This is a genomic window from Pseudomonas sp. P65(2024), assembly GCF_057480955.1.
In genome coordinates this window covers 284080-341750 of sequence record NZ_JBLIYX010000004.1, presented here as the reverse complement: position 1 = coordinate 341750, position 57671 = coordinate 284080, and the positions used below count along the sequence as shown (strand labels likewise).

At 64.1% G+C, this 57671-nt stretch carries 38 protein-coding genes and 1 pseudogene (2 of these 39 only partly in view); 26 read left to right on the top strand and 13 right to left on the bottom strand.

Going from position 1 to position 57671, the window contains the following annotated elements; genetic code table 11:
* Positions 1-16036: the 5' portion of an immunoglobulin-like domain-containing protein gene (locus AC25MA_RS08970; protein ID WP_486971965.1), read on the bottom strand. Its footprint begins 1814 nt before the window's first position; only the first 16036 of its 17850 coding nucleotides appear in the window; its start codon is at positions 16034-16036; its stop codon lies beyond the left edge, outside the window.
* A 64-nt stretch (positions 16037-16100) separates the two neighbouring features.
* On the opposite strand from AC25MA_RS08970, the gene AC25MA_RS08965 reads away from it, so the two are divergent.
* The 8 genes from AC25MA_RS08965 (at position 16101) to AC25MA_RS08930 (ending at position 25151) form a co-directional block, all read left to right on the top strand.
* On the top strand, positions 16101-16382 hold the full coding sequence (locus AC25MA_RS08965) for a hypothetical protein (protein WP_139121047.1): 282 nt from the start codon (positions 16101-16103) through the stop codon (positions 16380-16382).
* A 2-nt stretch (positions 16383-16384) separates the two neighbouring features.
* Positions 16385-17722: a TolC family outer membrane protein gene (locus AC25MA_RS08960; protein WP_028689257.1), complete on the top strand. Its 1338-nt coding sequence runs from the start codon at positions 16385-16387 to the stop codon at positions 17720-17722.
* Positions 17723-17765: 43 nt separating this feature from the next.
* Positions 17766-19922 (top strand): type I secretion system permease/ATPase, encoded by a 2157-nt coding sequence (locus tag AC25MA_RS08955; protein WP_028689256.1) that lies wholly within the window; start codon positions 17766-17768, stop codon positions 19920-19922.
* Positions 19912-21288, top strand: a complete 1377-nt coding sequence (locus AC25MA_RS08950) for an HlyD family type I secretion periplasmic adaptor subunit (RefSeq protein WP_028689255.1) — start codon at positions 19912-19914, stop codon at positions 21286-21288. Before AC25MA_RS08955 ends, AC25MA_RS08950 begins: the two co-directional genes overlap by 11 nt.
* 211 nt (positions 21289-21499) lie before the next feature.
* Positions 21500-22399 carry a TauD/TfdA dioxygenase family protein gene (locus AC25MA_RS08945; RefSeq protein ID WP_213882788.1) on the top strand — a complete coding sequence of 300 codons (900 nt, stop codon included), beginning with the start codon at positions 21500-21502 and terminating at the stop codon, positions 22397-22399.
* Positions 22400-22417: 18 nt separating this feature from the next.
* Positions 22418-23404, top strand: a complete 987-nt coding sequence (locus tag AC25MA_RS08940; protein ID WP_486971964.1) for an ABC transporter substrate-binding protein — start codon at positions 22418-22420, stop codon at positions 23402-23404.
* Positions 23405-23410: 6 nt separating this feature from the next.
* Positions 23411-24274: an ABC transporter ATP-binding protein gene (locus AC25MA_RS08935; protein WP_062362647.1), complete on the top strand. Its 864-nt coding sequence runs from the start codon at positions 23411-23413 to the stop codon at positions 24272-24274.
* 13 nt (positions 24275-24287) lie between these two features.
* On the top strand, positions 24288-25151 hold the full coding sequence (locus AC25MA_RS08930) for an ABC transporter permease (protein ID WP_062362650.1): 864 nt from the start codon (positions 24288-24290) through the stop codon (positions 25149-25151).
* A 12-nt stretch (positions 25152-25163) separates the two neighbouring features.
* On the opposite strand, the gene AC25MA_RS08925 is transcribed toward AC25MA_RS08930, so the two are convergent.
* Positions 25164-25721 carry a WYL domain-containing protein gene (locus AC25MA_RS08925; protein WP_028689250.1) on the bottom strand — a complete coding sequence of 186 codons (558 nt, stop codon included), beginning with the start codon at positions 25719-25721 and terminating at the stop codon, positions 25164-25166.
* Between the two features lie 206 nt (positions 25722-25927).
* Here AC25MA_RS08925 and AC25MA_RS08920 point away from each other — a divergent pair, with 206 nt between their 5' ends.
* The 6 genes from AC25MA_RS08920 to AC25MA_RS08895 all read left to right on the top strand — a co-directional run bounded on the left by AC25MA_RS08920 (position 25928) and on the right by AC25MA_RS08895 (position 31954).
* Positions 25928-26740 (top strand): tetratricopeptide repeat protein, encoded by an 813-nt coding sequence (locus AC25MA_RS08920; RefSeq protein WP_062362652.1) that lies wholly within the window; start codon positions 25928-25930, stop codon positions 26738-26740.
* Positions 26741-26936: 196 nt separating this feature from the next.
* Entirely contained in the window at positions 26937-27374 is a 438-nt protein-coding gene (locus AC25MA_RS08915) for a MarR family winged helix-turn-helix transcriptional regulator (protein ID WP_028689248.1), read from the top strand.
* Positions 27371-29458: an FUSC family protein gene (locus tag AC25MA_RS08910; RefSeq protein ID WP_207852045.1), complete on the top strand. Its 2088-nt coding sequence runs from the start codon at positions 27371-27373 to the stop codon at positions 29456-29458. The genes AC25MA_RS08915 and AC25MA_RS08910 overlap by 4 nt, the downstream gene beginning before the upstream one ends.
* The gene (locus AC25MA_RS08905) at positions 29455-29667 is read left to right on the top strand and encodes a DUF1656 domain-containing protein (protein WP_016392395.1); all 213 of its coding nucleotides are present in this window, start codon (positions 29455-29457) and stop codon (positions 29665-29667) included. Before AC25MA_RS08910 ends, AC25MA_RS08905 begins: the two co-directional genes overlap by 4 nt.
* A complete protein-coding gene (locus AC25MA_RS08900; RefSeq protein WP_028689246.1) occupies positions 29664-30539 on the top strand; it encodes an efflux RND transporter periplasmic adaptor subunit in 876 nt (291 codons plus the stop codon). Before AC25MA_RS08905 ends, AC25MA_RS08900 begins: the two co-directional genes overlap by 4 nt.
* Complete coding sequence (locus tag AC25MA_RS08895; RefSeq protein ID WP_028689245.1) at positions 30536-31954, top strand: efflux transporter outer membrane subunit; 1419 nt, start codon at positions 30536-30538, stop codon at positions 31952-31954. The genes AC25MA_RS08900 and AC25MA_RS08895 overlap by 4 nt, the downstream gene beginning before the upstream one ends.
* Positions 31955-32002: 48 nt before the next feature.
* Here the strand turns inward: AC25MA_RS08895 and AC25MA_RS08890 are convergent, their stop codons facing one another.
* The 4 genes from AC25MA_RS08890 to AC25MA_RS08875 are packed head-to-tail and all read right to left on the bottom strand — an operon-like array spanning position 32003 to position 35133.
* Positions 32003-32746 carry a hypothetical protein gene (locus tag AC25MA_RS08890; RefSeq protein WP_028689244.1) on the bottom strand — a complete coding sequence of 248 codons (744 nt, stop codon included), beginning with the start codon at positions 32744-32746 and terminating at the stop codon, positions 32003-32005.
* Positions 32747-32749: 3 nt separating this feature from the next.
* A complete protein-coding gene (lpoB, locus tag AC25MA_RS08885) occupies positions 32750-33337 on the bottom strand; it encodes a penicillin-binding protein activator LpoB (protein ID WP_028689243.1) in 588 nt (195 codons plus the stop codon).
* A gap of 21 nt (positions 33338-33358) precedes the next feature.
* Positions 33359-33727, bottom strand: coding sequence for a YcfL family putative periplasmic lipoprotein (locus tag AC25MA_RS08880; protein ID WP_028689242.1), 369 nt, complete (start codon positions 33725-33727; stop codon positions 33359-33361).
* Between the two features lie 14 nt (positions 33728-33741).
* Positions 33742-35133, bottom strand: coding sequence for a COG3014 family protein (locus AC25MA_RS08875; protein ID WP_062362660.1), 1392 nt, complete (start codon positions 35131-35133; stop codon positions 33742-33744).
* A 291-nt stretch (positions 35134-35424) separates the two neighbouring features.
* Here AC25MA_RS08875 and AC25MA_RS08870 point away from each other — a divergent pair, with 291 nt between their 5' ends.
* Positions 35425-37368, top strand: coding sequence for an FTR1 family protein (locus tag AC25MA_RS08870; protein WP_486971963.1), 1944 nt, complete (start codon positions 35425-35427; stop codon positions 37366-37368).
* 133 nt (positions 37369-37501) lie between these two features.
* Positions 37502-37954 (top strand): YaiI/YqxD family protein, encoded by a 453-nt coding sequence (locus AC25MA_RS08865; RefSeq protein ID WP_028689239.1) that lies wholly within the window; start codon positions 37502-37504, stop codon positions 37952-37954.
* Positions 37955-38188: 234 nt separating this feature from the next.
* Here the strand turns inward: AC25MA_RS08865 and elbB are convergent, their stop codons facing one another.
* Positions 38189-38854 (bottom strand): isoprenoid biosynthesis glyoxalase ElbB, encoded by a 666-nt coding sequence (gene elbB / locus AC25MA_RS08860; protein ID WP_062362666.1) that lies wholly within the window; start codon positions 38852-38854, stop codon positions 38189-38191.
* A gap of 113 nt (positions 38855-38967) precedes the next feature.
* Here elbB and AC25MA_RS08855 point away from each other — a divergent pair.
* Positions 38968-39594 (top strand): annotated as a pseudogene (locus AC25MA_RS08855) (sterol desaturase family protein); the annotation flags it as partial.
* Between the two features lie 501 nt (positions 39595-40095).
* Here AC25MA_RS08855 and AC25MA_RS08850 read toward each other — a convergent pair.
* Complete coding sequence (locus AC25MA_RS08850) at positions 40096-40740, bottom strand: DedA family protein (protein WP_186594834.1); 645 nt, start codon at positions 40738-40740, stop codon at positions 40096-40098.
* Between the two features lie 207 nt (positions 40741-40947).
* Here AC25MA_RS08850 and hemB point away from each other — a divergent pair, with 207 nt between their 5' ends.
* Together hemB and ppk1 are read left to right on the top strand one after the other, a co-directional pair.
* On the top strand, positions 40948-41958 hold the full coding sequence (gene hemB / locus AC25MA_RS08845) for a porphobilinogen synthase (RefSeq protein ID WP_028689236.1): 1011 nt from the start codon (positions 40948-40950) through the stop codon (positions 41956-41958).
* 19 nt (positions 41959-41977) lie between these two features.
* Positions 41978-44218: a polyphosphate kinase 1 gene (gene ppk1, locus AC25MA_RS08840; RefSeq protein ID WP_486971962.1), complete on the top strand. Its 2241-nt coding sequence runs from the start codon at positions 41978-41980 to the stop codon at positions 44216-44218.
* A gap of 122 nt (positions 44219-44340) precedes the next feature.
* Here ppk1 and ppx read toward each other — a convergent pair whose 3' ends face one another.
* Positions 44341-45843: an exopolyphosphatase gene (gene ppx / locus AC25MA_RS08835; RefSeq protein WP_028689234.1), complete on the bottom strand. Its 1503-nt coding sequence runs from the start codon at positions 45841-45843 to the stop codon at positions 44341-44343.
* Positions 45844-46086: 243 nt separating this feature from the next.
* On the opposite strand from ppx, the gene trxA reads away from it, so the two are divergent.
* From trxA to AC25MA_RS08810, 5 genes are all read left to right on the top strand, one after another.
* Entirely contained in the window at positions 46087-46416 is a 330-nt protein-coding gene (trxA, locus tag AC25MA_RS08830; protein ID WP_186594832.1) for a thioredoxin TrxA, read from the top strand.
* A gap of 309 nt (positions 46417-46725) precedes the next feature.
* On the top strand, positions 46726-47985 hold the full coding sequence (gene rho / locus AC25MA_RS08825; RefSeq protein WP_011536308.1) for a transcription termination factor Rho: 1260 nt from the start codon (positions 46726-46728) through the stop codon (positions 47983-47985).
* 204 nt (positions 47986-48189) lie between these two features.
* Positions 48190-49656, top strand: coding sequence for a 4-hydroxy-3-polyprenylbenzoate decarboxylase (gene ubiD, locus AC25MA_RS08820; protein WP_062575556.1), 1467 nt, complete (start codon positions 48190-48192; stop codon positions 49654-49656).
* Positions 49656-50624 carry a CDP-6-deoxy-delta-3,4-glucoseen reductase gene (locus AC25MA_RS08815; RefSeq protein WP_486971961.1) on the top strand — a complete coding sequence of 323 codons (969 nt, stop codon included), beginning with the start codon at positions 49656-49658 and terminating at the stop codon, positions 50622-50624. The genes ubiD and AC25MA_RS08815 overlap by 1 nt, the downstream gene beginning before the upstream one ends.
* A gap of 320 nt (positions 50625-50944) precedes the next feature.
* Positions 50945-51595, top strand: a complete 651-nt coding sequence (locus AC25MA_RS08810; RefSeq protein ID WP_028689230.1) for a gamma-glutamylcyclotransferase — start codon at positions 50945-50947, stop codon at positions 51593-51595.
* 16 nt (positions 51596-51611) lie between these two features.
* Here the strand turns inward: AC25MA_RS08810 and tcyN are convergent, their stop codons facing one another.
* The 3 genes from tcyN to tcyJ are packed head-to-tail and all read right to left on the bottom strand — an operon-like array spanning position 51612 to position 53846.
* Positions 51612-52373 carry an L-cystine ABC transporter ATP-binding protein TcyN gene (tcyN, locus tag AC25MA_RS08805; RefSeq protein ID WP_028689229.1) on the bottom strand — a complete coding sequence of 254 codons (762 nt, stop codon included), beginning with the start codon at positions 52371-52373 and terminating at the stop codon, positions 51612-51614.
* A 1-nt stretch (position 52374) separates the two neighbouring features.
* Complete coding sequence (gene tcyL, locus AC25MA_RS08800) at positions 52375-53043, bottom strand: cystine ABC transporter permease (protein ID WP_028689228.1); 669 nt, start codon at positions 53041-53043, stop codon at positions 52375-52377.
* A complete protein-coding gene (gene tcyJ, locus AC25MA_RS08795) occupies positions 53040-53846 on the bottom strand; it encodes a cystine ABC transporter substrate-binding protein (RefSeq protein WP_028689227.1) in 807 nt (268 codons plus the stop codon). The genes tcyL and tcyJ overlap by 4 nt, the downstream gene beginning before the upstream one ends.
* Before the next feature lie 283 nt (positions 53847-54129).
* Between tcyJ and epsC the strand changes: the two genes are divergently transcribed.
* Positions 54130-55068, top strand: coding sequence for a serine O-acetyltransferase EpsC (epsC, locus tag AC25MA_RS08790; protein WP_028689226.1), 939 nt, complete (start codon positions 54130-54132; stop codon positions 55066-55068).
* A gap of 255 nt (positions 55069-55323) precedes the next feature.
* The gene (gene betT / locus AC25MA_RS08785) at positions 55324-57285 is read left to right on the top strand and encodes a choline transporter BetT (RefSeq protein ID WP_162175250.1); all 1962 of its coding nucleotides are present in this window, start codon (positions 55324-55326) and stop codon (positions 57283-57285) included.
* An 84-nt stretch (positions 57286-57369) separates the two neighbouring features.
* Here betT and tauD read toward each other — a convergent pair whose 3' ends face one another.
* Positions 57370-57671: the final stretch of a taurine dioxygenase gene (gene tauD / locus AC25MA_RS08780; protein WP_028689224.1), read on the bottom strand. It continues 532 nt past the right edge of the window; the window shows 302 of its 834 coding nt (coding positions 533-834); the start codon falls outside the window, past its right edge; it ends in the stop codon at positions 57370-57372.

Sequence of the window (57671 nt, the reverse complement as noted above, 5' to 3'; positions counted from 1 at the left end):
TGGTCAGGCCACCCAGGTTCCAGCCGGTGACGTCCACCGCGTCCTTGCCGACGGTGATGGTGTGGCCGGCGTTGTCGGCCAGCACAGAGCCTGCCGGGATGCCGCTGAGCTTGATGCTCAGGGATTCGGAGCCGTCGGTGTCGGTCAGGTTGGTGCTGATGCCCACCAGCTTGACCGGGGCGCCGTTCTCACTGCCTTCGTTGAGCTTGTAGCCGTCGTAGTAGCCCTGGTTGTTGCTACCGTGCAGGTCGCCGACGGTCACGCCGGCGTTGGTCAGGTCCTTGACGCTCGGGTACATCGGGATGTTCGAGCTGTTGAGGTCGGTGACCGCGCCGTTGCCCACCTTGATGTTGACGTCCAGGCTGCCGGGGCCGGCCTGGTTGGCGTTGTAGATCTCCAGGGTGTAGTAGCCGCTGGTGGTCGGGGTGAAGCTGCCGGAGATGGCGCCGCTGCCTGAGCCCCAGGTGCCGCTGGCGACGTTCTTGCCACCCACGACGATCTGCAGGCTGTCGTCGGCGGTGCCGCTGAACGCATAGGTCTTGCCGGCTTCCAGGTAGATCAGGCCGGAGGTCTTCGAGCCCGTGCCAGGCGTCACGGTGGCGACCGTGTCGACGCCGGTGACGGTCTCGCTCTTGCTGGCATTGCCGGAGTTGGCGAAGACGTTCTTCAGCGCATCGCCGGTGATGCCGTTGCCGTTGTTACCCAGGCCGGTGAGGCTGTTCCAGGTTTCCTTGAGCAGGCCGATGGAGTTGACGTTGTTGTTGCCGATGTTCAGGTCAGGCTTGTCGGCCACTGGCGCGATATCGACCTTCATGGTCACTTCGCCGCCGGCGTTGGTGCCGTCGTTGGGCTTGTACTTGATCTGCGCGTAGTCGGCCTGCTTGTTGCCCACGCCGCTGCCACCATAGCCGTCGACGCCCGACTGGTTGGCCAGTGGCACGAACTTGAGCTTGCCGGCGGCGATGTCGGCCTGGCTGATGTTCTGGTTCAGCGACACATCGACCCACGAGGTGCCGTTGAAGAACTTCAGGCTGCCCAGGTCCGGCAGCTTGCTGATGGTCACCGACAGGCCGGTGTTGCCATCGGCGTCACTGACGTTGAAGTCGCCCCACTTGAACACGTAGTCGGTGTCTTCGCTGCCGGTCACGGCGCCACCGGTCGACACCGGCGCGTGGTCGTTGTCGATGATGGTGGTGGTGACGCTGGACTTGCCGGCGTCGACCTGCAGGTTCTCGAAGCCGCCGCCCGCGGCGCCGCTGATCTTGACCGTGAAGTTCTCCGAGCCCTCGACCAGCTTGTCGTCGATGGTCTTGATGTCGAAGGTGGTGCCGCTGCTGCCCGCCGGGATCTTCACGGTGACCACGCCGGTGAAGTCCTGGCCGTCGGTGGCGGTGCCGCTGTAGGTCAAGGTGATGGTCACCTCGGACTTCGACGGGTTGCTCAGGGTCAGGTTGTAGTGGGCGGTGTCACCTTCGGTCACCGAGGTGTCGCCGCTGATGCCGACGGTGGTCAGGTCGCCCTGGCCGCTCGGCTCGTCGGTGACGCTGGTGGTGACGGTGTTGCTGCCCAGGGTCAGCTTCTCGAAGTTGTCGCCGCCGGTGACCGATTCGATCTTGTTGACGATGTTCGGCTGGCCACCGACGTACGGGTCGTCCTTGGCAGTGATGGTGAAGGTGCCGCTGGCGCTGCCGGCCGGGATGGTGACCTTGGTGCCGTCGGTCAGGGTGAAGGTCAGGCCATTGTGGCCGTTGACCGACAGGCCCTGGGCGTTGGTCAGGGTCACGGTGTAGGTGACCTGGCCGCCTTCGGTGACGGTGGTCTTGTCGGCGGACAGGGTGGCGACCACTTCACTGATGGTGTCGCTGATCTGCACGGTGGCGTTGCCGCCCAGTTCCAGATTCTCGAAGGTCTTGCCGGTGACCGTGGCATCGGTGATGCCGACGGTCAGCGAGCTGCCATCCTTGAACACGTCGTCGCCCTGGGCGGCGGCCTTGTACTCGACCTGTGTCTGGCCGGCCGGGATGATCACCTTGGCACCGTTGCTCAGGGTCACGGTCAGGTCCTGCGTCAGCTTCTGGCTGACCTTGACGGTGAACGACGGCTGCTGGTCTTCGGTGACGTTGCCGTTGCCGACGATGGTGACCGAGACCTTATCGCCCTGGTTGCCGGTGCCCGGGGTGCCCGAACCTGGCTCGTCGGTGACGGTAGTCTTCACTTCGTTCTGACCCAGGGTCAGTTTTTCGAAGTTGTCCGCGCCGGTGACGCCGGTGATCTTGTTGCTGATGGTCGGCTGACCGCCGACGAATACATCGTCCGCGGCGGTGATGGTGAAGGTGCCGCTGGCGCTGCCGGCCGGGATGGTGACCTTGGTGCCGTCGCTGAGGGTAAAGGTCAGGCCATTGTGGCCGGTGACCGACAGGCCCTGGGCGTTGGTCAGGGTCACGGTGTAGGTGATCTGGCCGCCTTCGGAAACGGTGGTCTTGTCGGCGGACAAGGTGGCCACGACTTCACTGATGGTGTCGGTGATCTGCACGGTGGCATTGCCACCCAGCTCGAGGTTCTCGAAGGTCTTGCCGGTGACTGTGGCATCGGTGATGCCGACGGTCAGCGAGCTGCCGTCCTTGAACACGTCGTCGCCTTGGGCGGCGGCCTTGTACTCGACCTGGGTCTGGCCGGCCGGAATGACTACCTTGGCGCCATTGCTCAGGGTGACGGTCAGGTCCTGGTCGAGCTTCTGGCTGACCTTGACGGTGAACGACGGCTGCTGGGCTTCGTTGACATCGCCGTTGCCGACGATGGTAACGGAGACCTTGTCGCCCTGGTTGCCGGTGCCTGGAGTGCCCGAGCCCGGTTCGTCGGTCACCGTGGTGGTCAGGGTATTGCTGCCGAGGGTCAGCTTCTCGAAGTTGCCGCCACCGGTGACGGACTCGATCTTGTTGACGATGCTCGGCTGGCCGCCGACGAACACGTCGTCCTTGGCGGTGATGGTGACCGTACCAGTGGCGCTGCCGGCCGGGATGATGACCTTGGTGCCGTCGGTCAGGGTGAAGGTCAGGCCGTTATGGCCGTTGACCGGCAGACCTTGGGCGTTGGTCAGGGTGACGGTGTAGGTGAACTGGCCACCCTCGGCAACCGTGGTCTTGTCGGCGGACAGGGTCGCGACCACTTCGCTGATGGTGTCGCTGATCTGCACGGTGGCCGAACCGCCGAGCTCGAGGTTCTCGAAGGTCTTGCCGACCACGCTGGCATCGGTGATGCCGACGGTGAGCGGGCCGCCGTCCTTGAACACGTCGTCGCCCTGGACCGGCGCCTTGTACTCGACCTGGGTCTGGCCGGCAGGGATAACTACCTTGGCGCCATTGCTCAGGGTCACGGTGAGGTCCTGGTCGAGCTTCTGGCTGACCTTGACGGTGAACGACGGCTGCTGGGCTTCGTTGACATCGCCGTTGCCGACGATGGTGACCGAGACCTTGTCGCCCTGGTTGTCGGTGCCTGGAGTGCCCGAGCCCGGTTCGTCGGTGACCGAGGTCTTCACTTCGTTCTGACCCAGGGTCAGTTTCTCGAAGTTGTCGGCACCGGTGACGCCGGTGATCTTGTTGCTGATGGTGGCCTGGCCGCCGACGAACACGTCGTCCGGTGCGGTGATGGTGGCGGTGCCAGTGGCGCTGCCGGCCGGGATGGTGACCTTGGTGCCGTCGGACAGGGTGAAGGTCAGGCCGTTATGACCGGTGACCGACAGGCCCTGGGCGTTGGTCAGGGTCACGGTGTAGGTGATCTGGCCGCCTTCGGAAACGGTGGTCTTGTCGGCGGACAAGGTGGCCACGACTTCACTGATGGTGTCGGTGATCTGCACGGTGGCGTTGCCGCCCAGTTCCAGATTCTCGAAGGTCTTGCCGGTGACCGTGGCATCGGTGATGCCGACGGTCAGCGAGCTGCCGTCCTTGAACACATCATCACCTTGGGCGTTGGCCTTGTACTCGACCTGGGTCTGGCCGGCCGGGATGATCACCTTGGCGCCATTGCTCAGGGTGACGGTCAGGTCCTGGTCGAGCTTCTGGCTGACCTTGACGGTGAACGACGGCTGCTGGGCTTCGTTGACGTTGCCGTTGCCGACGATGGTGACCGAGACCTTGTCGCCCTGGTTGTCGGTGCCTGGGGTGCCCGAACCTGGTTCGTCGGTGACGGTAGTCTTCACTTCGTTCTGACCCAGGGTCAGTTTCTCGAAGTTGTCGGCACCGGTGACACCAGTGATCTTGTTGCTGATGGTCGGCTGACCGCCGACGAATACATCGTCCGCGGCGGTGATGGTGAAGGTGCCGCTGGCGCTGCCCGCCGGGATGGTGACCTTGGTGCCGTCGGTCAGGGTGAAGGTCAGGCCATTGTGGCCGGTGACCGACAGGCCCTGGGCGTTGGTCAGGGTCACGGTGTAGGTGATCTGGCCGCCTTCGGAAACGGTGGTCTTGTCGGCGGACAAGGTGGCCACGACTTCACTGATGGTGTCGGTGATTTGCACGGTGGCGTTGCCACCCAGCTCGAGGTTCTCGAAGGTATGGCCCGGAACCGTGGCATCGGTGATACCGACGGTCAGCGAGCTGCCGTCCTTGAACACGTCGTCGCCCTGTGCGGCGGCCTTGTACTCGGTCTGGGTCTGACCTGCCGGGATCACCACCTTGTCGCCGTTGGACAGGGTGACGGTCAGGTCGTAGCCAAGCTTCTGGCTGACCTTGACGGTGAACGACGGCTGCTGGTCTTCGGTGACGTTGCCGTTGCCGACGATGGTGACGGAGACCTTGTCGCCCTGGTTGTCGGTGCCTGGAGTTCCGGTGCCCGGCTCGTCGGTCACGGAGGTCTGCACTTCGTTCTGACCCAGGGTCAGTTTCTCGAAGTTGTCGGCACCGGTGACGCCGGTGATCTTGTTGCTGATGGTGGCTTGGCCGCCAACGAAGACGTCGTCAGGCGCCGTGATGATGGCGGTACCGCTGGCGCTGCCGGCCGGGATGGTGACCTTGGTGCCGTCGCTGAGGGTAAAGGTCAGGCCGTTGTGGCCGGTGACCGACAGGCCCTGGGCATTGGTCAGGGTCACGGTGTAGGTGATCTGGCCGCCTTCGGACACGGTGGTCTTGTCGGCGGACAGGGTGGCGACCACTTCACTGATGGTGTCGGTGATCTGCACGGTGGCGTTGCCACCCAGCTCGAGGTTCTCGAAGGTCTTGCCGGTGACTGTGGCATCGGTGATGCCGACGGTCAGCGAGCTGCCATCCTTGAACACGTCGTCGCCCTGGGCTGCGGCTTTGTACTCGACCTGGGTCTGACCGGCTGGAATGACGACTTTGTCGCCATTGCTCAGGGTGACGGTCAGGTCCTGGCCAAGTTTCTGGCTGACCTTGACGGTGAAGGCTGGCTGCTGGTCTTCGGTGACGTTGCCGTTGCCGACGATGGTAACGGAGACCTTGTCGCCCTGGTTGTCAGTGCCTGGGGTGCCGGTACCCGGCTCATCGGTCACGCTCGTGGTGACGGTGTTGTCACCGAGGGTCAGCTTCTCGAAGTTATCGCCACCGGCAACCGATTCGATCTTGTTGACGATGCTCGGCTGGCCACCGACGAACACGTCGTCCGGTGCAGTGATGGTGAAGGTGCCGCTGGCGCTGCCAGCGGGGATGGTGACCTTGGTGCCATCGGTCAGGGTGAAGGTCAGGCCGTTGTGGCCATTGACCGGCAGACCCTGAGCGTTGGTCAGGGTCACGGTGTAGGTGATCTGGCCGCCTTCGGTGACGGTGGTCTTGTCGGCGGTGAGGGTCGCGACGACTTCGCTGACGGTGTCGGAGATTTGGACCGAAGCGTTGCCGCCCAGCTCCAGATTCTCGAAGGCCTTACCATCGACGGCAGCGTCGGTGATGCCAACGGTCAAGGTATCGCCGTCTTTGAAGACGTCATCACCTTGGGCTTTCGCCTTGTACTCGGCCTCGGTCTGACCGGCAGGGATCACGACCTTGTCGCCGTTCGACAGAGTCACGGTCAGGTCGTGGTCCAGTTTCTGGCTGACCTTGACGGTGAAGGCCGGCTGTTGGTCTTCGGTCACATCGCCTTTGCCGACGATGGTGACGGTGACCTTGTCGCCCTGGTTGTCGGTGCCTGGAGTGCCAGTGCCCGGCTCGTCAGTGACGGAGGTCTTCACTTCGTCCTGACCCAGGGTCAGTTTTTCGAAGTTGTCGGCACCTGTCACGCTTTCCAGTTTGTTGGTAATGGTCGGTTGACCACCAACGAACACGTCGTCCGGTGCAGTGATGGTGAAGGTACCGCTCGCGCTACCGGCCGGAATGGTGACCTTGGTGCCATCAGTCAGGGTGAAGATCAGGCCATTGTGGCCGTTGACCGGCAGACCTTGGGCATTGGTCAGGGTCACGGTGTAGGTGATCTGGCCACCTTCGGTGACGGTAGTCTTGTCGGCGGTGAGGGTTGCAACCACTTCACTGATAGTGTCGGTGATCTGCACCGAGGCGTTGCCACCCAGCTCCAGGTTTTCGAAGGACTTGCCATCAACGGCGGCATCGGTGATGCCGACGGTCAGGGTGTCACCGTCTTTGAAGACGTCATCACCTTGGGCTTTCGCCTTGTACTCGGCTTCGGTCTGACCGGCTGGAATAACGACTTTGTCGCCGTTCGACAGGGTGACGGTCAGGTCATGGTCGAGCTTCTGGCTGACCTTGACGGTGAAGGCCGGCTGCTGGTCTTCAGTGACATCGCCTTTGCCGACGATAGTAACGGTGACCTTGTCGCCCTGGTTGTCGGTACCAGGAGTACCAGTGCCAGGTTCATCGGTCACGGTCGTGGTGACGGTGTTGTCGCCGAGGGTCAGCTTCTCGAAGTTGTCGCCACCGGCAACCGACTCGATCTTGTTGACGATCGAAGGCTGGCCGCCGACGAACACGTCGTCCGGTGCAGTGATGGTGAAGGTACCGCTGGCACTGCCAGCCGGGATGGTCACCTTGGTGCCATCGGTCAGGGTGAAGGTCAGGCCGTTATGGCCATTGACCGGCAGACCCTGGGCGTTGGTCAGGGTCACGGTGTAGGTGATCTGGCCGCCTTCGGTGACGGTGGTCTTGTCGGCGGTCAGGGTGGCGACCACTTCGCTGACAGTGTCGGTGATCTGTACCGAGGCGTTGCCGCCCAGCTCGAGGTTCTCGAAGGCTTTGCCATCGACAGCGGCATCGGTGATGCCGACGGTCAGGGTGTCGCCGTCCTTGAAGACGTCATCGCCTTGGGCCTTGGCCTTGTACTCGGCTTCGGTCTGGCCGGCTGGAATGACGACTTTGTCGCCGTTCGACAGGGTCACGGTCAGGTCATGGTCGAGCTTCTGGCTGACCTTGACGGTGAAGGCCGGCTGCTGGTCTTCGGTGACATCGCCTTTGCCGACGATAGTGACGGTGACCTTGTCGCCCTGATTGTCGGTACCTGGCGTGCCGGTGCCAGGCTCGTCGGTCACGGTCGTGGTGACGGTGTTGTCGCCGAGGGTCAGCTTCTCGAAGTTGTCGCCACCGGCAACCGACTCGATCTTGTTGACGATGCTCGGCTGGCCACCGACGAATACATCGTCCGGTGCAGTGATGGTGAAGGTGCCGCTGGCACTGCCAGCCGGGATGGTCACCTTGGTGCCATCGGTCAGGGTGAAGGTCAGGCCATTGTGACCATTGACCGGCAGACCCTGGGCGTTGGTCAGGGTCACGGTGTAGGTGATCTGGCCGCCTTCGGTGACGGTGGTCTTGTCGGCGGTGAGGGTCGCGACGACTTCGCTGACGGTGTCGGTGATTTGGACCGAAGCGTTGCCGCCCAGCTCCAGATTCTCGAAGGCCTTACCATCGACGGCAGCGTCGGTGATGCCGACGGTCAAGGTATCGCCGTCTTTGAAGACGTCATCGCCTTGGGCCTTGGCCTTGTACTCGGCTTCGGTCTGACCGGCTGGAATGACAACTTTGTCGCCGTTCGACAGGGTGACGGTCAGGTCGTGGTCGAGCTTCTGGCTGACCTTGACGGTGAAGGCCGGCTGCTGGTCTTCGGTGACATCGCCTTTGCCGACGATGGTGACGGTGACCTTGTCGCCCTGGTTGTCGGTGCCTGGAGTGCCAGTGCCCGGCTCGTCGGTCACGGTCGTGGTGACGGTGTTGTCACCCAGAGTCAATTTCTCGAAGTTGTCGCCACCGGCAACCGATTCGATCTTGTTGACGATCGAAGGCTGGCCGCCGACGAACACGTCGTCAGGGGCGGTGATGGTGAAGGTGCCGCTGGCACTGCCGGCCGGAATGGTGACCTTGGTGCCGTCAGTCAGGGTGAAGGTCAGGCCATTGTGGCCATTGACCGGCAGACCCTGGGCGTTGGTCAGGGTCACGGTGTAAGTGATCTGGCCGCCTTCGGTGACGGTGGTCTTGTCGGCGGTCAGGGTCGCGACGACCTCACTGACGGTGTCGGTGATCTGCACGGTGGCGTTGCCGCCCAGTTCCAGATTCTCGAAGGTCTTGCCATCAACGACTGCATCAGTGATGCCGACGGTCAGCGAGCTGCCATCCTTGAACACGTCATCGCCCTGGGCATCCGCCTTGTACTCGACCTGGGTCTGGCCAGCCGGAATCACCACTTTGGCGCCGTTGCTCAAGGTGACGGTCAGGTCGTGGTCCAGCTTCTGGTTGACCTTGACGGTAAAGGACGGCTGCAGGTCTTCGGTGACATCGCCGTTGCTGACGATGGTGACGGACACCTTGTTGCCGGTATCCGGATCATCAGTGACGGTGGTGGTGAGTGTTTCCTTGCCGAGCGTCAGTTTCTCGAAGTTGTCCGCGCCGCTGACACCTTCAAGCTTGTTCACGATCGAGGGCTGGCCGCCGACGAATACGTCGCTCGGGGCGGTGATGGTGAAGGTACCGCTGGCGCTGCCGGCTGGAACGGTGACCTTGGTGCCGTCGGTCAGGGTGAAGGTCAGGCCATTGTGGCCATTGACCGGCAGACCCTGGGCGTTGGTCAGGGTCACGGTGTAGGTGATCTGGCCGCCTTCGGTGACGGTGGTCTTGTCGGCGGTGAGGGTCGCAACCACTTCACTGATGGTGTCGGTGATCTGAACCGAGGCGTTGCCTCCAAGTTCCAGATTCTCGAAGGCCTTGCCGTCAACGGCAGCGTCGGTGATGCCGACGGTCAGGGTATCGCCATCCTTGAAGACGTCGTCGCCCTGAGCCTTGGCTTTGTATTCGGCTTCGGTCTGACCGGCCGGAATAACGACTTTGTCGCCGTTCGACAGGGTGACGGTCAGGTCGTGGTCGAGCTTCTGGCTGACCTTGACGGTGAAGGCCGGCTGCTGGTCTTCGGTGACGTCACCTTTGCCAACGATGGTGACGGCGACCTTGTCGCCCTGGTTGTCGGTGCCTGGAGTGCCGGTACCAGGCTCATCGGTCACGGTCGTGGTGACGCTGTTGTCACCCAGCGTGAGCTTCTCGAAGTTGTCCGCGCCGCTGACGCCTTCGATCTTGTTGACGATCGAAGGCTGGCCGCCGACGAACACGTCGTCCGGAGCGGTGATGGTGAAGGTGCCGCTGGCGCTTCCGGCTGGAATGGTGACCTTGGTGCCATCGGTCAGAGTGAAGGTCAGGCCGTTGTGGCCGGTGACCGACAGACCCTGGGCATTGGTCAAGGTTACGGTGTAGGTGATCTGGCCACCTTCAGACACAGTGGTCTTGTCGGCGGTGAGAGTCGCAACCACCTCGCTGACGGTATCGGTGATCTGGACGGAGGCATTGCCACCCAGTTCCAGATTTTCGAAGGCCTTACCGTCAACGGTGGCATCGGTGATGCCCACGGTCAGGGTGTCACCGTCTTTGAAGACGTCATCACCTTGGGCTTTCGCCTTGTACTCGGCTTCGGTCTGACCGGCTGGAATAACGACTTTGTCGCCGTTCGACAGGGTGACGGTCAGGTCGTGGTCGAGCTTCTGGCTGACCTTGACGGTGAAGGCCGGCTGCTGGTCTTCGGTCACATCGCCTTTGCCGACGATGGTGACGGTGACCTTGTCGCCCTGGTTGTCGGTGCCTGGAGTGCCAGTGCCCGGCTCGTCAGTGACCGATGTCTTCACTTCGTCCTGACCCAGGGTCAGTTTTTCGAAGTTGTCGGCACCTGTCACGCTTTCCAGTTTGTTGGTAATGGTCGGTTGACCACCAACGAACACGTCGTCCGGTGCAGTGATGGTGAAGGTACCGCTGGCGCTACCGGCCGGAATGGTGACCTTGGTGCCATCGGTCAGGGTGAAGGTCAGGCCGTTATGGCCGTTGACCGGCAGACCTTGGGCGTTGGTCAGGGTCACGGTATAGGTAATCTGGCCACCTTCGGTGACGGTGGTCTTGTCGGCGGTGAGGGTCGCAACCACCTCGCTGACGGTGTCGGTGATCTGCACCGAAGCGTTACCGCCCAGCTCCAGGTTCTCGAAGGCCTTGCCGTCGACGGCAGCATCGGTGATACCGACGGTCAGGGTGTCACCGTCTTTGAAGACGTCATCACCTTGGGCTTTCGCCTTGTACTCGGCTTCGGTCTGACCGGCTGGAATAACGACTTTGTCGCCGTTCGACAGGGTGACGGTCAGGTCGTGGTCGAGCTTCTGGCTGACCTTGACGGTGAAGGCCGGCTGCTGGTCTTCGGTGACATCGCCTTTGCCGATGATAGTAACGGTGACTTTGTCGCCCTGGTTGTCGGTACCTGGAGTGCCGGTGCCAGGCTCGTCGGTCACGGTCGTGGTGACGGTGTTGTCGCCGAGGGTCAGCTTCTCGAAGTTGTCGCCACCGGCAACCGACTCGATCTTGTTGACGATGCTCGGCTGGCCACCGACGAATACATCGTCCGGTGCAGTGATGGTGAAGGTACCGCTGGCACTGCCAGCCGGGATGGTGACCTTGGTGCCATCGGTCAGGGTGAAGGTCAGGCCATTGTGGCCATTGACCGGCAGACCCTGGGCGTTGGTCAGGGTCACGGTGTAGGTGATCTGGCCGCCTTCGGTGACGGTGGTCTTGTCGGCGGTGAGGGTCGCGACGACTTCGCTGACGGTGTCGGTGATTTGGACCGAAGCGTTGCCGCCCAGCTCCAGATTCTCGAAGGCCTTACCATCGACGGCAGCGTCGGTGATGCCGACGGTCAAGGTATCGCCGTCTTTGAAGACGTCATCACCTTGGGCCTTGGCCTTGTACTCGGCTTCGGTCTGACCGGCTGGAATGACAACTTTGTCGCCGTTCGACAGGGTGACGGTCAGGTCGTGGTCGAGCTTCTGGCTGACCTTGACGGTGAAGGCCGGCTGCTGGTCTTCGGTGACATCGCCTTTGCCAACGATGGTGACGGTGACCTTGTCGCCTTGGTTGTCGGTGCCTGGAGTGCCGGTGCCCGGTTCGTCAGTGACCGATGTCTTCACTTCGTCCTGACCCAAGGTCAGTTTTTCGAAGTTGTCGGCACCTGTCACGCTTTCCAGTTTGTTGGTAATGGTCGGTTGACCACCAACGAACACGTCGTCCGGTGCAGTGATGGTGAAGGTGCCGCTGGCGCTGCCAGCGGGGATGGTGACCTTGGTGCCATCGGTCAGGGTGAAGGTCAGGCCGTTGTGGCCATTGACCGGCAGACCCTGGGCGTTGCTCAGCGTCACGGTGTAGGTGATCTGGCCGCCTTCGGTGACGGTGGTCTTGTCGGCGGTGAGGGTCGCAACCACCTCGCTGACGGTGTCGGTGATCTGGACGGAGGCATTGCCACCCAGCTCCAGATTCTCGAAGGCCTTACCATCGACGGCGGCATCGGTGATGCCGACGGTCAAGGTATCGCCGTCTTTGAAGACGTCATCACCTTGGGCCTTGGCCTTGTACTCGGCTTCGGTCTGACCGGCTGGAATGACAACTTTGTCGCCGTTCGACAGGGTGACGGTCAGGTCGTGGTCGAGCTTCTGGCTGACCTTGACGGTGAAGGCCGGCTGCTGGTCTTCGGTGACATCGCCTTTGCCGACGATGGTGACGGTGACCTTGTCGCCCTGGTTGTCGGTGCCTGGAGTGCCGGTGCCCGGCTCGTCAGTGACCGATGTCTTCACTTCGTCCTGACCCAGGGTCAGTTTTTCGAAGTTGTCGGCACCTGTCACGCTTTCCAGTTTGTTGGTAATGGTCGGTTGACCACCAACGAACACGTCGTCCGGTGCAGTGATGGTGAAGGTGCCGCTGGCGCTGCCAGCGGGGATGGTGACCTTGGTGCCATCGGTCAGGGTGAAGGTCAGGCCGTTATGGCCATTGACCGGCAGACCCTGGGCATTGGTCAGGGTCACGGTGTAGGTGATCTGGCCGCCTTCGGTGACGGTGGTCTTGTCGGCGGTCAGGGTGGCGACCACTTCGCTGACAGTGTCGGTGATCTGTACCGAGGCGTTGCCACCCAGATCCAGGTTCTCGAAGGACTTGCCATCAACGGCGGCATCGGTGATACCGACGGTCAGGGTGTCACCGTCTTTGAAGACGTCATCACCTTGGGCTTTCGCCTTGTACTCGGCCTCGGTCTGACCGGCCGGAATAACGACTTTGTCGCCGTTGGACAGGGTCACGGTCAGGTCGTGGTCGAGTTTCTGGCTGACCTTGACGGTGAAGGCTGGTTGCTGGTCTTCGGTGACGTCACCTTTGCCAACGATGGTGACGGTGACCTTATCGCCCTGGTTGTCGGTACCTGGCGTGCCAGTGCCCGGCTCGTCGGTCACGGTCGTGGTGATCGTGTTGTCGCCGAGGGTCAGCTTCTCGAAGTTGTCGCCACCGGCAACCGATTCAATCTTGTTGACGATCGAAGGCTGGCCACCGACGAACACATCGTCCGGTGCAGTGATGGTGAAGGTACCGCTGGCGCTGCCAGCCGGGATGGTGACCTTGGTGCCATCGGTCAGGGTGAAGGTCAGGCCATTGTGGCCATTGACCGGCAGACCCTGGGCGTTGCTCAGGGTCACGGTGTAGGTGATCTGGCCGCCTTCGGTGACGGTGGTCTTGTCGGCGGTGAGGGTCGCGACGACTTCGCTGACGGTGTCGGAGATTTGGACCGAAGCGTTGCCGCCCAGCTCCAGATTCTCGAAGGCCTTACCATCGACGGCAGCGTCGGTGATGCCAACGGTCAAGGTATCGCCGTCTTTGAAGACGTCATCACCTTGGGCTTTCGCCTTGTACTCGGCCTCGGTCTGACCGGCAGGGATCACGACCTTGTCGCCGTTCGACAGAGTCACGGTCAGGTCGTGGTCCAGTTTCTGGCTGACCTTGACGGTGAAGGCCGGCTGCTGGTCTTCGGTCACATCGCCTTTGCCGACGATGGTGACGGTGACCTTGTCGCCCTGGTTGTCGGTACCAGGAGTACCAGTACCAGGTTCATCGGTCACGGTCGTGGTGACGGTGTTGTCGCCGAGGGTCAGCTTCTCGAAGTTGTCGCCACCGGCAACCGATTCGATCTTGTTGACGATGCTCGGCTGGCCACCGACGAACACGTCGTCCGGTGCAGTGATGGTGAAGGTACCGCTGGCGCTGCCGGCTGGAATGGTGACCTTGGTGCCGTCAGTCAGGGTGAAGGTCAGGCCGTTGTGGCCGGTGACCGACAGACCCTGGGCATTGGTCAGCGTCACGGTGTAAGTGATCTGGCCACCTTCGGACACAGTGGTCTTGTCGGCAGTGAGGGTCGCAACGACTTCGCTGACGGTGTCGGTGATCTGCACGGTGGCATCGCCACCCAGTTCCAGGTTCTCGAAGGTCTTGCCCGCCACGCTGGCATCAGTCACGCCAAGAGTCACCGAGCTGGCGTCCTTGAACACGTCGTCGCCCTGAGCCGGCAGGCTGTAGGTGGCCTGGGTCTGGCCGGCGCTGATGACCACGGTGGCGCCATTGGACAGGGTCACGGTCAGGTCATGGTCGAGCTTCTGGCTGACCGACACGGTGAAGGTCGGCTGCTCGGCCTCGGTCACGTTGCCATTGCTGGCGATGCTGACGGTCACCGTGTCGATGCTGTCGCTGATCACGGTCTGGGTCGGCGTGGTGTCGGGTTCCAGCTTCTCGAAATTGCCACCGGTAGCACCGGTGATGCTGGTGCTGACCGTGCTGCCATTGACGAACACATCGTTGGCCGGGGTCTGGAAGTCAACGCTGCCGGTGCTTTCGCCGGCCTTGACGGTGATGGTCTGGCCGTTGGACAGGGTGACGGTGACCGGAGTCTGCGCCGGATTGGTCAGGGTCACGGTATAGGTGATCACACCGCCTTCGGTGACGCTCGGGGTGGCGGTCAGGGTGGCGGTGGTGGTGTCGATCGAGTCGTTGATCTTCGTTTCAGCTGGCGTCGGGTTCGGCTCCAGTTTCTCGAAGTTGCCGCCCGTTGCCCCCGTGATCGTGGTGCTGACGGTGCTGCCGTTGTTGTAGACGTCATTGGCCGGGGTCTGGAAGTCGACACTGCCGGACGACTTGCCGGCCTCGATGGTGACGGTCTGGCCATTGGAGAGAGTGACGGTGACCGGGGTCTGGGCCGGGTTGGTCAGGGTCACGGTGTAGGTGATCACGCCGCCTTCGGTCACGCTCGGGGTCGCGGTCAGGGTGGCGGTGGTGGTGTCGATCGAGTCGTTGATCTTGGTTTCAGCAGGTGCCGGGTTCGGCTCCAGTTTCTCGAAGTTGCCACCCGTTGCCCCCGTGATCGTGGTGCTGACGGTGCTGCCATTGCTGTAGACATCGTTGGCCGGAGTCTGGAAATTAACGCTGCCGGTGCTTTCGCCGGCTTTGACGGTAATGGTCTGGCCATTGGACAGGGTGACGGTGACCGGGGTCTGGGCCGGGTTGTTCAAGGTCACGGTGTAGGTGATCACGCCGCCTTCGGTCACGCTCGGGGTCGCGGTGAGCGTGGCGGTGGTGGTGTCGATCGAGTCGTTGATCTTGGTTTCAGCTGGCGTCGGGTTCGGCTCCAGTTTCTCGAAGTTGCCACCCGTTGCCCCCGTGATCGTGGTACTGACGGTGCTGCCATTGTTGTACACGTCGTTGGCCGGAGTCTGGAAGTCGACGCTACCGGACGACTTGCCAGCCTCGATGGTGACGGTTTGGCCATTGGACAGGGTGACGGTGACCGGGGTCTGGGCCGGGTTGGTCAGGGTCACGGTATAGGTGATCACGCCGCCTTCGGTGACGCTCGGGGTGGCGGTGAGCGTGGCGGTGGTGGTGTCGATGGTGTCGGTGACCTGGGTCACCGCCGGGGTGGTGCTCGGCGTGACGATCAGGCCGTTACCGCCAGTCGTGCCGGTAATGGTCGCGGAAATCTGGCCGCCATCGATGTAGGGCGTGTCGTTGGCCGGGATGTTGACGTTGACGGTGCCGGTGGTCTGGCCGGCCGGGATCACGATGACGGCGCCGTTGGACAGGGTCACGGTCAGGTTGGTCAGCGGTGGCTGGCCGACGGTGGCGGTATAGACGATGACGCCACCCGCCTCGGTGATCGTGGGGGTGGCGCTCAGGGTCAGCCCTGTGGTGAGCGGGACGTTGGTCGTGTTGGTGCCGGCAGCGTTGCCGTCCAGTCCGCCCAGTTCCTCGTTCGCCAGGCCGGTGGCGAAGCCGATAGGGCCGGTGGGGAAGCCAATGGTCGGGTCGACCACCCCGGCGGTCTCTTCGAGCAGGACGAAGCTGTGTCCGCCGCCGACCGAACCGCCGCCTGCCGCGGCCGGACCAGCTGCGGTGGCTTCCAGTTCGGTGGTCGGGTCGGCACCGGCGGCGATGGCCTGTTGCAACTCTTCGACCGAGGGCGCTGCCTGGGCGGTGGCCTGGTTCAGGTCGATGCTGCTGTCGGGCGCATCGGCGCTCCACTGGGTGTCGCGGCCCAGGTCGAGCACACGGCCGTCGGCCAGTTCCAGGGTGACCGCGCCGCCCGCGCCGGTGTCTACCTGTTCGCCCGCCAGCAGGCGATCGCCTTCGATCAGTACGCGCCGGATGCCTTCTGGGGAAACTGCGATGACTTGGCCAACAATGCTTTTGACGATGGCGACAACAGTGCTCATTGGACTCTCCGGGCTACCTGTTCAGTTGGCTTCCATGCCTGGCCGGCGTTCGAGGCGGCGACTGATGGAATGTTTCAAATATGTTTTTGACGCTGATTTGCGTCAATTTTACGTCTATAATTTCTGGCTATTAAGTTTATGCCAAACTATTGACCTTCTGGCTGCCATCCTAAACAATCGCCAAGGTAATGTCACATTGATATTTGGCCAGCAAAGCCCTTTCTTTCGTATTAATCGCACTGCCTATTCGGAAGCTTCCTACATACAAGATCAGGGTTTGCCATTTTCCAAGGCAGGCACGGCTTCGGCTGTGATTTGGGACAACAGCTCTCTCGGGAACCAGTAAAAATGCGTGCGTCACTGTTCACCGCTCTTCCTTTCGCTCTCGCCGCCACATTCGTTCAAGCACAAACCTTGCCCGAAGCCATGCAGAAGGCCCTTGAGGTCCATCCGGAAATCCAGGCTGGCGTGAACGCCCGCACGGCTGCGGACTATCAGCTGCGCGCTGCCCAGGGCGGCTATTTGCCGCGGGTCGACGTGACCGCCGGTTACGGTCGCGAGGGCACCGACAGCCCAAGCACCCGCAACCGCTGGGAGACCCTGAACCGTGGCGAGTCGGCCATCCGCCTGCGGCAGATGGTCTTCGACGGCTTCGCCACCTCCAGCGAGGTCGGCCGTCAACAGGCCACCGTCAACGCCCGCGCCTACTCCCTGCTGGGGACCTCCGAGCGCACCGCGCTGACCGTCGCCCAGGTCTACCTGGACGTGCTGTCGCGCCGCGAGATGGTGCGCCTGGCCGAAGACAATTTGCGCAACCACGAGCGCATCCTCGACCAGATCAAGCTGCGCACCAGCCGCGGCGTCGGCCGCCTGGCCGACCTCGACCAGGCCGAGGCGCGCCTGGCCCAAGCCCGCAACAACCTGATCACCGAGCAGACCAACCTGGCCGATGCCAACACCAACTACCTGAGCGTCGTCGGACAAATGCCCGACGAGTTAAGCACGCCCGCGCCATTTGTCGACCTGCTGCCGGCCACCCTCGACGAGGCCCGCCACCAGTTGGTCGAGCAAAGTCCGATCCTGCGCTCGGCCGAGTCGGACATCGCCGCCGCCGAGAAGCAATACGAAGCGGCAAAGTCTACGTTCTATCCACGTTTCGATGCTGAACTCGGACGAACGGCCGACAACAACCTCGACGGCGCCGTCGGCCACAACAACGAATGGCAGGCCATGCTGCGCATGAACTTCAATTTGTACGCCGGTGGCAGCAACAAGGCCGACCTGGAATCGAAGTCGTACCTGGCCAACCAGGCACTGGACATTCGCAACAACGCCTTGCGCCAGCTCAATGAGGAGTTAGGCTTGGCATGGAATGCTCTGGAGAACGCCAACGCCCAGGTGCCGATCGCCCAGCAGTACGTCGATCACAGCAACCGTGTGCGCAGCGCTTACCAGCAGCAGTTCGGCCTGGGCGAGCGAACCCTGCTCGACCTGCTCGACAGCGAGAATGAAACCTTCACCGCCCAGCGCCGTCTGGTAGAGGTGAAAAACACGCAAATGTTTACTCAGTATCGAATCAAGGCGACCATTGGTCAGCTGCTCAAGAGCCAGGGTGTCGTAGCACCGATGGCGTCCGTTGTGCAGAACGACCTGAAACCCAAGGTGAACCTGCCAGGCATGAACTGAAAGGCGCCTTGAACCTAACCCGCAAGGATGAAGAGAGCGCCGCGTGGAATCCGAAGTCAGTCGAGTCCAACTCAGCCACGATCCACGCAGTCAGCATGACGACCCGCTGCTGGACAGCCTGCTGACCCTGTGTGTCCTGCACCAGAAGCCCGCCAGCCGGGCCATGCTGACCACCGGGCTGCCCTTGCCCTCGCAGCGCCTGACCCCCGAGCTGCTGCCCCGTGCAGCCGCCCGGGCCGGGCTGCAGGGGCGCCTGCTGCAGCGCAAGCTCGAGCAGATCCCCAGCATCGCCATGCCGGCGATGCTGCTGCTCAAGGAAGGCCGTTGCGCCGTCCTGCTCGGCTGGGAGAACGAAGACACCGCGCGCCTGCTGCTCAGCGAGAGCGACGGCGGCGAGGTGCATGTCACCCGTGAGGCGCTGCAGGGCGACTACAGCGGCAAGGTGTTCTTCGCCCAGCCGCAGCACAAGTTCGACGTCAACCACGGCAACCTGATCCCGCGCGCGCGCTCGTGGTTCCGCGACACCCTGCTGCGTAGCAAGTGGCTGTACATCGATGCCATCGCCGCCAGTCTGGTGATCAACCTGATTGCCCTGGCCGCGCCGTTGTTCGTGATGAACGTGTACGACCGCGTGGTGCCCAACCAGGCCACCTCGACCTTGTGGGTGCTGGCCATCGGCATTGCCGGTGCCTATGTCTTCGACCTGATTCTCAAAGGCTTGCGCAGCCTGTGCCTGGACCTGGCCGGCAAGAAGACCGACCTGATCATCTCGGCGACGCTGTTCGAGCGCATCGTCGGGATGTCGATGAAGTACCGCCCGGCACGGGTCGGCAGCTTCGCCCAGAATATCCACGAGTTCCAGGGCCTGCGCGACTTCCTCGCCTCGCTGACCCTGACCAGTCTGATCGACCTGCCGTTCACCTTCCTGATCCTCATGGTCATCGCCATCATTGGTGGGCACCTGGTGTGGATTCCGATCCTGGCCTTCCCGTTGGCGCTGGGCATCGGCTATGCCTTGCAGAAGCCGTTGATGGCAACCATGGAGCGCACCATGGCCCTGGCCTCCGAGCGCCAGTCGAGCCTGATCGAGACCCTCGCCGGGCTGGATGCGGTCAAGGTCAACAACGCCGAGAGCGAGCGCCAGTACATGTGGGAGCAGACCCTCGGCACCCTGAGCCGCCTGGAGCTGCGGGTGAAGGTACTGTCGGGCCTGGCCATGAACATCACCGCGCTGATCCAGCAACTGGCCGGCGTGGCGATGATCTGCGTGGGCGTGTACCTGATCATCGACGGCAACCTCAGCATGGGCGGCCTGGTGGCCTGCTACATGCTCAGCGGTCGCGCCCTTGGCCCGCTGGGCTCGCTGAACGGCCTGCTGGCCCGCTACCAGCAAGCCAAGGTGACCATGGTCGCCACCGACCAGATGATGGAACTGCCCCAGGAGCGCAACTTCGAAGAGCGCCCACTGAGCCGCCAGGTGCTGCAGGGCGCCATCGAGTTCCGTGGGGTCGAGTTCACCTACCCGAATCAGCAGAACCAGGCGCTCAAGGGCATCAACCTGAACATTCGCCCGGGCGAGAAGATCGGCATCATCGGCCGCAGCGGGTCGGGCAAGAGTTCCCTGGCCAAGCTGATCGTGGGCCTGTACGAACCGGACAACGGCTCGCTGCTGGTCGATGGCGTGGACATCCGCCAGATCGACGTCAGCGAACTGCGCCACAACATCGGCTACGTGCCCCAGGACATCCAGCTGCTGGCCGGCACCCTGCGCGACAACCTGGTGAGCGGTGCCCGCTACATCGAGGACGAACTGATTCTCCAGGCTGCGGAACTGGCCGGCGTGCATGAGTTCGCCCGGCTGCACCCCGACGGCTACGAGCTGCAGGTCGGCGAGCGTGGCCAGAACCTCTCCGGCGGTCAGCGGCAGAATGTCGCCCTGGGCCGCGCGCTGCTACTCAACCCGCAGATCCTGCTGCTCGACGAGCCCACCAGCGCCATGGACAACACCGGCGAGGAGCGTCTCAAGCAGCGCCTGGCCGCGGTGATCGAGAACAAGACCGTGCTGCTGGTCACCCACCGGGCGTCATTGCTGTCGCTGGTGGACCGGTTGATCGTCATCGATCGTGGACAGATTGTCGCGGATGGCCCGAAAGCCGCCGTCATGGATGCGCTGAAGAAGGGGCAGATCAGTGTTGCATAAGCTGGATATCGGGCGTTTCAAGGACAACCTGCGCCGCTACTTCAAGGGCTCCGAGTCGCTGGCCGGCCAGCCGCTGCCCGAGGTCAACAAGGCGTTGATCGAGGACGCGCCACGGGTGGTGCGCCTGACCATCTGGGGCGTGATCGCGTTCTTCCTGTTCCTGATCATCTGGGCCAGTGTCGCGCCCATCGACGAGGTGACGCGCGGGGAGGGCAAGGCCATCCCGTCGTCCAAGGTGCAGAAAATCCAGAACCTCGAGGGCGGCATCGTCGCCGAAATCTTCGCCAAGGAAGGGGAGATCGTCGAGGTCGGCCAGCCGCTGCTGCGCCTGGACGAAACCCGCTTCGCCTCCAACGTCGACGAGACCGAGGCTTCGCGCCTGGCCATGGCCTTGCGCGTGCAGCGCCTGACGGCCGAGGTCGAGGACAAGCCGCTGCAGATCGACGAAGAGCTGCGCAAGGCCGCGCCAAGCCAGGCCGCCAACGAACAGTCGCTGTACCAGAGCCGTCGCCAGCAACTGCAGGACGAGCTTGGCGGCCTGCAGCAGCAACTGGTGCAGAAGCAGCAGGAGCTGCGCGAGTTCAACTCCAAGCGCGCCCAGTACGCCAACAGCCTGCAGTTGCTGCGCCAGGAAATCGCGATGTCCGAGCCGCTGGTGGCCCAGGGCGCGATCTCCCAGGTCGAGGTGCTGCGCCTGCGTCGCGCCGAGGTCGAGAACCGTGGCCAGATGGACTCCACCGCCCTGGCCATCCCCCGTGCCGAGGCGGCGATCAAGGAAGTCGAGAGCAAGATCGAGGAGACCCGCGGCAAATTCCGCAGCGAGGCGCTGACCCAGCTCAACGAGGCCCGCACCGAGCTGAACAAGGCCACCGCCACCAGCAAGGCGCTGGACGACCGCGTGCACCGCACCATGGTCACCTCGCCGGTGCGCGGCATCGTCAAGCAACTGCTGGTCAACACCATCGGCGGGGTGATCCAGCCGGGCAGCGACATCATCGAGATCGTGCCGCTGGACGACACCCTGGTGGTAGAGGCGAAGATCCTGCCCAAGGACATCGCCTTCCTGCACCCGGGCCAGGAAGCCACGGTCAAGTTCACCGCCTATGACTACACCATCTACGGCGGCATGAAGGCCAAGCTCGAGCAGATCGGTGCCGACACCATCACCGACGAAGACAAGAAGACCACCTACTACCTGATCAAGCTGCGTACCGACAAGAGCCACCTGGGCACGGACGAGAAGCCGCTGCTGATTATTCCGGGGATGGTGGCGACAGTGGATATCATGACCGGCAAGAAGACCATCATGAGCTATCTGCTCAAGCCGATCATCAAGGCCCGCAGCGAGGCGCTTCGCGAGCGCTGATCAATCTTGTGGGAGCGGCCTCGGTAAGGCCGCTCCTTCATATGGATATGTCGTAACGGTATTTAAAATCCTGTTCTTATGACTTTATAGTCACCCCACTGCGTACCCGCCGACCAATCGGCGCGCCGCACGACTCGAACCCACACGGGCAATCCCCGTGCGTTTCCGATCGTTGCGCGCCCTGAAGTCGCGCACTGCGTGGGAGTGAACAATGCCAGCCGCCTCGAACGCCTTGTCGACCATCGACAGCGCCCTGCCGCAAACCTTCGACATCCGTCCGTTCCCCGGCGCCGTTGGTGCCGAGATCATCGGCCTCGACCTGGCCCGTGCGGTTAATGCCGAGGATTTCACCCGTATTCACCGCGCCCACCTGGACCATCACGTCCTGGTGTTTCGCGACCAGCGCATTAACCCCGAACAGCAGATCGCCTTCAGCCGCCGTTTCGGCGAGCTGCAGATCCATGTGCTCAAGCAGTTCCTGCTCGCCGGCCATCCCGAGATCCTGATCGTTTCCAATATCGTCGAGGACGGCCGCAACGTCGGCCTGGGCGATGCCGGCAAGTTCTGGCATTCGGACCTGTCGTACAAGGAGCTGCCGAGCCTGGGCTCGATGCTGCACGCCCAGGAGCTGCCCAGCGAAGGCGGTGACACCTTGTTCGCCGACATGCACAAGGCCTGGGACGCGCTGCCCGAGGCCCTGCGTCGGGTCGTCGAGGGCCGCAGCGCCGCCCACTCCTATACCGCCCGTTACGCCGAGACCAAGTTTGAAGGCAACTGGCGCCCGACGCTGACCGCCGAGCAACTGGCCCAGGTCCAGGAGGTTATCCATCCGGTGGTGCGTACCCACCCGGAAAACGGCCGCAAGGCGCTGTTCGTCAGCGAAGGCTTCACCACCCGCATCGTCGGCCTGCCGGATGACGAAAGCCGCGACGTGCTGCAACAGCTGTACGCCTTGAGCGTGTTGGAGCAGAACATCTATCGCCACCAATGGCAGCCCCACGACCTGGTGTTCTGGGACAACCGCTCGCTGATCCACCTGGCCACCGGTTGCCCCGCGCACCTGCGCCGCAAGCTGTACCGCACCACCATCCAGGGCGATGCCCCGTTCTGACGACTGAGGAAACACATCATGCGCAAATCCATCAGCCGCCTGGCGGCAAGTATCGGCCTGGGCGCCAGCTTGGGTCTGGGCAGCCTGGCGGCGCCGACCGTGGCCCACGCCGAAGGGCAGATCCGCATCGCCGAACAGTTCGGCATCGTCTACCTGCTGCTCAATGTGGTGCGCGACCAGCAACTGATCGAGAAGCACGGCAAGGAGCAGGGCCTCGACATCAAGGTCGACTGGGCCCAGCTGTCCGGTGGTGCGGCGATCAACGACGCCTTGCTGTCCGGTTCGGTGGACATCGCCGGCGCCGGTGTCGGGCCGCTGCTCACCGTGTGGGATAGAACCCGCGGCCGGCAGAACGTCAAGGCCGTGGCCTCGCTGGGCAACTTCCCGTACTACCTGGTCAGCAGCAACCCCAATGTGAAGACCATCGCCGATATCTCCGACAAGGACCGTATCGCCGTCCCGGCGGTGGGCGTTTCGGTGCAGTCGCGCTTCCTGCAGTATGCCGCCGCCCGGCAGTGGGGCGACAAGGAGTACAACCGCCTCGACAAGTACACCCTGGCCGTGCCGCACCCGGACGCCACCGCGGCTTTGCTGGCCGGCGGCACCGAGCTCAACGGGCACTTCTCCAACCCTCCGTTCCAGGACCAGGTGCTGGCCAACAAGAACGTGCACGTGGTGCTCGACAGCTACGACCTGCTCGGCCCCAACTCACCGACCCTGCTGTTCGCCACCGAGAAATTCCGCAAGGACAACCCCAAGACCTACAAGGCCTTCGTCGACGCCCTGGCCGAGGCCGCCGACACCTACATCCGCGTGACCAAGGCCAAGATCGACCGCGAGGCGCTGATCAAGTTGATCGACAACCCGCAGTACGAATTCACTGTCACGCCGAAGAACACCTACAAGTTGGCCGAGTTCCTCTACCGGGTCGGCGCGATCAAGAACAAGCCCGAATCGTGGAAGGACTACTTCTTCCAGGATGAACGCCCGTTGCAGGGGAGCTGAGCGCCGATGACCGCCCCATTGCCAGGCCACACGGCCAGCAACCTGAGCCGTGTCGCCACCCCACCGCTGCTGGCGGTGGACAACCTGAGCCTTGAATACCGCACCGCCCAGCGCGTGGTGCGGGCCACCCACCAGGTCAGTTTCGAGGTCGACCGCGCCGACCGTTTCGTCTTGCTCGGCCCGTCCGGCTGCGGCAAGTCCACCTTGCTCAAGGCTGTGGCCGGCTTCATCGCGCCACGGGAAGGGCAGATCCTGCTCCAGGGCCAGCCGGTGCGCGGCCCGGGGCCGGACCGCATCGTGGTGTTCCAGGAGTTCGACCAGTTGCCGCCGTGGAAGACGGTGAAGCAGAACGTGATGTTCCCGCTGCTGGTGTCCGGCCAGCTCAAGCGCGCCGAGGCCGAGGAGCGGGCGCTGCATTACCTCGAGAAAGTCGGCCTGGCCGCCTTCGCCGACGCCTACCCGCACACCCTGTCCGGTGGCATGAAGGCCCGCGTGGCCATCGCCCGGGCACTGGCCACGCAGCCGAAGATCCTGCTGATGGACGAGCCGTTCGCCGCCCTCGACGCCCTGACCCGGCGCAAGATGCAGGAAGAGCTGCTGCTGCTGTGGGAGGAGGTGCGCTTCACCCTGCTGTTCGTCACCCACTCCATCGAAGAGGCGCTGGTGGTGGGCAATCGCATCCTGCTGCTGTCGCCGCATCCCGGGCGGGTGCGGGCCGAGGTGCACAGCCACCAGTATGACCTCGGTAGCCTCGGCGCCAGCGATTTCCAGGCCAGTGCCCGGCGTATCCACCGGCTGTTGTTCGACGAGGCCGATGCCTCGACGCCAGCGGACGATCTGGGCTTCAACGATATCCGTATCGCCTACTGACGGGAGCCAGGGCATGACGACGACACCTGTACGCCAGGAATACGAAGTGCAGCTGCAACCCCTGCCGGGTGTGCCGCTGGAGCGCGAGCTGCCGCTGGTGCAACGCTTGTGGCAACAGGGCTGGCTGCGCAAGGCCGTGATCCTGGTACTGCTTGCGTTGGTCTGGGAGGCCGTTGCCCGCTATACCGGCAACGACCTGCTGCTGCCGAGCTTCCTGCAGACCGCCAGCGCGTTGTGGGACGGGCTGCTCAGCGGCGAGCTGCCGGCCAAGGTCGGCGTATCGCTGGTGGTGCTGCTCAAAGGCTATGTGCTGGGCATCGTCCTGGCCTTCGGCCTGACCAGCCTCGCCGTCTCGACGCAAGTGGGGCGCGATCTGCTGGGCACGCTGACCTCGATGTTCAACCCGCTGCCGGCCATCGCCCTGCTGCCGTTGGCCTTGCTCTGGTTCGGCCTGGGCGACAACAGCCTGATCTTCGTGCTGGTGCACTCGGTGCTGTGGGCGCTGGCGCTGAACACCTACGCGGGCTTCCTGGGCGTGTCCGAGACCCTGCGCATGGCCGGGCGCAACTACGGGCTGCGCGGCCTGCGCCTGGTGCTGCATATCCTGGTGCCGGCGGCGCTGCCGTCGATCCTGTCGGGGCTGAAGATCGGCTGGGCCTTCGCCTGGCGTACGCTGATCGCCGCCGAGCTGGTGTTCGGCGCCAGCAGCGGCAAGGGCGGGCTGGGTTGGTACATCTTCCAGAACCGCAACGAGCTGTATACCGACAAGGTGTTCGCCGGATTGGCGGTGGTAATTCTTATCGGCCTGCTGGTGGAGGGGCTGGTGTTCAACACCCTGGAGCGGCTGACCGTGCGGCGGTGGGGGATGCAGCGCTAGGGCTCGCGGAGCTCAATTCCGATACCGCGCCGCAGCGCTGTCCAGCGTCCGCGCAATCTCCTCGCGCAGCGCCTGCGGCGCTTCCACCACCAGCCCATCCCCCTGGCTCAGCAACCACCAGCGCAGGGGCCAGCCGTCCGCCACCGTCGCCCGCAGCCGGTGCCCCTGTTCCAGGGCAGTCAGTTGCATGTCGGCAGTCAACGGCGCTTCGCGCAGTCGGCGGGCCAGCAGGTCGCTGATCCATGCCTGCAACTCGACCCCTTCCCCTTGCCCTGGCTGCAGCGTATCGCCGCGCAGGTACCCCTGCAGGTCGAAATTCCCACGCAGCTCGCCACCGGCATTGGCCGACCAGTGCCAGCCGAACGGGATGCTCTTGTCGTTGCGCTCCAGCGGGAAGATCAGCGACAGCTCGTTGAGGTCGCGCTCGACCGTGCGCTTGCTGACGGTGAAGCCCACGTCACGCAGGCGCCACACCAGTTCGGCACTGGTGATCCCGGGGGAGCGGCTGGGCAATTGACGGAGCAAGGCCCATTGGCGGCTGAGGGTGGCGCGGGTGGTGGCGAACGGCAAAAGGAAACGTCCTTGTCTAGGCTTGCCGGCATAGGATGGCGGCACGGGTAGGGCATGGCAATTGGCCACAGCGTGCTCAGATCAAGGAAGATGCAATTGGTTGCCTGGGATCAATTCGTTCGCGACAGGTTTTGTCGTGGCATCGCGCAGAATCACGCCTCACCACAGTGGAGGTTGGAGCTGTGGGTCGTTCAATGAGGATGAACATGTCTGCCGCCAGCAATATCCATTCGCTGCTCGCCCGGCTTCTCCCCGAGCGGATCGTCCCGGCCCCGGCACGCCCCGGACAGCGCCACAGGCTGTTCGCCGGGGTCGGCATGCCCAGCCAGCAGGCCTTGAGCGGCGAGCGTTTCGGCCTGTCCGATCGGCTGGACGAGGCGGTCGACCTGCAGGCGGTCTACCACGACCTGTGCCGCCAGGCTTTGCTGGGCAATGTCGCGGCGCTCAATGACCTGGGCTGGATCTGGCTCAACGGCAAGTACTGGCGCGGCGACACCGTGCTGGCCGGCCACCTGCTGCGCATGGCCGCGCTGCAGGGCAATGCCGCGGCCTGGTTCAACCTTGGCCAGCAGCATTATTTCGGCAAGGGTGTGGATGTCTCCTATGCCAACGCGGCCGAATACTACCGGCATGCCTTCGAGCGGGGCATGGTGCATGCCGCTGCGGCGCTGGGAGATTTGTACGAAGAAGAGGTGTGCGAGGGCGACCAGGTGTGGCAGGTCGACCCGCTCGAGGCGTACCAGTGGTTCCTGCGTGGCGCCCAGCGCGGGGAGACGCGCTGCCGCTTCGAGGTAGGCTACCGCTTGTTGCATGGGGTGTATGTCGAGGCGGACACCAAGGCCGGGCTGTATTGGCTGGAGCTGGCGGCGGCGACTGGCGTGATGCAGGCGGCCGAGGAGTTGGCGGTGCATTTCAGCAGTCGCGATGCGGCGCGCTACCTCGGCTGGCGCGACCAGGCCATCCAGATGGGCAGCACCCTGGCGCTGACCATGAAGCTGGAAGACCAGATCCAGCCGTGAGGCAATGTTCAGCGCGATCCCTGGAGCGGCCTTGCCGAGGCGTCGGACCGGTCGCTCCAGGGATCGTGTTATCCGGCCAGATCGCGGGTAGATGAACAACCTTTCATCGTTTCCCTCCGTCACCCCTGGTTGACGACAGGGGTAGGGCAGGGCGTATATTGATAGTTAGCAAACTATGAATATCTTCGGTTCCCAAATGTCCCTCGACGCACTGCACCTGAAAATCAGCAGCGGCATGGTCGTCGCTGCCCGTCATTGGCGGCGCCTTTGCCAGGGCGCCCTGACCGGCTACGGCATTTCCGAAGCCTGCGCCGTGCCGCTGCTGATGATCGTGCGCCTGGGCGACGGTGTGCATCAGGTGGCAGTGGCGCAGGCGGCCGGGCTGGAAAGCCCGTCGCTGGTGCGCCTGCTCGACCAGCTGTGCAAGGCCGGGCTGGTCTGCCGCAGCGAGGATCCGCTGGACCGCCGCGCCAAGGCCCTGAGCCTGACCGTCGAGGGGCGCGCCCTGGCGGAGTCCATCGAAGGCGAACTGGTGCGCCTGCGCCGTGAGGTGCTCGGCGGTATCGACCAGGCCGACCTGGACGCCACCTTGCGGGTGATCCAGGCGTTCGAAGCCGCGGGCGTGATGCCATGAGTGGCTTCTTCAGCTCCGTGCCCCCGGCCCGCGACTGGTTCTACGGCGTGCGCACCTTCGCCGCGTCGATGATCGCCCTGTACATCGCCTTGCTCATGCAGTTGCCGCGTCCCTACTGGGCCATGGCCACGGTGTACATCGTCTCCAGCCCGTTCCTCGGCCCGACCACCTCCAAGGCGCTTTACCGGGCCCTGGGTACGTTGCTGGGCGCCGGCGGAGCGATCCTACTGGTGCCGCCGCTGGTGCAGTCTCCGCTGCTGCTGAGCATTGCCATCGCCCTGTGGACCGGCACCTTGCTGTTCCTTTCGTTGAACCTGCGCACGGCCAACAACTACGTGCTGATGCTGGCCGGCTATACCCTGCCGATGATCGCCCTGGCGGTGGTCGACAACCCGCTGGCGGTGTTCGACGTTGCCTCGTCCCGCGCCCAGGAGATCTGCCTGGGCATCGTCTGCGCGGCGGTGGTCGGCGCGATTTTCTGGCCGCGCCGGCTGGCGCCGGTGGTGGTGGGCGCGACCGGCAACTGGTTCGCCGAGGCGATCCGCTACAGCGATACCTACCTGGCCCGCGAGGCCAGCGCCGACAAGGTCGGCGGCATGCGTGGCGCGATGGTTGCCACCTTCAACTCGCTGGAATTGATGATCGGCCAGCTCGGCCACGAAGGCGCCGGCCCGCATACCCTGAAAAATGCCCGTGAGCTGCGTGGCCGGATGATCCACCTGTTGCCGGTGATCGATGCCCTGGACGACGCCCTGATCGCCCTCGAGGGCCGCGCCCCGGCCCAGTTCGCCCAGTTGAAACCGGTACTCGATGCTGCTCGTGAATGGCTCAAGGGCACTGCCGACAGCGCCTCGGTGGCGCGCTGGACCGCCCTTCACGAGCGGATCGACCGCCTGCAGCCCGGCGCCGCCGCCATCGACCAGCGCGCCGAACTGCTGTTGTCCAACGCCCTCTACCGGCTGACCGAATGGGCCGATCTCTGGCAGGACTGCTGCAGCTTGCAGCACGCCCTGCGCAAGGACGACGCCACGCCCTGGCACGCGGTCTACCGTCACTGGCGCCTGGGCCGTCTGACGCCGTTCTTCGACCGTGGCCTGATGCTCTATTCGGTGTTCTCCACCGTCACCGCCATCATCGTCGCCTGCGGCCTGTGGATCGGTCTGGGCTGGAACGACGGCGCCAGCGCGGTGATCCTCGCCGCCGTGTCGTGCAGTTTCTTCGCCGCCATGGACGACCCGGCGCCGCAGATCTACCGGTTCTTCTTCTGGACCTTGATGTCGGTGATCTTCTCCAGCCTGTACCTGTTCCTGGTACTGCCCAACCTGCACGACTTTCCGATGCTGGTGCTGGCCTTCGCGGTGCCGTTCATTTGCGTCGGCACCCTGACCGTGCAGCCGCGTTTTTACCTCGGTACCCTGCTGACCATCGTCAACACTTCGACCTTCATCAGTATCCAGGGCGCCTACGACGCCGACTTCTTCACCTTCATCAACGCCAACCTGGCCGGTCCCGTGGGCCTGCTGTTCGCCTTCATCTGGACCCTGGTGGTGCGCCCGTTCGGCGTGGAGCTGGCGGCCAAGCGCATGACCCGCTTCACCTGGCGCGACATCGTCGAGATGACCGCGCCGGCCACCCTGGCCGAGCACCGCCAGGTCGGCGTGCAGATGCTCGACCGCCTGATGCAGCACCTGCCGCGCCTGTCGCAGACCGGCCAGGACAGCGGCGTGGCCCTGCGCGACCTGCGCGTGGGCCTGAACCTGCTCGACCTGCTGGCCTACCTGCCGCGCGCCGGCGCCGAGGCCCGCGAACGCCTGCGCACGGTGATCGAGGAGGTAGGCAGTCACTACGCCGCCTGCCTGCGTGCCGGCGAGCGCCTGCATGCCCCGGCGGCGCTGCTGCGCAACATGGAGCGTGCGCGCCTGGCGCTGAACCTGGACGAATTGTACGAACGCGGCGACGCCCGCACCCACCTGCTGCACGCCTTGAGCGGCCTGCGCCTGGCGCTGCTGCCGGGCGTGGAAGTGATGCTCGAGCCTGCCGAGCAAACGCAACTGCCCCCCGGACTCGACGGAGCGCCCCTGTGATCGGTGAACTGGATATCAGCGGGGTGTTCCTGCCCACGCTGCTGGTGATGATGTTTGGCACCTACCTGCTGTTCCTCGGGGTGCACGCGGTGCTGGTGCGCCTGCATTTCTACCGCCTGGTCTGGCACCGGGCGCTGTTCAACGTTGCCCTCTATGCCGTGCTGCTTGGCGCGGTGGACCACTTTTGCCGAAGCCTGATGCTGCCATGAAAAAACCTTTGCTGACCCTGGGCCGCGTGGTCCTGACCTTGCTGGTAGTGACCTTCGCCGCCGTGCTCGTGTGGCAGATGGTGGTGTACTACATGTTCGCCCCCTGGACCCGAGATGGGCATATCCGTGCCGACGTGATCCAGATCGCCCCGGATGTGTCCGGGCTGATCCAGAAGGTCGAGGTGCGTGACAACCAGACCATCAAGCGCGGTGACGTGCTGTTCACCATCGACCAGGACCGCTTCACCCTGGCCCTGCGCCAGGCCAAGGCGACCCTGGCCGAGCGCCAGGAAACTCTGGCCCAGGCCTCCCGCGAGGCGCAGCGCAACCGCAAGCTGGGCAACCTGGTGGCGGCCGAGCAGCTTGAAGAGAGCCAGTCCCGCGAGGCCCGCGCCCGCTCGGCGGTGAACGAGGCCCAGGTGCAGGTGGATGTGGCCCAGCTCAACCTCGACCGCTCGGTGGTGCGCAGCCCGGTGGACGGTTACCTCAACGACCGCGCCCCGCGTGCCCACGAGTTCGTCAGCGCCGGGCGTCCGGTGCTGTCGGTGGTCGACAGCGCCTCGTACCATGTCGATGGTTACTTCGAAGAGACCAAGCTGGGCGGTATCCATATCGGCGATGCCGTGGAGATCCGCGTGATGGGCGACAACACCCGACTGCGTGGCCGGGTACAGAGCCTGGCCGCCGGCATCGAAGACCGCGACCGCAGCAGCGGTGCCAACCTGCTGCCCAACGTCAACCCGGCGTTCAGCTGGGTGCGCCTGGCCCAGCGGATTCCGGTGCGCATCGCCTTCGATGAAGTGCCGGAAGACTTCCGCATGATCGCCGGACGCACCGCCACGGTGTCGATCATCGAGGGCCAGCATCCATGAAACAGCTGATCCTGGCCGGGCTGTGCCTGTCCCTGGGGGCCTGCATGATGGTCGGCCCTGACTACGAGCTGCCCAAGGACGCCGCCGTGCAGCGCGACGACCTCAATGGCCCGCTGCGCCAGGACGCCGACAGCGTGGTCTCGGCGCCGGTGCCCGAGGACTGGTGGCAGTTGTACCAGGATCAACGGCTCAACGAGCTGGTGCGCCAAGCCCTGAGCGCCAACACCGAACTGCGCGTGGCCGCCGCCAACATCGCCAAGGCCCGCGCCCAGGTGGAGGTGGCCGAGTCCCAGGGGGGCTTCAACGGTGGAGTCAAGCTGGGCGCCCAGCGCCTGCAGGAGTCCGGCGAAGCGTTCCTGCTGCCGGAGAAAGTGCCGGTGGCCAATATCGGCGAAGCGATCATCAGCGCCAGCTACCAGTTCGACCTGTGGGGTACCTTCAAGCGCGGCACCGAGGCCGCCAAGGCCAACGCCGACGCGGTGCAGGCTGCCGCCGACACCGCGCGCATCACCCTGGTGGCCGATGTGGTCAAGGCCTATACCCAGGTGTGCTCGGCCAACGAGGAATACCACATCGCCCGAGAGTCGCTGGACCTGCAGCAGCAGAGCGTGCAACTGACCCAGCGCCTGCGCGACGCCGGGCGTGGCGACGAGACCCAGGTCACCCGTTCGCAGACCCAGTTCAAGTCCCTGCGCGCCGAACTGCCGCGCTTCAAGGCCGAGCGTGAGGCGGGCCTCTACACCCTTGCTGCGTTACTGGCCAAGCCGGTCGAGCAGTTGCCCGCCGGCACCGCCGATTGCGCCGAACTGCCCCACCTGTCGCAGCTGGTGCCGGTCGGTGACGGCGCGGCCCTGCTCAAGCGCCGCCCGGACGTGCGTCAGGCCGAGCGCCAGCTGGCGGCGGCCACCGCCAGCATCGGCGTGGCCACCGGCGCGCTGTACCCGGATATCAGCATCGGCGCCCAGGTGGGCACCATCGGCATCCTCGAGAACCTCGGCGAGCCGGCCACCAACCGTTGGGGCTTCGGTCCGCAGATAAGCTGGAACATCCCCACCAACGGCACCCGCGCGCGCATTCGCATGGCCGAAGCCTCGACCCAGGCGGCATTGGCGCATTTCGACGGGGTGGTGCTCAACGCCATTCGCGAAACCCAGACCCGCCTGGCGCAGTACAGCGCGCTGCTGGATCGGCGCGATGCCCTGGCCGAGGCAGAGCGTTCGGCCAAGGAGTCGGCGGACCAGACGCATCTGCGTTACCAGGTGGGGCGTGAGTCGTTCCTGGCGGACCTGCAGGCGACGCGGACCTATACAGACGTAAGGGCGCAGCTGGCGGCGGCCAACAGCCAGGTGGCGATGGGGCAGATAGGGGTGTTTCTGGCCTTGGGTGGCGGCTGGAAGGACAGTGCCAGGCCTTGATGATTCACCTGTAGGAGCGGCACAAGGCCGCTCCAGGGATTGTGTAGGTTAGTTCAGCACCCGCGCCGGCTCATCCGGCGGCAGGTTGTCCCGCCCACGCGGCTGCTTCGTCTGCCCAGGCACCGAACCGCCCAACTGCTCGGCCAGCTGCTGCGCCACATCCTCGCCCAGCGCCTTCGACACATCACGCACCACCCGCGGACGGTTCAGCGTCACGCGGCGGTCCTGGCCCTTCACCAGCTTGGTGTCCTGCCCCTCACCCATGGCGGTGAACGCCGAGGTGATCTCGTAGGTGCGGGTGTTGATCAGGCTGAAGTCGGCGACCACCGTCAGGCCCAGTACCGCCGAATAGCTGTCGGTGTGGTCCAGCGAGTTGATGTCCTGCTGGAAGTCGATGTCCGACAGGGTGCCGAACAGCACGTAGTCGGCACCCTTGAACGCGCCATTCTTGATGCGGCGGATCACGTCGTAGACGTCTTCCTTCGAGTCGGCGGTATAAGGACGGCCCTGGACCAGCTGGAACATGCCGGTCTTGAGGATCTCACCCTTGATGTCGCCACCGAACTTGCGCAGCTCGGTCTGCTCGATGTAGCTGTTAAGGCTCTCGTACTCGCTGTAGCTCGACTGGCCGCTGGCGTGATACATGCCGGCCTGGCCGCTGCTCTGGGCGTTGATGGTGTGGATGTATTCCTCCACCTGCGCCTGGTAGGCCAGGTCGGTCACCGCCACCTTGGGGGCCGCCTGCGCGCCGAAGGCGCAGGCCAGGCCGATGATTGCCATCCATGCACGCATCGATCAGCGCTCCGTGGTCTTGCGGATTTCTTTTTCGTCCATCCACTCGGCCAGGCCGCTTTCCACGTCGATCAGCTGCAGGCTGAACTTGTAGAACACGTCCTTGTAGTCGCTGCTGCGCTTGACGATCGAGCTGATCGAGCCTTCCAGACGGTACTTGGCGGCGATCATGTTGCCGGTCTTGGCCACGGTCTTCTTCTTGTACAGACCGCTCTGGTTCTGCAGCTTGAGCTGGTCGACCTGGCTCTGCATGTCGGTGTTGTCGCTGGCGAAGCGGGCGGCGCCGGACTTCATCAGCTGGGTCTTGATGGAGGTGGTGATCTCGCGGGTATCGATGTACTCGCTGGTCTTGTTCTTGACGTCGTACACCTGCACCACCGGGCGGCCGTGCAGCACGCCGGACTGGGCCAGGGACCGGGTCATGCTCTCGGCGATCATCTGCAGGTCGGTGGAGCCGAACTCGTTGGTCACCAGCTCGACGGCCTTGCTGTCGCCGTAGCTGATGTTCTTGCCGCCGAGTACCGGCGACGGGGTGCTGCAACCGCTGACCAGGGCAATGGCGATGGCGGCGAGGGAAAGGCGTGCAAACATGGAACGTGCTCCTGAAAGGGATTACCGGGTGTGGACTTCGAGGCGGAAGTCGCGGGCAGCGGGGCTCGGGGCGATGGCGGGCAGGAACTTGGCCTGCTTGCCGTACAACGGCAGGGCTTTCCAGCTCTCCTCGTCGGCCACCGGGAAACCGTCGCTGCCCAGCCAGGCGAAGCGGTAGAAGAGTGTCTGGTTGCTGCGGCTGGTGTTGGTCAGCGCCACGTTGACTGTGAGGTAGCCGTTCTCGCGGGCGACGCGCATCTGGCCGACTTCGATGTCATCCAGCTGGCCCATGGTCACCACCTTGCTGGCGGCGCTGCCAGGGGCTGGGGGCGGGGTGGCGCAGCCGGCCAGGAGGGCGACGGCGGCCAGTGCGAGGCATGTTCTGCGCATGTTCGATCCTTGGGTTACTTGAGGCTGGCGACAGCGGTGGCTGCGGCCTGCGGTGCGACGACGACGGCCGGGCCGCCAGCGAATACGCGATTGCCGACCACGCGCAGGGTGACCACCTGGTAGGGGCGATCGACCTTCACGGTGACCTGGGTGCCGCCGAGGCTCGACGGCAGGCTCAGGTGGTGTTCGCCTGGCTTGAGGCGTACGCGGGCCACCTGGGTTTCGTCGGGCAGGGTGCGCCAGGTGCGGGTATCGGCGCCTTCCAGCACGGTGGAGGCGATGCCCACCACCAGCCCGGCCATCGGGTTGGTCTTGTTCAGGTTCTTCTGCGCCACGCCGCGGCTGATGGCGCGCACGCTGGTGCGCAGGATGATGCCCGGCATGTCGTCGCGCAGGGCGCGGCGCGACATGGCCGTGGTGCTGTTGAGCGCGGTCAGGGCCAGGGCCTTGTCGTTGAGCTGGATCTCGCCCAGGTGCGCGGTCGAGGTGTCTTCCTTGATGATCGGGAAGGACAGCGGGGTGATCACCAGGTTGTCCTGGATCGGCAGCGGCAGGGGAATGCGGATCGAGTCACGGGCCGGGGCCAGGCCGGTCTGCACCACGATCAGCACATCGCTTTCGCCGGCCTTGGCGCTGTTCTTGTCCAGGTCGAGCAGCGCCTGGTCGAGCAGCGGCGTGTTCGGGCGCAGCTCGGCGGCCTTGCGGTAGCCCGGCGCGGCCAGGCCCTTCTCGCCGAGGGCCTCGTAGACATAGCCGGACAGGTAATGGCTGAAGGCGCTCTGGTAGCTGTTCTTCAGGCCGACCACCTCTGGGGCGTCGAGGCTGGCGACCGGGTAACCCTGCAGGTCCTTGTACTCGGTCTTGATGCCTTCCTTCTCGGCCTCTTCCTCGCGCTTGAGGTATTCCTTGTCGCGCAGCTCGGCGATGATCGCCTCACGCTCGTGGGTCTTCTTGATCTCGGTGCGGGCGCCGTCGAAATCGTTCTGTGCCAACAGGTTCAGGGCCATCTGCGTGGTCAGCATGACTTTTTCGTAGTCATAGCCTTCGTAGCGGCGAACCTTGTCGTTGACCAGGTAGCTGCCGAACTGGCTCAGGTACTTGTCGGTGTCGAGCTTGACCGACTCTTCCCACTGGAACACCACGCTGTCGGCCGAGCGCCAGGCGTCCTGGCTGCCCTTGAGGTCACCCTTGGAGCGCAGCAGCTCGCCTTTTTCGAAGTAGTAGAGCAGGTCTTTCTGCTCGCCCTTGTTGTTGCTCTCGAGCAGGGCGAGGGCGGCGTCGACGTTGCCGGCGGCCAACTGCTTGTTGGTCTCCTGCAGTTCGCTGTCGTAGCTGCGGAACACCGAGCAGCCGGTGAGCTGCACGGCGGCGACCAGGGTCGCCAGGGTGAGGGCGCGGGATACCATCGGACTTCTTCTTTCCCTGAAACGGTTGGCCGCGTGGGCGGGGGCGGCAGATCCCTCTGTTTTATCGCCAGAACCTCTCGATGGAGGCGCCTTGATTGCTAATGGCTATTACGGCGGCGCGGGATTATACCCAAAGTAGTAGTACGGTGATGGCGAATTGCTTCGCATTTTTGGCGCCGATGCCATCAGTTGGAAAAATGCATTCCCGGTCGGTGCATTCCGTCAATTTGTCTCAAGATTTTTCATGAAATCTGCCCATGAGCCTTGAGCAGGGGAGAGTGGAAGTGAACAATGTTCTCTTTCGTATTTCCGTCGAGATTGGCCATGACTTCCCGTTCCCGTCTGCTTGCCTGGCTGCCTGCCCTGCTGTTTGGCCCGGTGCTGGCCCTGTGCAGCACCCCGACGCTGGCCGAAGCAACCGCCGAGGCGACCAAGGCGCTGCACCTGCTGGATTACATCGGTGCCGACTACCCGCCGACCGTACGCGACGGCAAGGTGGTGGACGACGGGGAATACCGCGAGCAGCAGGAGTTCAGCGGCGTGCTGGCCGAGCTGGTCAAGGGCCTGCCCGCGCATGCTGAGCACGGTGCCCTCGAGCAGGGTGTGCAGAGCCTGCGCGAGGCCATCGACCAGCGTCAGGACGGCGCCGCTGTTGCCCGCCAGGCCCGCCAACTGGGTGCGCGTCTGGCAGTGGCTTACGAGGTCAGCCAGGCCCCGGTGATCACCCCGGACCCAGCCCGCGGTGCGGCGCTGTATGCGCAGAACTGCGCGATCTGCCACGGTGACACCGGCCTGGGCGACGGCCCGGCCGGCATCGGCCTGGAGCCTGCGCCGGCCGACCTGCGCGATACCAGGCGCCTCGACCAGTTGAGCCTGTTCGACCTGTACAACACACTCGGGCTGGGCATTGAAGGCACCGAGATGCCGTCGTTCGCCGAACAACTCGACGAGCGCCAGCGCTGGGACGTGGCGGCCTACATCGCCAGCTTCACCGCCGACCCGCAGGCGGCCAAGGGCGACAAGACCTGGAACATCGCCGACCTGGCCCGGCAGACTCCGGCCGAAGTCGCCGCCAGCGAAGGCGCGGATGCCGTGGCCGCGTTCCGCGCCCAGCGCGCGCAGCCGCCGCAGGTCAAGCGTGGCCCGGCGCAGTTGCTCGAATACACCTCCAGTACCCTGGACAAGAGCCTGGCGGCCTACCGCGCCGGCGACCACGATCAAGCCTACGATTTGTCGGTGGCGGCCTACCTGGAAGGCTTCGAGCTGGTGGAAAGCTCGCTCGACAACATCGACGCCCACGCCCGCAAGGACACGGAAAAGTCACTGATGGCCTACCGTCAGTCGTTGCAGGACGGCCTGCCGGTGGCCCAGGCCGAACAGCGTCTGGCCGAGGCCAAGGCCAGGCTGGAGCAGGCCTCCAAGCTGCTGGGCAGCGATGGCCTGAGCTGGTCGTTGAGCTACGTCTCCGGCCTGCTGATCCTGCTGCGCGAGGGCCTGGAGGCGATCCTGGTGCTGGCGGCGATCCTGGCCTTCCTGCGCAATACCGGTCAGCAGTCGGGGGTGCGCAGCGTCAATATCGGCTGGGGCCTGGCGCTGGTCGCCGGCTTCGCCACCTGGGCCCTGGCGGCCTATGTGATCGACGTCGGCGGTGCGCAGCGGGAACTGCTCGAAGGTTGTACGGCGCTGTTCGCCGCGGTGATGGTGCTGTGGCTCGGCGTGTGGATGCACGATCGACGTCACGCCGCCGCCTGGCAGGACTACATCAAGCGCAGCCTGGTCACTGGCGGCGGGCGCTTCGGCTTTGCCTTGCTGGCGTTCTTCTCGGTATACCGCGAGCTGTTCGAGGTGATCCTGTTCTACGAGACCCTGTGGCTGCAGGCCGGCCCGGCTGGCCATCAGGCGGTGCTGGCCGGTGGCGCCACGGCGTTGGTGCTGCTGGTGGGCCTGGCCTGGGTGATCCTGCGCGGCTCGGCCAAGCTGCCGCTGTCGTTGTTCTTCAGCATCAACGCGGCGCTGTTGTGCGCGCTGTCGGTGGTGTTCGCCGGGCATGGCGTCAAGGCCCTGCAGGAAGCCGGGGTGTTGGGAACGCGGCCGGTGGCGTTCTTCGAGTTCGACTGGCTGGGGATTCATGCCGATGCCTATTCGCTGGGCGCGCAGGTCGTGGCGTTGCTGGCAATCGTGTTCCTCTACGGGCGCAGCCGGCTGGCCGAGAAGCGCCGGACAGCGGCCAGCTGAGATACTTCAGGGCCGTCATGCGGCCCATCGCGACGTAAGGCCACTCCACAGGCATACTGGCAGCTCTGTGGGAGCGGCCTTGTGTCGCGAAAGGAGGGCGCGGCCCTCCCAGCTATGCGAGGAAACGAAAGCAATGCGTGTATGGATCGATGCCGACGCCTGCCCCAAGGCGGCCAAGGACCTGATCGTCAAGTTCGCCCTCAAGCGCAAGCTCGAAGTGGTGATGGTGGCCGGCCAGCCGCAGATCAAGCCGGCCTTCGCCTGCGTGCGGCTGATCGTGGTGCCCAGCGGCATGGACGCGGCCGATGACTACCTGGTGGAGAACGCCGAGCCCGGCGAGCTGGTGATCTGCAGCGACGTGCCGCTGGCCGATCGCCTGATCAAGAAGGGCGTGGCGGCGCTGGATCCGCGCGGTCGCGAGTTCGACGAGCGCAACATGGGCGAGCGCCTGGCGGTACGCAACCTGTTCACCGAGCTGCGCGAGCAAGGTCAGGTTGGCGGTGGCCAGGCGCCCTATGGCGAGCGCGAGAAGCAGGCGTTCGCCAATGCGCTGGACCGCATTCTCACTCGCCTGTCCAAAGCCTGACGTTATCCCGGAAGCATCCGCCAAGCCTGTAGGAGCGGCCTTGTGTCGCGATGGGGCGCGTAGCGGCCCCAGGATCTTGGCATCATGCAAAATCGCCGGGGCGGCTACGCAGCCCATCGCGACACAAGGCCGCTCCCACAGGGACCGCAGCGGCTATGGGCTTGTGCTTTACCTGTAGCCGACGATGAGGCCGGTACGGGTAGCACAAGACAGATGTCCCTGCACCAGCGTCTGTCAGTCGTTCTCGTGGGTCAGCTCCAGCACCCGATCCACCAGCTTGTAGATGCCACCCGCCGCCTCGCTGATCGACTTGGCCAGCATGTACGCCGGCGTGGTCACCAGCTTGCGCTGGGTATCCTCGACAATGTCGTGCACATCGCACTCCTCATGGGTGCCGCCCATCTTCACCACCGCCGCGCTGGTGCCGGCGTCGTTGCCGATGGTGCAGACCACGCCCGGCCCGTAGATCTTCGCTGCCAGGGCCGGCGAGATGCAGATCAGGCCAACGGGCTTGCCCGCCTCGGCGAAGGCCTCGGCCAGGGCCAGCACATCTGGCTGCACGCTGCACTTGTCGCCTTCGACGGCAAAGTTGGAGAGATTCTTGGCCGCGCCGAAGCCGCCTGGAACGATCAGGGCGTCGAAGTCTTCGGCTTTGGCTTCGCGAATGTCCTTCACCTCGCCACGGGCAATGCGCGCCGACTCCACCAGCACATTGCGCGATTCGGGCATCTCTTCCCCGGTCAGGTGGTCGATCACATGCATCTGCGCGATGTTCGGCGCGAAGCACTGCACCTGGGCGCCACGCTGGTCCAGGCGCAGCAGGGTGATCACGCTTTCGTGGATCTCGGCGCCGTCGTACACGCCGCAACCGGACAGAATCACCGCAACTTTTTTTGTCATGCTCAATACTCCAGTGTCGAGGCGCTAAATGTCCTCTAGTTTGGCAGATGTAGCCATGGGATTTGCCCTTCGGCGGGCCTAATCTTCGTGGACAACCTTGGAGGTGGCCGTTCATGGACCTGATTCTGCTGGCCGTGCCGTTCTTCTTCGTGCTGATCGCGGTGGAGCTGATCGCCGACCGCGTGCGCGGCCGGCGCAATTACCAGCTCGCCGACTCGATCAACAGCCTGAGCACCGGCGCGCTGTCCACCAGCACCGGGTTGCTGACCAAAGGGGTGGGGCTGGTCACCTATGCCCTGGCCTGGGAACACCTGGCTTGGCTGCGGCTGCCGGCCGATGCCTGGTGGGTGTGGGTGGTCGCCTTCGTGCTCTACGACCTCTGCTACTACTGGCTGCACCGCCTGGGCCATGAGCGCAACGTCTTGTGGGCCGCGCACTCGGTGCATCACCAGAGCGAGGAGTACAACCTGACCACCGCCCTGCGCCAGACCAGCAGCGGCTTCCTGTTCTCCTGGATCTTCTACCTGCCGCTGGCGCTGCTGGGCGTGCCGCCCCTGGTGTTCATCACCGTGGCGTCGCTGAACCTGCTGTACCAGTTCTGGGTGCACACCCGCCATGTGCCCAAGCTGGGCTGGCTGGAGTGGATCTTCATCACGCCGTCCAACCATCGCGTCCACCATGCGCAGAATCCTTTGTACTTGGATCGCAACTACGGCGGCGTGTTCATAATCTGGGACCGGTTGTTCGGCACCTTCCAGGAGGAGGACGAACGCGAGCCTGTGATCTTCGGAGTAACCACGCCGCTGGCCAGCTGGAACCCGCTGTGGGCCAACGTGCAGTTCTACGCCCAGCTCTGGCACGACGCTCGTCGCGCCGGCAGTTGGTGGGACAAGTTGCGCATCTGGTTCATGCCCACTGGCTGGCGCCCGGCGGATGTGGCCGCCGCTGATCCACAGCCCAAGCAGGACCTGGCGGCGTTTCGCAAGTTCGCGATCCCTCTGGGCGGCGCGCAGCAGCTTTACGTCACCGTGCAGTTCGCGGTCTACGTGGCGCTGGGCAGTTATCTGATGGAGGTGGCGGAGCACGTGGCGTCCGCGGCCCTGATGCTGGGCTGGACGGTGATGGCGTTCGGGCTGTTCGTGTTGGGCGTGGCGCTGGAGGACCGGCCGTGGGCGGGGCGCCTGGAGATCGTGCGGCTGCTGTCGAATGCGCCGGCGCTGTATCTGGCCGGCGCGCTTGGCTTAGTGCTGGTCACGCCCGTGTTCTGGTTGCTGCTCCTGGTTTACAGCCTGCTCAGCCTCGGCGGCCTGGCCCTCTGCCGCCGCGCGGCGCTCGGCGCGGAGGTTGCGAAAACGCCGGCGCAGCCAGAGCAGCAGGCCCAGCACCAGCAGGCCGCCGAGCACCCATAGCTCGTATTTCTTGATGCTGCCGAGCATGCCTTCGAGAATGGCGCCGAAGTGGTAGGCGGCCAGGCCCAGGGCCAGGGCCCACACCGCGGCACCGATGCCGTTGAGCAGCAGGTAGCGGCGCGGCGGGTAGCCGGACAGGCCGATGGCCACCGGCATTACCGTGCGCAGGCCGTAGACGAAACGGAAACTCAGCACCCAGATATCCGGATGGCGGCGGATGTGCTCCAGTGCTCGGTCACCCATGGCCTGCCAGCGCGGCTTGCGGGCGAGGATCTTGCGCCCGTGGCGGCGGCCCATGAAGTACCACAGCTGGTCACCGGCGTAGCTGCCGCAGAAGGCCACCAAGACCACCAGCTTGATGTCCATGTATTCGCGGAACGCAAGAAAGCCCGCGAGCACCAGGATGGTCTCGCCCTCGAAGAACGTGCCGAGAAAAAGGGCAAAGTAGCCGAAATCGTTCAGGAATTGTTGAAGCATTTTCTGGCGTGCTGGCGAAATGAACGCGCAGCCTACCCCTTCGGGCGCGTTGGGGAAAGTGTCCAAATGTGTCTCGACGTGAAGATTCCCTGCAACGACAATGGCTGCGGCCACAAGTCGCAGGGTTGCCCAAGGATGTAACACAGGCGTCATAATGGCCGCTTATAACTGTCGCGCTGCCCGCCCGCGCGGGCTCAGGAGTCTGCCGTGAGCTTTACCCCCGCCAACCGTCTGTTTCCTGCTACCCGCCTGCGTCGCAACCGCCGGGACGCGTTCTCCCGTCGCCTGGTTCGCGAAAACACCCTGACCGTCGATGACCTGATTCTTCCGGTATTCGTGCTGGACGGCGAGGGCCGTCGGGAAGAAGTACCGTCCATGCCGGGCGTCGAGCGCCTGTCGATCGACCTGCTGCTGGAAGCTGCACAGGGCTGGGTGGAGCTGGGTATTCCGGCGCTGGCGCTGTTCCCGGTGACCCCGACCGAGAAAAAGTCCCTCGACGGCGCCGAAGCCTGGAACCCGGACGGCATCGCCCAGCGCGCCACCCGCGCCCTGCGTGCCCGCTTCCCGGAGCTGGGGGTGATCACCGACGTGGCTCTGGACCCGTTCACCACCCACGGTCAGGACGGCATCCTCGATGAAGAGGGTTACGTGCAGAACGACATCACCGTCGAGGCCCTGGTCCGCCAGGCGCTGTCTCACGCCGAGGCCGGCGCCCAGGTGGTGGCCCCGTCGGACATGATGGACGGTCGTCTCGGCGCGATCCGCCAGGCCCTGGAAGAAGCCGGCTACGTCAACGTGCGCATCATGGCCTACTCGGCCAAGTACGCCAGCGCCTACTACGGCCCGTTCCGCGACGCGGTCGGCTCGGCGCTGAACCTGGGCAAGGCCAACAAGGCTTCCTACCAGATGGACCCGGCCAACAGCGACGAAGCCCTGCACGAAGTGGCCACCGACCTCGCCGAAGGCGCCGACATGGTCATGGTCAAGCCGGGCATGCCGTACCTGGATATCGTTCACCGAGTGAAAGCCGAGTTCAAGGTGCCGACCTTTGCCTACCAGGTCAGCGGCGAGTACGCCATGCACATGGCCGCCATCCAGAACGGCTGGCTGAGCGAGGCCGTGATCCTCGAATCCCTCACCGCTTTCAAACGGGCAGGCGCTGATGGCATCCTGACCTATTTCGCCGTGCGTGCCGCTCAATTGATGAGAGGGCAGTAACGCCCTCCAGGAACGTCAGATGAATAACGAAGTGCTAACCCCTGTCGAGATCAAGGATGCCCAGGCCGTGCCCGAAGAGATGGTGCAGACCCCGCCCGATTTGCCAGCGGTAGCGGAGCCGGAAGCAATTGTCGAAGCCGCCCCGGCACCCGCGCCTGCGCCGGCCCCTGCGATCGCCGTGCCGAGCCTGGACGACAGCAGCCTGTACATTCATCGCGAGCTCTCGCAACTGCAGTTCAACATCCGCGTGCTGGAGCAGGCGCTGGACGAATCGTACCCGCTGCTTGAGCGCCTGAAGTTCCTGCTGATCTTCTCCAGCAACCTCGACGAGTTCTTCGAGATCCGCGTGGCGGGCCTGAAGAAGCAGATCAACTTCGCCCGCGAACAGGCCGGCGCCGACGGCCTGCAGCCGCACCAGGCGCTGGCGCGCATCAGCGAGCTGGTGCACCTGGAGGTGGATCGCCAGTACGCGATCCTCAACGACGTGCTGCTGCCGGAGCTGGAGAAGCACGCCATCCGCTTCATCCGCCGCCGCTACTGGACGCCCAAGCTCAAGACCTGGGTGCGCCGTTACTTCCGCGACGAGATCGCACCGATCATCACCCCGATCGGCCTCGACCCGACCCACCCGTTCCCGCTGCTGGTGAACAAGAGCCTGAACTTCATCGTCGAGCTCGAGGGGGTCGATGCCTTCGGTCGCGACTCGGGCCTGGCGATCATTCCGGCGCCGCGCCTGCTGCCGCGGGTCATCCGTGTGCCGGAAGAGGTCGGTGGCCCGGGCGACAACTATGTGTTCCTGTCGTCGATGATTCACGCCCACGCCGATGACCTGTTCCAGGGCATGAAGGTCAAGGGCTGCTACCAGTTCCGCCTGACCCGTAACGCCGACCTGGCGCTGGATTCGGAAGAGGTCGACGACCTGGCCCGCGCCCTGCGCGGCGAACTGTTCTCGCGCCGCTACGGCGATGCCGTGCGCCTCGAGGTGGCCGACACCTGCCCGAAACACCTTTCCGACTACCTGCTCAAGCAGTTCAGCCTGAGCGAGAGCGAGCTGTACCAGGTCAACGGTCCGGTCAACCTGACCCGCCTGTTCAGCATCACTGGCCTCGACAGCCACCCGGAGCTGCAGTACACGCCGTTCACCCCGGCGATCCCCAAGCTGCTGCAGAACGCCGACAACATCTTCAGCGTGATCGGCAAGCAGGACGTGCTGCTGATGCACCCGTTCGAGTCGTTCACCCCGGTGATCGACCTGCTGCGCCAGGCCGCCAAGGACCCGCACGTACTCGCCGTGCGCCAGACCCTGTACCGCTCGGGCGCCAACTCGGAAATCGTCGACGCCTTGGTGGACGCGGCGCGTAACGGCAAGGAGGTCACCGCGGTGATCGAACTGCGCGCGCGCTTCGACGAAGAGTCCAACCTGCAGATGGCCAGCCGCCTGCAGGCCGCCGGCGCGGTGGTGATCTACGGCGTGGTCGGTTTCAAGACCCACGCCAAGATGATGCTGATCCTGCGCCGCGAGCAAGGCGAGATCGTTCGTTACGCGCACCTGGGCACCGGCAACTACCACGCCGGCAACGCCCGCCTGTACACCGACTACAGCCTGCTGACCTCTGACGACGCCCTCACCGAGGACGTCGGCAAGCTGTTCAGCCAGCTGATCGGCATGGGCAAGACCCTGCGCATGAAGAAGCTGTTGCACGCGCCCTTCACCCTGAAGAAGGGCATGCTCGACATGATCGCGCGGGAGACCCAGTTCGCCCTGGAAGGCAAGCCGGCGCACATCATCGCCAAGTTCAACTCGTTGACCGACGCGAAGATCATCAAGGCGCTGTACAAGGCCAGTCAGTCGGGCGTGCGCATCGACCTGGTGGTGCGCGGCATGTGCTGCCTGCGCCCGGGCATCCCGGGGGTATCGCACAACATCCATGTGCGCTCGATCATCGGCCGCTTCCTCGAGCACACCCGGGTGTTCTACTTCCTCAATGGCGGCGAGGAGCAGATCTACCTGTCCAGTGCCGACTGGATGGAGCGCAACCTCGACAAGCGCGTCGAGACCTGCTTCCCGGTGGAGGGCAAGAAGCTGCTGCTGCGGGTGAAGAAGGAGCTGGAGGGGTACCTGACCGACAACACCCAGGCCTGGACCCTGCAGCCGGACGGGCGCTACGTGCGCAGCACGCCGACCGGCAACCAGAACCCGCGCAGTGCCCAGTCGACGCTGCTGGAGCGGCTGAGCAATCCGGTGCTCAACGTACGCTAGTTGGATTGCTAGGGCCGCTTTGCGGCCCTTTCGCGACACAAGGCCGCTCCCACAGGTGATCGCATTTCCCTGTGGGGACGGCCTTGTGTCGCGAAAGGGGCGCAACGCGCCCCCATGGACTTTCAGCGCACGCTAAGCACGAAATTGACCCGCGCCAGCCACTCCGCCTCGTTGGCGAAATCGGCCTGGGTCAGCTGGTTCTGCTCCAGCCAGCCGCCCGGGAAGACCACCTCCAGGCTGTTGTCGCCGGCTTGCAGCTCCACTTTGGGCATCTGCTGGGTGCCGCGGATATGGTGGAACAGAATGGCGAAGCGCAGCAGTACGCACAGGCGGATCAGCTTGACGCCTTCGTCGCCGAACTCGGCAAACTTGTCCTTGGGAATGTTGCGACGGTGGCCACGTACCAGCAGGGCCATCATCTGCTGGTCTTCGCGAGAAAAGCCCGACAGGTCCGAGTGCTCGATCAGGTAGGCACCGTGCTTGTGGTAGTGATAGTGGGCAATATCCAGCCCGATTTCATGGATTTTCGCCGCCCATCCCAGCAGATCGCGCCAGTTGCCCTCCTCCAGGTCCCACGCTGCGGCCACTTGGTCGAAGGCGTGCAGCGCCTTGCGCTCCACGCGCGCGGCCTGGCCCTGGTCGACGTGGTAGCGCTCCATCAGCGAGTTCAGGGTGCGTTCACGCACGTCCTCGTGGTGATGGCGGCCCAGCAGGTCGAACAGCACGCCTTCGCGCAAGGCGCCGTCGCAGTGGTCCATGCGCTGCAGCTCGAGGGCGTCGAAGATCGCCTCGAGGATGGCCAGGCCCGCCGGGAAGATGGTCCGCCGATCGGGCTTGACCCCTTCGAAGTCGATCTTGTCGGTCTCGCCGAGCTTGAACAACTTGCGTTTGACCGCCGCCAGCCCCTCGGCGTTGACCTCGCCGCTGCCCTGGCCGATGGCCTTGATCGCCGCGGCGATGGCGCGGATGGTCCCGGACGAGCCAATGGCCTCGTCCCACGTCAGGCGGTGCAGGGCGTTCTCGATGCTCATCAGCTCCAGGCGCGCGGCGGTGTAGGCCTGGGCGTAGCGCGCCGGGGTGATCTTGCCGTCGCGGAAGTAGCGCTGGGTGAAGCTCACGCAGCCCATCTGCAGGCTTTCGCGTAGCAGCGGCTCGAAACGCTGGCCGATGATGAACTCGGTGCTGCCGCCGCCGATGTCGGCGACCAGGCGCTTGCCGGGGGTATCGGCCAGGGTGTGGGACACGCCCAGGTAGATCAGGCGGGCCTCTTCGCGGCCGGAGATGACCTCGACCGGGTGGCCGAGGATGGCTTCGGCGCGCAGGATGAATTCGTTGCGGTTGCGCGCTTCGCGCAGGGCGTTGGTGCCGACGATGCGCACCGAGCCCTGGGGCATGCCGTTGATCAGCTGGGCGAAGCGCTTGAGGCATTCCAGGCCGCGTTGCATGGCTTCTTCGCTGAGCTTGCGCTCATCGTCGATGCCGGCGGCGAGCTGAACCTTTTCTCCAAGCCTTTCGAGGATGCGGATTTCCGTGTGATGGGCCTTGGCCACGACCATGTGGAAGCTGTTGGAGCCCAGGTCGATGGCGGCAATCAGAGACAGGTTCTTCGCGGTGGTTTGCGGCATGGTCTGGAGGTTCTCGGTCGTTAACCCGGCAATCGTGCCACGATCGCGGGCATACGCCAACGAGCGGCACGGCAAGGCTTGATGCATGGCAATGTCATAGCAATGTTATGACCGTGACATGACAGTTTCGATTCGTGGCGTCTTGCACAACTATAGTTAGACTCAATCGTCCGTGGCTTCCTGTCGCGCCTGGGTGCGGCTATGATGGGCAACGTTTTTTGTGCTTACGACCTGGAGATATCCATGAGCAGCGATCTTATCAAACATGTCACCGACGCCAGCTTCGAAGCCGACGTACTCAAGGCTGAAGGCGCGGTGCTGGTCGACTACTGGGCTGAATGGTGCGGCCCATGCAAGATGATCGCTCCGGTACTGGACGACATCGCCACTGAATACAAGGGCAAGGTGACCATCGCCAAGCTGAACATCGACGAAAACGCCGAGACCCCGGCCAAGCACGGCGTGCGTGGCATCCCGACGCTGATGCTGTTCAAGAACGGCAACGTCGAGGCGACCAAGGTCGGCGCGCTGTCCAAATCGCAGCTCAAGGCGTTCCTCGACGCCAGCCTGTGATGTGATGAAGCCCCGCAAATGCGGGGCTTTTCTTTATCTGCTGTAGGCATTTTCCGTGAGGGCCGGCGAGCCTCGCTATTGCGCCCATCCAGGCGGATAGCCCCGGAAATCGGTGGCCAAAACCACTAGACGTCGAAAAAAGCAAGTGTTACATTCGGCCTCGCACTGCTTCTCCAGTGCCCTCTGCACGCCGTCGCCGAAGCATCCCTAATTCGAATCAGTACGCGATCCTGTCGCCATCTAGCGGCGCGGCCTCATTAAGCCAACGCTTAATTTCTCCCTTCCTTACATGATTACGTCACTCCCCTTATGAACCTGACAGAACTCAAGCAAAAGCCGATTACCGATCTTTTGGAAATGGCCGAACAGATGGGCATCGAAAACATGGCCCGTTCGCGCAAACAGGACGTGATTTTCGCCCTGCTGAAAAAGCATGCGAAAAGCGGCGAAGAGATCTCGGGTGACGGCGTGCTGGAGATTCTCCAGGATGGTTTCGGTTTCCTGCGTTCGGCGGATGCCTCTTACCTGGCCGGCCCTGACGACATCTACGTTTCGCCCAGCCAGATCCGTCGCTTCAACCTGCGCACCGGCGACACCATCGTCGGCAAGATCCGTCCACCGAAGGAAGGCGAGCGTTACTTCGCGCTGCTGAAGGTCGATACCATCAACTTCGACCGTCCGGAGAACGCGAAGAACAAGATTCTCTTCGAGAACCTGACGCCGCTGTTCCCCAACAAGCGGCTGAAGATGGAAGCCGGCAACGGTTCCACCGAAGACCTCACCGGTCGCGTCATCGACCTGTGCGCCCCGATCGGCAAAGGCCAGCGCGGCCTGATCGTCGCCCCGCCGAAAGCGGGCAAGACCATCATGCTGCAGAACATCGCGGCCAACATCACCCGTAACAACCCCGAGTGCCACCTGATCGTCCTGCTGATCGACGAGCGCCCGGAAGAAGTCACCGAGATGCAGCGCACCGTGCGCGGCGAAGTGGTCGCCTCGACCTTCGACGAGCCGCCGACCCGCCACGTGCAGGTCGCCGAAATGGTCATCGAGAAGGCCAAGCGCCTGGTCGAGCACAAGAAGGACGTGGTCATCCTGCTCGATTCGATCACCCGTCTGGCCCGTGCCTACAACACCGTGATCCCGAGCTCCGGCAAGGTGCTGACCGGTGGTGTCGACGCCCACGCCCTGGAGAAGCCGAAGCGTTTCTTCGGTGCCGCGCGTAACATCGAGGAAGGCGGTTCGCTGACCATCATCGCCACCGCGCTGGTCGAGACCGGCTCGAAGATGGACGAAGTGATCTACGAAGAGTTCAAGGGTACCGGCAACATGGAGCTGCCCCTGGACCGTCGTATTGCCGAGAAGCGTGTGTTCCCGGCCATCAACATCAACAAGTCCGGTACCCGTCGCGAAGAGCTGCTGACCGCCGACGACGAACTGCAGCGCATGTGGATCCTGCGCAAGTTGCTGCACCCGATGGACGAGATCGCCGCCATCGAGTTCCTGGTCGACAAGCTCAAGCAGACCAAGACCAACGATGAGTTCTTCCTGTCGATGAAGCGCAAGTAAGCGTTTCAGGCTGGAACTGATTGGGGCTGCTCCGCAGCCCATCGCGACACAAGGCTGCTCCTACAGGATTACTCATTCGCCTGTAGGAGCGGCCTTGTGTCGCGATGGGGCGCGAAGCGGCCCCAGTTCATTTTTGCCCCCAAACAAGGCGTGAACGGCGCTACACTCTGCACCCCGACCGACATGCCCATACGAGGCCCTTGCATGCAGTATCGCGATCTGCGCGACTTCATCCGTGGTCTGGAACAGCGCGGTGAACTCAAGCGCATCCAGGTTCCCATCTCCCCTGTACTGGAAATGACCGAAGTCTGTGACCGCACCCTGCGCGCCAAGGGCCCGGCGTTGCTGTTCGAAAAGCCCACCGGCTTCGACATCCCGGTGCTGGGCAACCTGTTCGGCACCCCCGAGCGGGTGGCCATGGGCATGGGCGCCGAATCGACCGAGGAACTGCGCGAGATCGGCAAGCTGCTGGCGTTCCTCAAGGAACCCGAGCCACCGAAGGGCCTGAAGGATGCCTGGTCGAAACTGCCGATCTTCAAGAAGGTCGTGTCCATGGCGCCGAAGGTGGTCAAGGACGCGGTATGCCAGGAAATCGTGGTCGAAGGCGACGACGTCGACCTGGGCCAGTTGCCGATCCAGCACTGCTGGCCGGGCGACGTGGCGCCGTTGATCACCTGGGGCCTGACCGTCACCCGCGGGCCGAACAAGGACCGCCAGAACCTCGGGATCTACCGCCAGCAGGTGATCGGCCGCAACAAGGTGATCATGCGCTGGCTGAGCCACCGCGGCGGCGCGCTGGACTACCGCGAATGGTGCCAGAAGCATCCCGGCCAGCCGTTCCCGGTGGCCGTGGCCCTGGGCGCGGACCCGGCGACCATCCTCGGCGCCGTGACGCCGGTTCCGGATACCCTTTCCGAATACGCCTTCGCCGGCCTGTTACGCGGCAACCGTACCGAGCTGGTCAAGTGTCGTGGCAACGACCTGCAGGTGCCGGCCACCGCCGAGATCATCCTCGAAGGCGTGATCCACCCCGGTGAGATGGCCCCGGAGGGCCCGTACGGCGACCATACCGGCTACTACAACGAAGTGGACAGCTTCCCGGTGTTCACCGTCGAGCGCATCACCCACCGGCAGAAACCGATCTACCACAGCACCTACACAGGCCGGCCGCCGGATGAGCCGGCAATTCTAGGCGTGGCGCTGAACGAAGTGTTCGTGCCGATCCTGCAGAAGCAGTTCCCCGAGATCACCGACTTCTACCTGCCGCCGGAAGGCTGCTCGTACCGCATGGCGGTGGTGACCATGAAGAAGCAGTATCCAGGCCACGCCAAGCGCGTCATGCTGGGTGTGTGGTCGTTCCTGCGACAGTTCATGTATACCAAGTTCGTTATTGTCACCGACGACGATATCAACGCCCGCGACTGGAACGATGTGATCTGGGCCATCACCACGCGCATGGACCCCAAGCGTGATACGGTGATGATCGACAACACCCCGATCGACTACCTCGACTTCGCGTCGCCGGTGTCGGGCCTGGGGTCGAAGATGGGCCTGGACGCCACGCACAAATGGCCGGGCGAGACTACACGCGAATGGGGCCGGGTCATCGTCAAGGACGAGGCCGTCACCCGCCGTATCGATGAGCTGTGGGACCAGTTGGGAATAGATTGATGCAGGTAACCTTGCAGCCTTCCGGGGCGGTGCTGGCGGTCGAACCGGGTGAAAGGATTCTGGATGCCGCGCGGCGCCTGGGCTACGACTGCCCAAGCAGCTGCCGCAACGGCAATTGCCATGTGTGTGCCGCGCTGCTGGTGGAAGGCCGTGTTCGCCAGGAAGGCCAAGTCCGCGATCACGGTGAACTGTTCACTTGCATCGCCGAGCCGCTGGAGGACTGCGTGTTGCTGTGGGATGGTGTGCTGGCCCTGGGCGAGCTGCCAGTGCGCAAGCTGGCCTGTACCGTGAGCGAATGCGTTGAGGTCGGTGGTTACGTCTGGCGCGTGCGCCTGCGCGCGCCCGCCGGCAAGCCGCCGCGCTATCACGCGGGGCAGTACCTGATGATCGAGCGCGAGGGCATGGACAAGGCGGCATTCTCCCTCGCCTCGGCGCCCCACGGTGGCCGAGACCTGGAGCTGCACGTGCTGGCCCGGGAAAGCAGTGCCGTGCAGTTGATCGAGCAGTTGCAGCGCACTGGTCTGGCGCGGATCGAGCTGCCGTTCGGCGACGCCCACCTGGCGGAGTTGCCCGATGGTCCGCTGGTGCTGATCGCCGCCGGTACCGGCATGGGCCAGATGCACAGCCTGGTCGAGCATTGCCGCGCCCAGGGCTTCAAGCATCCGGTGCACCTGTACTGGGGCGTGCGTCGGCCAGAAGACTTCTACGAGATCGAGCACTGGGACGAGTGGCAGCGCCTGCCCAACCTGTTCCTGCACAAGGTAGTCAGCGACCTGTGCGGCTGGGAAGGGCGCTGTGGCCTGCTGCACGAGGCGGTGTGCGAGGACATCGGCGACCTGAACCAGGTGCATGTCTATGCCAGCGGCTCGCCAAACATGGTCTATGCCACCCTCGATGCGTTGGTCGAGGCCGGCATGGATGCCCACCGCATGCGCGCCGACGTGTTCGCCTACGCGCCGCGTGGGTGAAACCAAACGGCACGCTGCAAGGGCGTGCCGGATTTAATAACCAAGTGTTTTCCATTTGATTATATGGCGGGGATTGTTACCGGCGCGGGTAATAAGTTTCGCTATACTCGGACTATTAGTTTCCGTTCAGCGGATGGTTAAATGAAATCCTGTTTTCGGGGTTGAGTGCAAAGTGCAATTTGCCTTACGTTAGGCGCATGGAAAATTGCAGGGCAAGCCCGCGCCCACGCGATCTTGGGGGCTTGTAGCCCGCGATAGCATTCCTCAGGTACCGCGGCACCCGCACTTTGGTGGTTCACCGGAATTAATGGCGGCATCTTATGTCGACACTTGAAAGTTCATCCTGGCAAGTAGCTTATCCGCCGTCGCTCGACTTCGGACAACAGTTAACCCGCGAACAACTGCAGCGCTCGATGCAGGAAACCATGTCTCAGCACGACGGCGGCCCGGTCTGGCTGTTCGCCTATGGTTCGCTGATCTGGCGCCCTGAATGCAATTCGGTCGAGCGCCAGCGGGCGCGGGTACATGGCTACCATCGTGGCTTGTACCTGTGGTCCCACGAGCACCGAGGCACCCCGGAGTGCCCGGGCCTGGTATTCGGTCTGGACCGTGGCGGTTCTTGCAGCGGTTTCGCCTACCGCCTGGATGAAAGCAACCTCGATGATTCGCTGATGGCCCTGTGGCAACGGGAAATGCCGTTCCCGGCCTATCGCCCGCACTGGCTCAGCTGCCGCCTGGGCGATGGCAGCAAGGTCCAGGCCCTGGGCTTCGTGCTGGAACGACACCTGCCGTGCTACGCGGGCAACCTGCCAGACACCCTGCTCAGCCAGATACTTGCCAGCGCCAAGGGACGTTACGGCACGACGCGCGATTACGTGGAGCAGACCCTCAACGCCCTGCGCAGCCACCAGATGCCCGATCGCAACCTGGAAGCCCGCTTCAGGCGTTGCCACAACCTGCGCGAGGTGTGAGCCCCGCGCATCGGGCTCATTCCTGGCCGGCGGCGGTGCCGAGGAACTTGCGCAGGAACTGGCGGGTGCGCTCTTCCTTGGGATTGGCGAACAGTGCCTTGGCCTCGCCCTGCTCGACGATCACGCCCTTGTCGAAGAAGATCACCCGGTTGGCGACATCGCGGGCAAAGCTCATTTCGTGGGTGACGATGATCATGGTGCGCTTTTCCTCGGCCAGGCCGCGGATGGTCTCCAGCACCTCGCCCACCAGCTCCGGGTCGAGTGCCGAGGTGGGCTCGTCGAACAGGATCACTTCGGGCTCCATGGCCAGGGCGCGGGCGATGGCAACCCGCTGTTGCTGGCCGCCGGACAGGCGGCGCGGGTAGGCGTCTTCCTTGCCCGCCAGGCCAACCTTGGCCAGCAGGCGCCTGGCCAGCTCGATGGCCTTGTCGCGGGGCGTCTTCTTGACGATCACCGGCCCTTCGATGACGTTCTCCAGGGCGGTGCGGTGGGGAAACAGGTTGAAGTTCTGGAACACGAATCCGGCCTGCTGGCGCAGGCGGCGGATCGCACCCTGCTGGCCGCCCAGCGGGCGATTGGCGTCGATGCTGATGTCGCCGATCTGGATACGCCCGGCATCGGGGGTTTCCAGCAGGTTCAGGCAACGCAGGAAAGTGGTCTTGCCCGAGCCGCTGGGACCGATAATGGCGACCACCTCGCCGGGTTGCACGGTCAGGTCGATGCCGTTGAGCACGGTCTGGCCCTTGAACTGCTTGCTCAGGCCTTCTACTACGATCATCTCAGTGCTCCTGGTCGTGCTGGTTGACCCGCGCTTCCATGCGGTTCTGGAAGTGCGCCAGGATGCTGCAGAGGATCCAGTAGACCACCGCGACAGCCAGGTACATGGTGAAGACCTCGAAGGTCCGGGCGGTGATCAGCTGCGCCTGGCGGAACAGCTCGGGCACCTGGATGGTCGCCGCCAGGGCAGTGTCCTTGACCAGCGAGATGAAGCTGTTGCCCAGTGGCGGCAGCGCGGTGCGCAAGGCTTGCGGCAGGATCGCCCGGCGCATGGCCTGGGTGCGGGTCATGCCGATGCTGGCCGCCGCTTCCCACTGGCCACGGTCGATCGAAGAGATCGCCGCCCGGAGGATTTCGCAGACGTACGCCGCCATGTTCAGCGACAGGCCGATCAGCGACGCCGGGATCGGGTCGAGCTCGATGCCGATCTGCGGCAGGCCGAAGTAGATCACGAACAGCTGCACCAGCAGCGGCGTGCCGCGGAAGAACGACACATAGATACGGGCGAGCCAGTCCAGCGGCAGGATCTTCGACAGGCGCATCAGTGCCAGGGCGAAGCCCAGCACCAGGCCGAAGAACATGCCGCCGACACTGAGCAGCACGGTATAGCCCGCGCCCTTTAGCAGGAAGGGCGCGGAATCGACAACGAGTTGCAGGCTTTCAGCGATCATTTGGTGACATCGGCACCGAAGTATTTCTCGGACAGCTTGGCCAGCGTGCCGTCGGCCTTGAGCTTGTCGATGGCCTTGTTCAGCGCCTCGAGCAGTTCAGGCTCGCCCTTGCGCAGGGCCACGCCCGATTCCAGCTTGGAGAATTTCTCGCCGGCCAGTGCGGTGGGTTTCTTGTCCTTGGCGGTTTTCTGCACGTACTCCAGCGCGGCCAGGCGGTCGATCAGGATGGCGTCGATGCGGCCATTGCGCAGGTCGGCGAACTTGGTCGGGTCGTCTTCATAGGTACGGACATCGGCTGTCGGCACGTCCTGTTTCACCCACTGCTCGTAGTTGGTGCCCAGGCCGACACCGACCTTCTTGCCAGCGAGGTCGGCGGCGGTCTTGATGTTCTTCTCGTTATCGCTGCCCTTGAGCACCAGGGCCTGGATGCCGGAAACGGTGTAGGGCTCGGAGAAGTCGTACTTTTTCTTGCGCTCTTCGGAGATGGTCACCTGGTTGATCACCACGTCCAGGCGCTTGGACTCCAGGGCGGCGAGGATGCCGTCCCACTTGGTCGGCTGGACCTTGGCCTTGACCCCCAGCTCCTTGGCCAGCAGCTCGGACAGTTCGACTTCGAAGCCGGTCAGCTTGCCGTTCTCGTCCTGGAAACTGAACGGTGGGTAGGTGCCTTCCAGGCCGACGTTGATCACGCCCTTCTCCTGGATGGTCTTCAACTGCTCACCGGCAAAGGCTTGGCCGAGCAGGCCGGCGCCCAGCAGGAGCGCCAGGCTGGCGTTGAGAAGGGGTTTGGCGAATTTGGTCATGGCAGGCCCCGCGCTTGTTGTGGAAGTAGTGAGGTGGCGACTATAGAGGTGGGCTTCATAGGTCGGGAAATAATAAAAAATCAGGTTGTTATTCCCGTTTCTGCATTTTGCAGTCGCTTATGCCCGACTTAGCTCAGGATGGAATAAAGCGTTGTTTTTTCCAAGAGGCAGATTTGACGTATCGTGGCCTACACCCTCCCTGTAGGAGCGGCCTTGTGCCGCGAAAGGGCCGTTCCAGGGGACGTGGGCATATCGACAACGCCGCCTGGCAGGAGAAACACCCGTGAGCGAACAACCATCAACCGGGCACTGGCAACTGCAGACCATCGTCAGTGGCCTGCGCAGCGCCCGTGAGCAGTGGCGCAGCAACAATGGCCGCAGCAGCGGCGAGCAGGGCGGGCGCGAGCTGCCGTCGCGCGAGGCGCTACGCCAGATTCTCGAGCAGCTGTGTGGTGCGCTGTTCCCCATGCGCCTTGGCCCGGTGGACCTGCGTGAAGAAAGCGAAGACTTCTATGTCGGCCACACGCTGGACGCCGCGCTCACCGCGCTGCTGGCCCAGGCCCGCCTGGAGTTGCGCTACGCGGCGCGCCATGGCAAGACCGATGTGGTCGATGTCGATGGTCACGCCCTGCGCCTGATCCAGGACTTCGCCGCGGCCCTGCCGGCCCTGCGCGTGCTGCTGGACACCGACGTGCTCGCCGCCTACCACGGCGATCCGGCGGCGCGCAGCGTCGACGAGGTGCTGCTGTGCTACCCAGGCATCCTGGCGATCATCCACCACCGCTTGGCCCACCACCTGTACCGGGCCGGCCTGCCGCTGCTGGCGCGGATCAGCTCGGAGCTGGCGCACTCGGCCACGGGTATCGACATCCACCCCGGCGCGCAGATCGGCCCGAGCTTCTTCATCGACCACGGCACCGGCGTGGTGATCGGCGAGACCGCGATCATCGGTGAGCGGGTACGGATCTACCAGGCCGTGACCCTGGGCGCCAAGCGTTTCCCCAGCGACGAGTCGGGCACCCTGCACAAGGGCCTGGCACGCCACCCCATCGTCGAGGACGATGTGGTGATCTACGCGGGTGCGACCATTCTCGGAAGGATCACCATCGGCAAGGGCTCGACCATCGGCGGCAACGTGTGGCTGACCCGCAGCGTGCCGGCTGACAGCAACATTACCCAGGCTAACCTGCAGTTGGATTGCGAGGACAAGAAAGCCCTCTAGCTCAAGGGTTAAGTTGCGTGGGAGCGGGCAAGTCCGCTCCTGCTTCGACCGTTCCTGAAGCGGCATCGGGTCGCATTGAAATCCGATCCATGTTTAACTTGAACGCTTGTTCAACGAAAAACGCTGGTCCATTGCCGGTGTTCAAAAGGAGGAATCGCCTTTGCTGAACCCGTTCAATCCGAACCTCACGTCCTTCGACGAGGTGCCCGTTCAATGAGTGCACCGACCCCCGACCTTGCCCACGGCAAGATCCGCATGAACCCCCCCGTGTTCTACTTCGCGGCAAGCTTCATCCTTGTCTTCGGCCTGATCGTCATCGCCCAGCCCAAGGCGGCCGGCGACTGGCTGCTGGCGGCGCAGAACTGGGCGGCCAACACCGTCGGCTGGTACTACATGCTGGCCATGACCTTGTATCTGGTCTTCGTGGTGGTCACCGCCTTGTCCGGCTATGGCAAGATCAAGCTCGGTGCCGACCACGACGAACCCGAGTTCAGCTACCTGTCCTGGGCCGGGATGCTGTTCGCTGCCGGTATCAGCATCACCCTGTTCTTCTTCTGCGTTTCCGAGCCGCTGACCCACATGCTCCAGCCGCCGCAGGGCGAGGCCGGCACGGCCGAGGCCGGGCGTCAGGCGATGCAGATCCTGTTCCTGCACTGGGGCCTGCACGGCTGGGGCGTGTTCGCTTTCGTCGGCATGGCGCTGGCCTACTTCGCCTACCGGCACAACCTGCCGCTGGCCCTGCGTTCGGCGCTGTACCCGCTGATCGGCAAGCGCATCAACGGTCCGATCGGCTATGCGGTGGACGGCTTCGGCATCATCGCCACGGTGTTCGGCCTGGGCGCCGACATGGGCTTCGGCGTGTTGCACCTGAACGCCGGCCTCGACTACCTGTTCGGTATCAGCCACAGCCAGTGGGTGCAGGTGATCCTCATCACCCTGATGATGGGCGCGGCGGTGGCCGTGGCGGTCGCCGGGGTGGAGAAGGGCGTGCGGGTGATGAGTGACATCAATCTGTTCCTGGCCTGCGCGCTGCTGCTGTTCGTGCTGTTCGCAGGGCCCACCCAGCACTTGTTCAACACCTTGATCCAGAACCTGGGCGACTACCTGGGCGCCTTGCCGCGCAAGAGCTTCGATGTTTACGCCTACGGCGAGCAACGCGACTGGCTGGGCGGCTGGACGGTGTTCTACTGGGCCTGGTGGATTGCCTGGGCGCCGTTCGTGGGCCTGTTCATCGCGCGCATTTCGCGCGGACGCACCATCCGCGAGTTTGTCTTCGGCGTGCTGCTGATCCCGCTGGGCTTCACCCTGGCGTGGATGTCGATCTTCGGCAACAGCGCCCTGGACCAGGTGATCAACCACGGCATGACCGCGCTGGGCCAGTCGGCCATCGACAACCCGTCGATGAGCTTGTACCTGCTGCTGGAAACCTACCCGTGGAGCAAGACGGTGATCGCCGTGACGGTGTTCATCAGCTTCGTGTTCTTCGTCACTTCGGCCGACTCCGGCACGGTGGTGCTGTCGACGCTGTCGGCCAAGGGCGGCGGCGCCGATGAGGACGGTCCGAACTGGCTGCGCATCTTCTGGGGCGCGATGACCGCGCTGATCACCAGCGGGCTGCTGTTCGCCGGCAGCATCGATTCGCTGAAGTCGGCGGTGGTGCTGACCTCGCTGCCGTTCTCGCTGATCCTGCTGTGCATGATGTGGGGGCTGCACAAGGCCTTCTACCTGGAAAGCCAGCGGCAGATCGCGCAGATGCACTCGTTGGCGCCCTTCGCCCAGTCCCGGCGCGGGCGTGGCGGCTGGCGCCAGCGTCTTAGCCAGGCTGTGCACTTCCCGTCGCGGGACGAGGTGTATCGCTTCATGGACGACGTGGTGCGTCCGGCGATCGCCGAGGTGCGCGAGGTGTTCGAGCAGAAGGGATTGGTGCTGATCACCCAGGATGACCCGAGCCACGACAACGTCAGCCTGAAGATCGGTCATGGCGAGGAGCAGCCGTTCATCTACCAGGTACAGATGCGCGGGTACTTCACGCCGTCGTTCGCGTTGGGTGGGCTGGGGACGCAGGAGTTGAAGAATCGCCGCTACTACAGGGCCGAGGTGCACTTGAGCGAAGGCAGCCAGAACTACGACCTGGTGGGCTACAGCAAGGAGCAGATCATCAACGACATCCTCGACCAGTACGAGCGGCATATGCAGTACCTGCATCTGGTCAGGTAGATCGCTGGCTTCCACAGGGTTGTTGCAAAACCTGTGGGAGCTGGCTTGCCAGCGAAAGGAGGCCAAAGGCCTCCCCCGGATCTTTCAGAAAGGCGCATCCCCCAGGATGGTCGCCCGATGCATCACCCGCCGGCTGGGGCGGTAGTCATCCACCGCAAAGTGCTGCGTGACGCGGTTGTCCCAGAACGCCACGTCGTTTTCCTGCCAACGCCAGCGAATGCTGAACTCCGGCCGCGTCGCATGGGCGAACAGCAGCTTGAGCAGCGCCTCGCTCTCCTGCTCGTTCAGCTCGTTGATCCGCGTGGTGAACCCTTCATTGACGAACAATGCCTTGCGCCCGCTGACCGGATGGGTGCGCACGACCGGGTGCGACAGCGGCGGGTTGT

What these genes read in the sequence shown, in the direction of transcription:
- AC25MA_RS08965 (WP_139121047.1), top strand. Translation starts at nt 16,101, where the DNA reads ATGGAATGTTTCAAATATGTTTTTGACGCTGATTTGCGTCAATTTTAC.
- AC25MA_RS08960 (WP_028689257.1), top strand. Translation starts at nt 16,385, where the DNA reads ATGCGTGCGTCACTGTTCACCGCTCTTCCTTTCGCTCTCGCCGCCACA.
- AC25MA_RS08945 (WP_213882788.1), top strand. Translation starts at nt 21,500, where the DNA reads ATGCCAGCCGCCTCGAACGCCTTGTCGACCATCGACAGCGCCCTGCCG.
- AC25MA_RS08940 (WP_486971964.1), top strand. Translation starts at nt 22,418, where the DNA reads ATGCGCAAATCCATCAGCCGCCTGGCGGCAAGTATCGGCCTGGGCGCC.
- AC25MA_RS08935 (WP_062362647.1), top strand. Translation starts at nt 23,411, where the DNA reads ATGACCGCCCCATTGCCAGGCCACACGGCCAGCAACCTGAGCCGTGTC.
- AC25MA_RS08930 (WP_062362650.1), top strand. Translation starts at nt 24,288, where the DNA reads ATGACGACGACACCTGTACGCCAGGAATACGAAGTGCAGCTGCAACCC.
- AC25MA_RS08920 (WP_062362652.1), top strand. Translation starts at nt 25,928, where the DNA reads ATGTCTGCCGCCAGCAATATCCATTCGCTGCTCGCCCGGCTTCTCCCC.
- AC25MA_RS08915 (WP_028689248.1), top strand. Translation starts at nt 26,937, where the DNA reads ATGTCCCTCGACGCACTGCACCTGAAAATCAGCAGCGGCATGGTCGTC.
- AC25MA_RS08910 (WP_207852045.1), top strand. Translation starts at nt 27,371, where the DNA reads ATGAGTGGCTTCTTCAGCTCCGTGCCCCCGGCCCGCGACTGGTTCTAC.
- AC25MA_RS08900 (WP_028689246.1), top strand. Translation starts at nt 29,664, where the DNA reads ATGAAAAAACCTTTGCTGACCCTGGGCCGCGTGGTCCTGACCTTGCTG.
- AC25MA_RS08895 (WP_028689245.1), top strand. Translation starts at nt 30,536, where the DNA reads ATGAAACAGCTGATCCTGGCCGGGCTGTGCCTGTCCCTGGGGGCCTGC.
- AC25MA_RS08890 (WP_028689244.1), bottom strand. Translation starts at nt 32,746, where the DNA reads ATGCGTGCATGGATGGCAATCATCGGCCTGGCCTGCGCCTTCGGCGCG.
- lpoB (WP_028689243.1), bottom strand. Translation starts at nt 33,337, where the DNA reads ATGTTTGCACGCCTTTCCCTCGCCGCCATCGCCATTGCCCTGGTCAGC.
- AC25MA_RS08880 (WP_028689242.1), bottom strand. Translation starts at nt 33,727, where the DNA reads ATGCGCAGAACATGCCTCGCACTGGCCGCCGTCGCCCTCCTGGCCGGC.
- AC25MA_RS08875 (WP_062362660.1), bottom strand. Translation starts at nt 35,133, where the DNA reads ATGGTATCCCGCGCCCTCACCCTGGCGACCCTGGTCGCCGCCGTGCAG.
- AC25MA_RS08870 (WP_486971963.1), top strand. Translation starts at nt 35,425, where the DNA reads ATGTTCTCTTTCGTATTTCCGTCGAGATTGGCCATGACTTCCCGTTCC.
- AC25MA_RS08865 (WP_028689239.1), top strand. Translation starts at nt 37,502, where the DNA reads ATGCGTGTATGGATCGATGCCGACGCCTGCCCCAAGGCGGCCAAGGAC.
- elbB (WP_062362666.1), bottom strand. Translation starts at nt 38,854, where the DNA reads ATGACAAAAAAAGTTGCGGTGATTCTGTCCGGTTGCGGCGTGTACGAC.
- AC25MA_RS08850 (WP_186594834.1), bottom strand. Translation starts at nt 40,740, where the DNA reads ATGCTTCAACAATTCCTGAACGATTTCGGCTACTTTGCCCTTTTTCTC.
- ppk1 (WP_486971962.1), top strand. Translation starts at nt 41,978, where the DNA reads ATGAATAACGAAGTGCTAACCCCTGTCGAGATCAAGGATGCCCAGGCC.
- ppx (WP_028689234.1), bottom strand. Translation starts at nt 45,843, where the DNA reads ATGCCGCAAACCACCGCGAAGAACCTGTCTCTGATTGCCGCCATCGAC.
- trxA (WP_186594832.1), top strand. Translation starts at nt 46,087, where the DNA reads ATGAGCAGCGATCTTATCAAACATGTCACCGACGCCAGCTTCGAAGCC.
- rho (WP_011536308.1), top strand. Translation starts at nt 46,726, where the DNA reads ATGAACCTGACAGAACTCAAGCAAAAGCCGATTACCGATCTTTTGGAA.
- ubiD (WP_062575556.1), top strand. Translation starts at nt 48,190, where the DNA reads ATGCAGTATCGCGATCTGCGCGACTTCATCCGTGGTCTGGAACAGCGC.
- AC25MA_RS08815 (WP_486971961.1), top strand. Translation starts at nt 49,656, where the DNA reads ATGCAGGTAACCTTGCAGCCTTCCGGGGCGGTGCTGGCGGTCGAACCG.
- AC25MA_RS08810 (WP_028689230.1), top strand. Translation starts at nt 50,945, where the DNA reads ATGTCGACACTTGAAAGTTCATCCTGGCAAGTAGCTTATCCGCCGTCG.
- tcyN (WP_028689229.1), bottom strand. Translation starts at nt 52,373, where the DNA reads ATGATCGTAGTAGAAGGCCTGAGCAAGCAGTTCAAGGGCCAGACCGTG.
- tcyL (WP_028689228.1), bottom strand. Translation starts at nt 53,043, where the DNA reads ATGATCGCTGAAAGCCTGCAACTCGTTGTCGATTCCGCGCCCTTCCTG.
- tcyJ (WP_028689227.1), bottom strand. Translation starts at nt 53,846, where the DNA reads ATGACCAAATTCGCCAAACCCCTTCTCAACGCCAGCCTGGCGCTCCTG.
- betT (WP_162175250.1), top strand. Translation starts at nt 55,324, where the DNA reads ATGAACCCCCCCGTGTTCTACTTCGCGGCAAGCTTCATCCTTGTCTTC.